The 55,668-nt window shown below is 72.6% G+C and carries 54 protein-coding genes and 1 pseudogene; 32 read left to right on the top strand and 23 right to left on the bottom strand.

Translation table 11 applies throughout. The features are described from left to right. Positions 1-83: 83 nt before the first annotated feature. The 5 genes from LG634_RS27785 to LG634_RS27805 all read right to left on the bottom strand — a co-directional run bounded on the left by LG634_RS27785 (position 84) and on the right by LG634_RS27805 (position 4,173). A complete protein-coding gene (locus LG634_RS27785) occupies positions 84-842 on the bottom strand; it encodes a succinate dehydrogenase iron-sulfur subunit (RefSeq protein ID WP_226737527.1) in 759 nt (252 codons plus the stop codon). Further along, on the bottom strand, positions 842-2,596 hold the full coding sequence (sdhA, locus tag LG634_RS27790; protein ID WP_226737529.1) for a succinate dehydrogenase flavoprotein subunit: 1,755 nt from the start codon (positions 2,594-2,596) through the stop codon (positions 842-844). The genes LG634_RS27785 and sdhA overlap by 1 nt, the downstream gene beginning before the upstream one ends. A gap of 23 nt (positions 2,597-2,619) precedes the next feature. Further along, positions 2,620-3,096 carry a succinate dehydrogenase hydrophobic membrane anchor subunit gene (locus tag LG634_RS27795; RefSeq protein WP_226737531.1) on the bottom strand — a complete coding sequence of 159 codons (477 nt, stop codon included), beginning with the start codon at positions 3,094-3,096 and terminating at the stop codon, positions 2,620-2,622. Between the two features lie 5 nt (positions 3,097-3,101). Continuing rightward, positions 3,102-3,482, bottom strand: a complete 381-nt coding sequence (gene sdhC, locus LG634_RS27800) for a succinate dehydrogenase, cytochrome b556 subunit (protein ID WP_226737533.1) — start codon at positions 3,480-3,482, stop codon at positions 3,102-3,104. Positions 3,483-3,615: 133 nt separating this feature from the next. Continuing rightward, positions 3,616-4,173: a 2-oxo-4-hydroxy-4-carboxy-5-ureidoimidazoline decarboxylase gene (locus tag LG634_RS27805; protein WP_372482503.1), complete on the bottom strand. Its 558-nt coding sequence runs from the start codon at positions 4,171-4,173 to the stop codon at positions 3,616-3,618. A gap of 374 nt (positions 4,174-4,547) precedes the next feature. Between LG634_RS27805 and LG634_RS27810 the strand changes: the two genes are divergently transcribed. Further along, positions 4,548-5,267 carry an RNA polymerase sigma factor gene (locus LG634_RS27810; RefSeq protein ID WP_226737615.1) on the top strand — a complete coding sequence of 240 codons (720 nt, stop codon included), beginning with the start codon at positions 4,548-4,550 and terminating at the stop codon, positions 5,265-5,267. Then, on the top strand, positions 5,267-6,304 hold the full coding sequence (locus LG634_RS27815; protein WP_226737629.1) for a hypothetical protein: 1,038 nt from the start codon (positions 5,267-5,269) through the stop codon (positions 6,302-6,304). Before LG634_RS27810 ends, LG634_RS27815 begins: the two co-directional genes overlap by 1 nt. Positions 6,305-6,673: 369 nt before the next feature. On the opposite strand, the gene LG634_RS27820 is transcribed toward LG634_RS27815, so the two are convergent. Further along, complete coding sequence (locus tag LG634_RS27820) at positions 6,674-7,513, bottom strand: L,D-transpeptidase family protein (protein WP_226737535.1); 840 nt, start codon at positions 7,511-7,513, stop codon at positions 6,674-6,676. A 119-nt stretch (positions 7,514-7,632) separates the two neighbouring features. Here LG634_RS27820 and LG634_RS27825 point away from each other — a divergent pair, with 119 nt between their 5' ends. After that, positions 7,633-9,216, top strand: coding sequence for an acyl-CoA mutase large subunit family protein (locus LG634_RS27825; protein ID WP_226737537.1), 1,584 nt, complete (start codon positions 7,633-7,635; stop codon positions 9,214-9,216). 80 nt (positions 9,217-9,296) lie between these two features. Next, positions 9,297-9,968 carry a leucine efflux protein LeuE gene (gene leuE, locus LG634_RS27830; RefSeq protein ID WP_226737539.1) on the top strand — a complete coding sequence of 224 codons (672 nt, stop codon included), beginning with the start codon at positions 9,297-9,299 and terminating at the stop codon, positions 9,966-9,968. A gap of 67 nt (positions 9,969-10,035) precedes the next feature. Here the strand turns inward: leuE and LG634_RS27835 are convergent, their stop codons facing one another. From LG634_RS27835 to LG634_RS27845, 3 genes are read right to left on the bottom strand one after another with little or no spacing between them, the layout of a single operon-like run. Beyond that, positions 10,036-11,172 carry an acyltransferase family protein gene (locus LG634_RS27835; protein WP_226737541.1) on the bottom strand — a complete coding sequence of 379 codons (1,137 nt, stop codon included), beginning with the start codon at positions 11,170-11,172 and terminating at the stop codon, positions 10,036-10,038. Continuing rightward, positions 11,169-12,554, bottom strand: a complete 1,386-nt coding sequence (locus tag LG634_RS27840; RefSeq protein WP_226737543.1) for an alpha-2,8-polysialyltransferase family protein — start codon at positions 12,552-12,554, stop codon at positions 11,169-11,171. Before LG634_RS27840 ends, LG634_RS27835 begins: the two co-directional genes overlap by 4 nt. After that, positions 12,554-13,531, bottom strand: coding sequence for a glycosyltransferase family 2 protein (locus tag LG634_RS27845; RefSeq protein ID WP_226737545.1), 978 nt, complete (start codon positions 13,529-13,531; stop codon positions 12,554-12,556). Before LG634_RS27845 ends, LG634_RS27840 begins: the two co-directional genes overlap by 1 nt. Before the next feature lie 226 nt (positions 13,532-13,757). On the opposite strand from LG634_RS27845, the gene LG634_RS27850 reads away from it, so the two are divergent. The 12 genes and pseudogenes from LG634_RS27850 (at position 13,758) to LG634_RS27905 (ending at position 27,328) form a co-directional block, all read left to right on the top strand. Then, on the top strand, positions 13,758-15,083 hold the full coding sequence (locus tag LG634_RS27850) for a DUF6716 putative glycosyltransferase (protein ID WP_226737547.1): 1,326 nt from the start codon (positions 13,758-13,760) through the stop codon (positions 15,081-15,083). Further along, a pseudogene (locus tag LG634_RS27855) lies at positions 15,080-15,514 on the top strand (acylneuraminate cytidylyltransferase family protein); the annotation flags it as partial. The gene LG634_RS27850 and the pseudogene LG634_RS27855, both read left to right, overlap by 4 nt. 477 nt (positions 15,515-15,991) lie before the next feature. Beyond that, entirely contained in the window at positions 15,992-16,918 is a 927-nt protein-coding gene (locus LG634_RS27860; RefSeq protein ID WP_226737616.1) for an N-acetylneuraminate synthase family protein, read from the top strand. Between the two features lie 59 nt (positions 16,919-16,977). Then, positions 16,978-18,207 carry a hypothetical protein gene (locus tag LG634_RS27865; RefSeq protein WP_226737549.1) on the top strand — a complete coding sequence of 410 codons (1,230 nt, stop codon included), beginning with the start codon at positions 16,978-16,980 and terminating at the stop codon, positions 18,205-18,207. A 137-nt stretch (positions 18,208-18,344) separates the two neighbouring features. Continuing rightward, positions 18,345-19,589: an amidohydrolase gene (locus tag LG634_RS27870; RefSeq protein WP_226737618.1), complete on the top strand. Its 1,245-nt coding sequence runs from the start codon at positions 18,345-18,347 to the stop codon at positions 19,587-19,589. A 241-nt stretch (positions 19,590-19,830) separates the two neighbouring features. Next, the gene (locus LG634_RS27875; RefSeq protein ID WP_226737551.1) at positions 19,831-20,889 is read left to right on the top strand and encodes a BMP family lipoprotein; all 1,059 of its coding nucleotides are present in this window, start codon (positions 19,831-19,833) and stop codon (positions 20,887-20,889) included. Between the two features lie 199 nt (positions 20,890-21,088). Continuing rightward, entirely contained in the window at positions 21,089-22,696 is a 1,608-nt protein-coding gene (locus tag LG634_RS27880; protein WP_226737620.1) for an ABC transporter ATP-binding protein, read from the top strand. Beyond that, positions 22,693-23,808 carry an ABC transporter permease gene (locus LG634_RS27885; RefSeq protein ID WP_226737553.1) on the top strand — a complete coding sequence of 372 codons (1,116 nt, stop codon included), beginning with the start codon at positions 22,693-22,695 and terminating at the stop codon, positions 23,806-23,808. Before LG634_RS27880 ends, LG634_RS27885 begins: the two co-directional genes overlap by 4 nt. Next, entirely contained in the window at positions 23,805-25,070 is a 1,266-nt protein-coding gene (locus tag LG634_RS27890; protein WP_226737555.1) for an ABC transporter permease, read from the top strand. Before LG634_RS27885 ends, LG634_RS27890 begins: the two co-directional genes overlap by 4 nt. Continuing rightward, a complete protein-coding gene (locus tag LG634_RS27895; protein WP_226737556.1) occupies positions 25,067-25,471 on the top strand; it encodes a cytidine deaminase in 405 nt (134 codons plus the stop codon). The genes LG634_RS27890 and LG634_RS27895 overlap by 4 nt, the downstream gene beginning before the upstream one ends. Positions 25,472-25,573: 102 nt before the next feature. Beyond that, positions 25,574-26,851: a thymidine phosphorylase gene (locus LG634_RS27900; protein ID WP_226737558.1), complete on the top strand. Its 1,278-nt coding sequence runs from the start codon at positions 25,574-25,576 to the stop codon at positions 26,849-26,851. Between the two features lie 78 nt (positions 26,852-26,929). Next, positions 26,930-27,328 carry an STAS domain-containing protein gene (locus LG634_RS27905; RefSeq protein ID WP_226737560.1) on the top strand — a complete coding sequence of 133 codons (399 nt, stop codon included), beginning with the start codon at positions 26,930-26,932 and terminating at the stop codon, positions 27,326-27,328. On the opposite strand, the gene LG634_RS27910 is transcribed toward LG634_RS27905, so the two are convergent. From LG634_RS27910 to LG634_RS27920, 3 genes are all read right to left on the bottom strand, one after another. Further along, positions 27,209-28,219: a sigma-70 family RNA polymerase sigma factor gene (locus LG634_RS27910; RefSeq protein WP_226737562.1), complete on the bottom strand. Its 1,011-nt coding sequence runs from the start codon at positions 28,217-28,219 to the stop codon at positions 27,209-27,211. The genes LG634_RS27905 and LG634_RS27910 overlap by 120 nt on opposite strands. A gap of 83 nt (positions 28,220-28,302) precedes the next feature. Next, a complete protein-coding gene (locus tag LG634_RS27915) occupies positions 28,303-29,022 on the bottom strand; it encodes a L,D-transpeptidase family protein (protein WP_264203682.1) in 720 nt (239 codons plus the stop codon). Between the two features lie 158 nt (positions 29,023-29,180). Next, the gene (locus LG634_RS27920; protein WP_226737563.1) at positions 29,181-30,467 is read right to left on the bottom strand and encodes an MFS transporter; all 1,287 of its coding nucleotides are present in this window, start codon (positions 30,465-30,467) and stop codon (positions 29,181-29,183) included. A 94-nt stretch (positions 30,468-30,561) separates the two neighbouring features. On the opposite strand from LG634_RS27920, the gene LG634_RS27925 reads away from it, so the two are divergent. Then, entirely contained in the window at positions 30,562-31,494 is a 933-nt protein-coding gene (locus LG634_RS27925) for a LysR family transcriptional regulator (protein WP_372482501.1), read from the top strand. An 8-nt stretch (positions 31,495-31,502) separates the two neighbouring features. Here LG634_RS27925 and LG634_RS27930 read toward each other — a convergent pair whose 3' ends face one another. Continuing rightward, entirely contained in the window at positions 31,503-32,516 is a 1,014-nt protein-coding gene (locus LG634_RS27930) for a LuxR C-terminal-related transcriptional regulator (protein WP_264203675.1), read from the bottom strand. 156 nt (positions 32,517-32,672) lie between these two features. Here LG634_RS27930 and LG634_RS27935 point away from each other — a divergent pair, with 156 nt between their 5' ends. Next, the gene (locus tag LG634_RS27935; protein WP_226737565.1) at positions 32,673-33,905 is read left to right on the top strand and encodes an ATP-grasp domain-containing protein; all 1,233 of its coding nucleotides are present in this window, start codon (positions 32,673-32,675) and stop codon (positions 33,903-33,905) included. On the opposite strand, the gene LG634_RS27940 is transcribed toward LG634_RS27935, so the two are convergent. After that, the gene (locus tag LG634_RS27940) at positions 33,891-34,601 is read right to left on the bottom strand and encodes an alpha/beta hydrolase (protein WP_226737567.1); all 711 of its coding nucleotides are present in this window, start codon (positions 34,599-34,601) and stop codon (positions 33,891-33,893) included. The genes LG634_RS27935 and LG634_RS27940 overlap by 15 nt on opposite strands. Before the next feature lie 114 nt (positions 34,602-34,715). On the opposite strand from LG634_RS27940, the gene LG634_RS27945 reads away from it, so the two are divergent. The 3 genes from LG634_RS27945 (at position 34,716) to LG634_RS27955 (ending at position 37,139) form a co-directional block, all read left to right on the top strand. Then, positions 34,716-35,864 (top strand): adenosine deaminase, encoded by a 1,149-nt coding sequence (locus tag LG634_RS27945; protein ID WP_226737569.1) that lies wholly within the window; start codon positions 34,716-34,718, stop codon positions 35,862-35,864. Positions 35,865-36,003: 139 nt separating this feature from the next. Beyond that, positions 36,004-36,285, top strand: a complete 282-nt coding sequence (locus LG634_RS27950; RefSeq protein ID WP_226737571.1) for a hypothetical protein — start codon at positions 36,004-36,006, stop codon at positions 36,283-36,285. A gap of 128 nt (positions 36,286-36,413) precedes the next feature. Beyond that, the gene (locus LG634_RS27955) at positions 36,414-37,139 is read left to right on the top strand and encodes a hypothetical protein (RefSeq protein ID WP_226737574.1); all 726 of its coding nucleotides are present in this window, start codon (positions 36,414-36,416) and stop codon (positions 37,137-37,139) included. Between the two features lie 13 nt (positions 37,140-37,152). Here LG634_RS27955 and LG634_RS27960 read toward each other — a convergent pair whose 3' ends face one another. The 4 genes from LG634_RS27960 to LG634_RS27975 all read right to left on the bottom strand — a co-directional run bounded on the left by LG634_RS27960 (position 37,153) and on the right by LG634_RS27975 (position 39,557). Beyond that, positions 37,153-37,359, bottom strand: coding sequence for a PspC domain-containing protein (locus tag LG634_RS27960; protein WP_226737576.1), 207 nt, complete (start codon positions 37,357-37,359; stop codon positions 37,153-37,155). Between the two features lie 36 nt (positions 37,360-37,395). Continuing rightward, the gene (locus LG634_RS27965; protein ID WP_226737578.1) at positions 37,396-37,956 is read right to left on the bottom strand and encodes a VanZ family protein; all 561 of its coding nucleotides are present in this window, start codon (positions 37,954-37,956) and stop codon (positions 37,396-37,398) included. Between the two features lie 97 nt (positions 37,957-38,053). Next, positions 38,054-38,680 (bottom strand): PH domain-containing protein, encoded by a 627-nt coding sequence (locus LG634_RS27970; RefSeq protein ID WP_226737580.1) that lies wholly within the window; start codon positions 38,678-38,680, stop codon positions 38,054-38,056. A gap of 127 nt (positions 38,681-38,807) precedes the next feature. Beyond that, complete coding sequence (locus tag LG634_RS27975) at positions 38,808-39,557, bottom strand: hypothetical protein (protein ID WP_226737582.1); 750 nt, start codon at positions 39,555-39,557, stop codon at positions 38,808-38,810. Positions 39,558-39,773: 216 nt separating this feature from the next. Here LG634_RS27975 and deoC point away from each other — a divergent pair, with 216 nt between their 5' ends. From deoC to LG634_RS27990, 3 genes are read left to right on the top strand one after another with little or no spacing between them, the layout of a single operon-like run. Continuing rightward, positions 39,774-40,742, top strand: coding sequence for a deoxyribose-phosphate aldolase (gene deoC, locus LG634_RS27980; protein WP_372482502.1), 969 nt, complete (start codon positions 39,774-39,776; stop codon positions 40,740-40,742). Positions 40,743-40,749: 7 nt separating this feature from the next. Next, positions 40,750-42,195, top strand: a complete 1,446-nt coding sequence (locus LG634_RS27985) for an aldehyde dehydrogenase family protein (protein ID WP_226737584.1) — start codon at positions 40,750-40,752, stop codon at positions 42,193-42,195. Continuing rightward, positions 42,188-43,087 carry an aldehyde dehydrogenase family protein gene (locus LG634_RS27990; RefSeq protein ID WP_226737586.1) on the top strand — a complete coding sequence of 300 codons (900 nt, stop codon included), beginning with the start codon at positions 42,188-42,190 and terminating at the stop codon, positions 43,085-43,087. The genes LG634_RS27985 and LG634_RS27990 overlap by 8 nt, the downstream gene beginning before the upstream one ends. Before the next feature lie 85 nt (positions 43,088-43,172). Here LG634_RS27990 and LG634_RS27995 read toward each other — a convergent pair whose 3' ends face one another. Then, positions 43,173-43,514: a hypothetical protein gene (locus LG634_RS27995; protein ID WP_226737588.1), complete on the bottom strand. Its 342-nt coding sequence runs from the start codon at positions 43,512-43,514 to the stop codon at positions 43,173-43,175. Between the two features lie 53 nt (positions 43,515-43,567). Between LG634_RS27995 and LG634_RS28000 the strand changes: the two genes are divergently transcribed. Next, positions 43,568-44,281 carry a uridine kinase gene (locus LG634_RS28000; RefSeq protein ID WP_226737590.1) on the top strand — a complete coding sequence of 238 codons (714 nt, stop codon included), beginning with the start codon at positions 43,568-43,570 and terminating at the stop codon, positions 44,279-44,281. A gap of 167 nt (positions 44,282-44,448) precedes the next feature. On the opposite strand, the gene LG634_RS28005 is transcribed toward LG634_RS28000, so the two are convergent. Next, complete coding sequence (locus LG634_RS28005; protein ID WP_226737592.1) at positions 44,449-45,141, bottom strand: SigE family RNA polymerase sigma factor; 693 nt, start codon at positions 45,139-45,141, stop codon at positions 44,449-44,451. Between the two features lie 164 nt (positions 45,142-45,305). Between LG634_RS28005 and afsQ1 the strand changes: the two genes are divergently transcribed. From afsQ1 to LG634_RS28030, 5 genes are all read left to right on the top strand, one after another. Then, positions 45,306-45,983 (top strand): two-component system response regulator AfsQ1, encoded by a 678-nt coding sequence (afsQ1, locus tag LG634_RS28010; RefSeq protein WP_226737594.1) that lies wholly within the window; start codon positions 45,306-45,308, stop codon positions 45,981-45,983. After that, positions 45,881-47,458, top strand: a complete 1,578-nt coding sequence (locus LG634_RS28015; protein ID WP_372482504.1) for a sensor histidine kinase — start codon at positions 45,881-45,883, stop codon at positions 47,456-47,458. Before afsQ1 ends, LG634_RS28015 begins: the two co-directional genes overlap by 103 nt. Further along, entirely contained in the window at positions 47,455-48,087 is a 633-nt protein-coding gene (locus LG634_RS28020) for a hypothetical protein (RefSeq protein ID WP_226737598.1), read from the top strand. The genes LG634_RS28015 and LG634_RS28020 overlap by 4 nt, the downstream gene beginning before the upstream one ends. 85 nt (positions 48,088-48,172) lie before the next feature. After that, positions 48,173-48,964 carry a VOC family protein gene (locus tag LG634_RS28025; RefSeq protein ID WP_226737600.1) on the top strand — a complete coding sequence of 264 codons (792 nt, stop codon included), beginning with the start codon at positions 48,173-48,175 and terminating at the stop codon, positions 48,962-48,964. A gap of 113 nt (positions 48,965-49,077) precedes the next feature. Then, positions 49,078-49,512: a CBS domain-containing protein gene (locus LG634_RS28030; RefSeq protein ID WP_226737602.1), complete on the top strand. Its 435-nt coding sequence runs from the start codon at positions 49,078-49,080 to the stop codon at positions 49,510-49,512. A gap of 91 nt (positions 49,513-49,603) precedes the next feature. Here the strand turns inward: LG634_RS28030 and LG634_RS28035 are convergent, their stop codons facing one another. The 3 genes from LG634_RS28035 to LG634_RS28045 form a co-directional block, all read right to left on the bottom strand. Next, positions 49,604-51,277 carry a phospho-sugar mutase gene (locus tag LG634_RS28035; RefSeq protein WP_226737604.1) on the bottom strand — a complete coding sequence of 558 codons (1,674 nt, stop codon included), beginning with the start codon at positions 51,275-51,277 and terminating at the stop codon, positions 49,604-49,606. Between the two features lie 29 nt (positions 51,278-51,306). Further along, a complete protein-coding gene (locus LG634_RS28040) occupies positions 51,307-52,113 on the bottom strand; it encodes a purine-nucleoside phosphorylase (protein WP_226737606.1) in 807 nt (268 codons plus the stop codon). A gap of 160 nt (positions 52,114-52,273) precedes the next feature. Then, the gene (locus LG634_RS28045; protein WP_226737607.1) at positions 52,274-52,711 is read right to left on the bottom strand and encodes a gamma-glutamylcyclotransferase family protein; all 438 of its coding nucleotides are present in this window, start codon (positions 52,709-52,711) and stop codon (positions 52,274-52,276) included. Between the two features lie 218 nt (positions 52,712-52,929). Here LG634_RS28045 and LG634_RS28050 point away from each other — a divergent pair, with 218 nt between their 5' ends. Together LG634_RS28050 and LG634_RS28055 are read left to right on the top strand one after the other, a co-directional pair. After that, positions 52,930-54,369: an NAD(P)H-quinone dehydrogenase gene (locus tag LG634_RS28050; protein ID WP_226737609.1), complete on the top strand. Its 1,440-nt coding sequence runs from the start codon at positions 52,930-52,932 to the stop codon at positions 54,367-54,369. A 176-nt stretch (positions 54,370-54,545) separates the two neighbouring features. Continuing rightward, positions 54,546-55,508 (top strand): DeoR/GlpR family DNA-binding transcription regulator, encoded by a 963-nt coding sequence (locus LG634_RS28055; protein WP_226737611.1) that lies wholly within the window; start codon positions 54,546-54,548, stop codon positions 55,506-55,508. Positions 55,509-55,668 lie beyond the last annotated feature (160 nt).

Consider the following 55,668-nt stretch of genomic DNA (forward strand, 5'->3'; position numbering starts at 1 on the left):
CGCCCCGCGCGCCGGCCCCACGGCAGAGGGCCCCGCCTCCGGCAGCAGCCGGAAGCGGGGCCCTCGTACGGGCGGAGCCGGGATCAGAAGCGGCGCGTGATCAGCGCACGCTTGACTTCCTGGATCGCCTTGGTGACCTCGATGCCGCGCGGGCACGCGTCGGTGCAGTTGAACGTGGTGCGGCAGCGCCACACGCCGTCCTTGTCGTTCAGGATCTCCAGCCGCTGCTCGCCGGCCTCGTCACGCGAGTCGAAGATGAAGCGGTGCGCGTTGACGATCGCCGCCGGGCCGAAGTACTGGCCGTCGTTCCAGAACACCGGGCACGAGGACGTGCACGCGGCGCACAGGATGCACTTGGTGGTGTCGTCGAAGCGCTCGCGGTCCTCGGCGGACTGCAGGCGCTCGCGGGTCGGCTCGTTCCCCTTGGTGACCAGGAACGGCATGACGTCCCGGTACGCCTGGAAGAACGGCTCCATGTCGACCACGAGGTCCTTCATCACCGTGAGGCCCTTGATGGCCTCGACGGTGATGGGCTTCTCCGGGTTGATGTCCTTGATCAGCGTCTTGCAGGCGAGCCTGTTCTTGCCGTTGATCCGCATCGCGTCGGAGCCGCAGATGCCGTGCGCGCAGGAGCGGCGGAAGGTCAGCGTGCCGTCGAGGTCCCACTTGATCTTGTGGAGACCGTCGAGCACGCGCTCCTTCGGGTCGATCTCGATCTGGAAGTCCTGCCACTCCGCCTGGTCCGAGACCTCGGGGTTGAAGCGGCGGATCCGGAAGGTGACCGTGATGTTGTGAGAGGCCGTGGCTTCGGACTCCACCTTGTCAAGGGTCGGGGTAGCCATCAGTACTTACGCTCCATCGGCTGGTAGCGGGTCTGGACGACGGGCTTGTAGTCGAGACGGACCGAGTCCGTGCCGTCGGCCGCGACCTCGCGGTACGCCATGGTGTGGCGCATGAAGTTGACGTCGTCGCGGTTCGGGTAGTCCTCGCGGTAGTGGCCGCCGCGGGACTCCTTGCGCGCCAGGGCGGAGACGGCCATGACCTCGGCCAGGTCGAGCAGGTTGCCCAGCTCGATGGCCTCCAGCAGGTCGGTGTTGAACCGCTTGCCCTTGTCCTGGATCGAGACGTTCTTGTAGCGCTCGCGCAGCTCCGCGATCTTCTCGACCGCGGTCTTGATCGTCTGCTCGGTGCGGAACACCATCACGTTGGCGTCCATCGTCTCCTGCAGCTCCAGGCGCAGGTCCGCGACCCGCTCGGAGCCGGTGGAGTTGCGCAGCGTCTCGACCTGCTCGACGACGAGCGACGCCGGGTCCTCCGGCAGCTCGACGAAGTCGTTCTCGGCCGCGTAGCGGGCCGCCGCGATGCCGGAGCGCTTGCCGAAGACGTTGATGTCCAGCAGCGAGTTGGTGCCCAGGCGGTTGGCGCCGTGCACGGACACGCACGCGACCTCGCCGGCCGCGTACAGGCCGGGCACGACGGTGGTGTTGTCCGACAGGACCTCACCCTCGACGTTGGTCGGGATGCCGCCCATGGCGTAGTGCGCGGTGGGCTGGATCGGAATCGGGTCCGTGTAGGGCTCGATGCCGAGGTACGTGCGCGCGAACTCCGTGATGTCCGGGAGCTTCGCGTCGAGCTGCTCCGGCGGGAGGTGCGTCAGGTCCAGGTACACGTGGTCGCCGGCGGGACCGCAGCCGCGGCCCTCGCGGATCTCCGTGTAGATGGAGCGCGAGACGACGTCACGGGACGCGAGGTCCTTCATGACCGGCGCGTACTTCTCCATGAAGCGCTCGCCGTCCTTGTTGCGGAGGATGCCGCCCTCACCACGGGCGCCCTCCGTCAGCAGGATGCCCATGCGCCAGATGCCCGTCGGGTGGAACTGGAAGAACTCCATGTCCTCCAGCGGCAGACCGCGCCGGTAGCAGGCCGCCTGGCCGTCACCGGTGAGGGTGTGCGCGTTGGAGGTCACCTTGAAGAACTTGCCGGTGCCGCCGGAGGCGTAGATCACGGACTTCGCCTGGAAGACGTGGATCTCGCCGGTGGCCAGCTCGTACGCCACGACGCCCGCGGAGTGCTTGACCCCGTCGACCTCGGTGATGAGCTGGTCCAGGACGTAGAACTCGTTGAAGAACTCCACGCCCTCCTTGACGCAGTTCTGGTACAGCGTCTGGAGGATCATGTGGCCGGTGCGGTCCGCGGCGTAGCAGGACCGGCGGACCGGGGCCTCGCCGTGGGCGCGCGAGTGGCCGCCGAAGCGGCGCTGGTCGATGGTGCCGTCCGGGGTGCGGTTGAACGGCAGACCCATCTTCTCCAGGTCGAGGACGGCGTCGATGGCCTCCTTCGCCAGGATCTCGGCGGCGTCCTGGTCGACCAGGTAGTCACCGCCCTTGACCGTGTCGAAGGTGTGCCACTCCCAGTTGTCCTCTTCCACGTTCGCCAGCGCGGCGGCCATGCCGCCCTGCGCGGCACCCGTGTGGGAGCGGGTGGGGTACAGCTTGGTCAGCACGGCGGTGCGGCTGCGCTTCGTCGCCTCGATGGCGGCGCGCATGCCCGCGCCACCGGCGCCGACGATGACGGTGTCGTACTTGTGGATCTTCATAGTCGGTTGCCTCAGCCCCGTGCCTAGCGGATGTTCGGGTCGAAGGTGAAGATCACCAGCGTGCCCAGAAGGATGGTGAACACCGTGGCGGTGTAGAGCAGGCCCTTCAGCCACAGCCGCGTGTTGGCGCGCTCCGCGTAGTCGTTGATGACGGTGCGCAGGCCGTTGGCGCCGTGCAGCATCGCGAGCCACAGCATCAGCAGGTCCCAGACCTGCCAGAACGGGGAGGCCCAGCGGCCGGCCACGAAGGCGAAGCCGATCTTGCTCACGCCGCCGTCCAGCACCAGCTGGATCAGCAGGTGGCCGATGACCAGCACGACCAGGACGATGCCCGAGAGGCGCATGAAGAGCCAGGCGGCCATCTCGAAGTTGCCGCGCGTGGCGCGGGGCGTCTTCGAGGTGCGCTTGCGCGGGGCCTCGATGTACGGCGCGGGGTGGTCGACGTCGTACAGGCTCACGCCCTCGACGTCGCCGATCGAAGAAGAGGTGTCAGTCGACATGCGCGTCACTTCCCGAACAGTTCAGCAGCTGCGTGGCCGAGCACGGGGTACAGGGCCCCGGCCATGAGCACGACCCAGACGCCCACGACGGTCCAGAGCATCTGCTTCTGGTAGCGCGGGCCCTTGGACCAGAAGTCCACAGCGATGACGCGAAGACCGTTGAGCGCGTGGAAGAGGATGGCGGCCACGAGGCCGTACTCCAGCAGCGCAACGATCGGAGTCTTGTAGGTAGCCACGACATCGTCGTACGCCTCGGGGGAGACGCGGACGAGAGCGGTGTCGAGGACGTGTACGAACAGGAAGAAGAAAATCAGGACGCCGGTGACTCGGTGAGCCACCCAACTCCACATTCCTTCCCGGCCGCGGTACAGCGTTCCAGCCGGCACGGAAAACCCTCCGGAAGCGAGGCGAGGGCCAGCCGGCTTCGTTGTCGGTCGGGCCCGGCCGGGTACGGTCCACCGGCCCCCGACATCGTAGCGACGACTTGTCGGTTCCTTCGCGCGGGGTGGTCCGGTGTGATCAAACAGGCACGGACGGGCTATCCGACAAGGCGAAATCGGCCCAATCCAGGTGTTCCGCACCGACTCCGTCGACCAGCGCGGTGAGCCGGCCCCGGGCAAGTCGCCGCAGCTCGTCGGCGGCCACCGCCCGCTCCTCGTCCTCCTCGTACGCCATCCGACGGCGAATTCCGGCCAGTACCTGCGCCGCGTGCTCCTCCGCCGGATACTCGTCGAGGCAGATGACGAAGGCGTGCCCGAACTTCCGCTCGTACTCCGCGTGCGCCGCGCCGAGCGCCAGATGGGCGGCGTACGGGGCGGCGTGGTGCAGCTCGGCCGAGGACTCGTCGGCCAGCGCTTCGGTGAGCTCCGCGGGGGACAGGTCGTAGCCTGCTTCGTCGGCGGCGGCGAGCAGGGCCTCCAGATCCGGGTACGGTCGGTGGGCGGCCACCCGGTGAGCCCAGTACCGGCTGCCGCAGCAGTGCAGCAGTGCGTCGTGGAGCGCTTCGGCGGAAGCGGCGTTGAAACGGGCCAGCCCGGAGCTGCCGCGGAGCTGGGCCGGGAGGTGGCTGGACAGCAGGGGGCTCCTCGGGGCGGGCGCGTCGGGGGTGTCCGGCAACGCTATCGAGGGCGTGCGGATGCCGTCGTACGGATACGCGGATTTCACTCTTACGAGGAGGGGAAGAGGGGTGTGAAGGTGCCGAACGCCGCACACCACGGATCCGGAGCGACAGCCGAGGCCGCCACCCCCCACAGGAGAGGCCCCGGCCGTCGTCCGTTACGGGCTCGTGCGACAAGCCCGTATATGTGTCAGCGCCGCGGGTGCGGTTTCTGTCACACCCCGCTTCGCGCACGAATGGTTGCTGGTTGTACAAGTCGTGGACGAGACGTACTTGAAAGTCGTAACGTGCTGATTTGCGCAGGACGTACAGGACATTGAACGGGTTGGGGACTTTGCTGGGGGACGACGCGGAGCTGACCGCCGCGGTGCTCGCGGCGCAGGGCGGCGACGAGAGCGCCTTCAGAACGGTGTACCGGGCGGTGCACCCGCGCCTGCTCGGGTACGTACGCACACTGGTGGGCGACACCGAGGCCGAGGACGTGGCGTCCGAGGCCTGGCTGCAGATCGCCCGCGACCTCGCCTCGTTCAGCGGCGACGCCGACCGCTTCCGCGGCTGGGCCGCCCGGATCGCCCGCAACCGGGCGCTCGACCACGTCCGGATGCGCGGCCGCCGGCCCGCCGTCGGCGGCGACGAGACCGAGCTGACCGGCCGCGCCGCGGACTCCGACACCGCGGGCGAGGCCATCGAGGCCCTCGCCACCGGCCGGACCATGGAACTCATCGCCCGGCTGCCGCAGGACCAGGCCGAGGCCGTCGTGCTGCGCGTGGTCGTCGGCCTCGACGCGAAGAGCGCCGCCGAAACCCTGGGCAAGCGGCCCGGGGCCGTCCGCACCGCGGCCCACCGCGGCCTCAAGCGGCTCGCCGAGATGCTCGGCAGCGAGTTCGGTGATAATGCCGGGGGCCCTGCCGCCCCCGGGGACGTCCGGGCCGGCGGTGAACAGGGCGACAGCCGGGACCTCGACGCCGTACCGGCGCCCCGTCCCCACCGCGACGGTTCGGTGGAGCGCACGGGTGTGACGCAATCGCGTTGGCGTACGCAGAAGGACATGTGATGGCCGACGATCGGTACGAGTGGCTGGACGGGGCCGCAGCGGAAAAACTGCTGCGCGGCGAACCCGTCGACCCGGTCGCGCCCGGCGCAGGTCGTCATGGACAGGACATTCCGCAGCCGGGTGCCGAGGACGCCGCGCACGCCGCGCGGGTCCGGGACGACGCGGCCCGCCTCGCCAGGGCGCTGGAATCCCTCGTGCCGCCCTGCCCGCCCGCCGGCTCCGGCGAGCTGCCCGGCGAGGCCGCGGCCGTGGCCGCCTTCCGCGCGGCGCACGCCGCCGCCCCCGCACCGGCCGCCGCCCCCGGCGCCGACACGGAACTGCCGGCCGTCCGGCTGGGCGCCCCCGCACCTGCGGACGTCGTCCCGCTGCGCGGCCGGGTCCGCCGCCCGCTGCGGCTGGGACTCGCGGCCGCCGTGGCCGCCGTCACCATCGGCGGTGTCGCCGCCGCGGCGACCACCGGACTGCTCCCCGACCCGCGCGACGTCGCCGGCCCGCCGACCACGGTGACGGTCAGCAGCGGCCCCAGCCCGGAGCCGACCGGCCCCGGCGGGACCGAGTCCGCCGGCACCGGAGAGCCGGCCGACCGGCTCCTGGTCGACGGACTCCCGTCCGGCTCGCCGTCCGCGTCCGCGGCCGGCACCCAGGGCGTGGGCCCGAGCCCGGACGACAGCGGCAGCCCCGCGGCGACCGCCGGGCCGTCCGGCGGCACCGGTGACAAGGGCGGCACGGTGGAGTCCCCGGCGCGGCTCGCCGCGTTCTGCCGTGATCTACGCGCGGGGCGTCTGGCCGCCGAGAAGCGGATCAAGCTGGAGCGCGCGGCCCGCGGCTCCCGGGTCGAGAAGTACTGCGACGCGCTGATCGGCAAGAGCTCCGGCGGTGCGGGCGGCGGTGCCGCGGGCGGTGCGAGCGGCGGCTCCGGTGGCTCCGGCACCCGGCCGGGCGAGGGCGCGACCGAGCCCACACCGCCGGTCGACACCACCCCCGGCGACCGGGGCGGCGTCCTGCCGACCCTGGGCTTCGGCCGCCCGTCGGCCTGACGGTCCCTCCTGCGTCTCCCGCGGGTTCCGCGGCCGCGCACGCATCCGTTCCGGCACGAGTCCGGGCACGCGTTCCGGCATCCCGTGCGGCCCTCTTCCGCGCCGGCCGCACGGGGTCGGAAACCGGTCCGCAGACCGGTTTCCGACCCCTGCACGGATGTGCCGGCGAATCGGTTCACCGCACGTGCGCACACGGCTGTAACACTTTTCGAGCGTCCGGCGCAGTACTGAGTGAGCCGACTGGTCATCGGCCGCGCATGAGCCGGGGTTCCCCCCGTACCCCTGGGCTCTGCGCACCTGGCGCGAGCGGGGCACGTTCCCCCGGCCCCGCTCGCGCCCCCCTTCCTCAGACCGTCACCGGGCCCGGCGTCACCAGTAGACGACGACCTTGTCGCCGACCTTCACCTGGTCGAAGAGCACCGACAGCTTCGCCTTGTCCCGGACGTTCACGCAGCCGTGCGAGGCGCCCGCGTAGCCGCGGTTCGCGAAGTCCTGCGAGAAGTGCACCGCCTGGCCCCGGCTGAAGAACATCGCGTACGGCATCGGCGTGTGGTAGATCGTCGAGGTCCACTTGCGGGCCTTCCACTCCACGCTGAACAGGCCCTCGCGGGTCGGGGTGTTCTCCGAGCCGAAGCGGACGTCCATCGCCGACACGACCTTGCCGTCGACCATCCAGGCGAGGGTCCGGCTCTCCTTGCTGATGCACATCACCCGGCCGGTCATGCAGCGCGGGTCGGGGGTGTCCAGCTCGTTGGTGGTCGGCGGCCGCAGCTCGTTCTCCGTCGGCTTGCGGGATGACGCCAGCAGCTTCTGCCAGGTCGCGTCGTCCACCGAGCCGGTGGCCGGCAGCCCGTGCTTCTCCTGGAACGCCTTCACCGCGGTGGCGGTGATCGACCCGTAGAAGGCCGTGGGGCTGCGCTTGAACAGGCCCAGCTGCTTCAGGCGCGCCTGGAGCTCGCGTACCTGCTCGTTCTCCGTGCCGTCCTTCAGCAGGACCTGCGAGGCGGGCGTCGATGCGCCGCCGGACGGGGAACCGCCGTTCGGCTTGTCGTCGGGGGCGGCCGAGCCCGAGGGGCCGGCCGGCGCGGAGGAGGCGGACGACGGCGCGCCGGACTCCTTCGGACCTGCGGCCGCCGGATTGCATCCGGCCGCCAGTGCGACCGCCGCGACTGCCGCGAACGTGTGGATTATGACGGAATGACGGCGCATCTGTGTCCCCCGGGAGTGTGCGTGTGTACGAAGGGATGCCGCCCGGACGCGGATGGTTGCGAACGGCGGGACGATGTTGCCAGGACGTGACAGTGCGACTCCACGGAGGTAGACGGCACATGGCGCGCGAGACGGAGTCGGGCCTGCCCATCAAGGCGGTCTACGGGCCGCAGGACCGGGCCGGCTGGGACCCGGAGCGGCAGTTGGGCGAGCCCGGCGGCTACCCGTTCACCCGCGGGGTCTATCCGACGATGTACACCGGACGGCCCTGGACGATGCGGCAGTACGCCGGCTTCGGGACGGCCGCCGAGTCGAACGCCCGCTACCGGCAGCTCATCGAGCACGGCACCACCGGCCTGTCCGTCGCCTTCGACCTGCCCACCCAGATGGGCTACGACAGCGACGCTCCGCTCGCCCGCGGCGAGGTCGGCAAGGTCGGCGTCGCCATCGACTCGATCGACGACATGCGGGTCCTGTTCGACGGCATCCCGCTCGACCGGGTCTCCACGTCCATGACCATCAACGCCCCGGCGGCCCTGCTGCTCCTGCTCTACCAGCTGGTGGGCGAGGAGCAGGGGGTGCCCGCGGACCGGCTGACCGGCACCGTCCAGAACGACGTGCTGAAGGAGTACATCGCCCGCGGCACGTACATCTTCCCGCCTGGCCCCTCGCTGCGGCTGACCGCCGACGTGTTCCGCTACTGCCGGGCCGGGATCCCGCGCTGGAACACCATCTCCATCTCCGGCTACCACATGGCGGAGGCCGGGGCCTCGCCCGCGCAGGAGGTCGCCTTCACCCTCGCCGACGGCATCGAGTACGTCCGGACGGCCGTTGCCGCAGGCATGGACGTGGACGGGTTCGCCCCCCGGCTCTCCTTCTTCTTCGTCGCCCGCACCACCCTCCTGGAGGAGGTGGCGAAGTTCCGGGCCGCCCGCCGGATCTGGGCCCGCGTCATGAAGGAGGAGTTCGGCGCCCGCGACCCCAGGTCGATGATGCTCCGCTTCCACACCCAGACCGCCGGGGTCCAGCTCACCGCCCAGCAGCCCGAGGTCAACCTGGTCCGGGTGGCGGTGCAGGGCCTGGCCGCGGTGCTCGGCGGCACCCAGTCGCTGCACACCAACTCCTTCGACGAGGCCATCGCCCTGCCCACCGAGAAGTCCGCCCGGCTGGCGCTGCGCACCCAGCAGGTCCTCGCGTACGAGACGGACGTGACGGCCACCGTCGACCCGTTCGCCGGCTCCTACGTGGTCGAGGCGATGACGGACGAGCTGGAGGCGGCGGCCCTTGCGCTCATGGACCGGGTCGCGGACCTCGGCGGCGCCGTCGCCGCCATCGAGCAGGGCTTCCAGAAGGCCGAGATCGAACGGAACGCGTACCGGATCGCCCAGGAGACCGACCGCGCCGAACGGGTCGTCGTCGGCGTCAACCGCTTCACGCTCGACGCCGAGGAGCCGTACGAGCCGCTCCGGGTGGACCCGGCCATCGAGGCCCGGCAGGCCGAACGGCTGGCCCGGCTGCGCGCCGACCGCGACGGGGCGGCCGTGGACCGGGCCCTGACCGCGCTGCGGGCGGCGGCCGCGGGCACCGACAACGTGCTCCCGCCGATGAAGGAGGCGCTGCGGGCCCGGGCCACGGTGGGCGAGGTCTGCGATGCGCTGCGGGAGGTGTGGGGGACCTACCGGCCGGCGGATTCCACCTGGTGAGAGGCCGGGTTGCCGGGCCCCGGGCGGTGTGGTGGAAAACGCAGTGAGGGCTGTCGGACCCCTGTGCGAGACTCGTTCGCATGCTGGGTGTGACCGATCTTCCGACGTACCTCGCGGCGCTCGTCCTGATCATTCTGCTGCCGGGTCCGAACTCCCTCTACGTGCTGTCCGTGGCCTCCCGGCGCGGCGTGCGGCAGGGCTACCGGGCGGCCTGCGGCGTGTTCACGGGCGACACCGTGCTGATGGTGCTGGCCGCCGTCGGAGCCGGCGCGCTGCTCCAGGCCAGCCCGCTGCTGTTCGGCGCGGTCAAGGTGCTCGGCGCCGGGTACCTGGCCTGGCTGGCGGTCGGCATGATGCGCGCCGCGTGGGGGATGTGGCGGGACCGCGCGATACGCCGGGACCCGGCGCCGCGGGGTGCGGCTGCGGCTCCTGCCGGCGAGAGCACTCCCGGCCCGGCGGAGCGGCCGTACCGGCGGGCGCTGGTGATCAGCCTGCTGAACCCGAAGGCGATCCTCTTCCTGCTGTCGTTCTTCGTGCAGTTCGTGGACCCGGACTACGCCTACCCGGCGCTGTCCTTCCTGCTGCTGGGTGCGATCGGGCAGTTGTTCAGCTTCCTCTACCTCAGCACGCTCATCTTCAGCGGCGCCCGGCTGTCCGAGGCGTTCCGGCGGCGCAAGCGGCTGTCGGCGGGGGCCACCTCGGCGGCGGGCGTCCTCTTCCTCGGCTTCGCGGCGAAGCTCGCACTGAGCTGAGCTGAGCTGAGCTGAGCCGAGCAGAGCTGAGCCGAGCAGAGCCGGCCTGCGCTGAGCCCGGCCCGGATCAGCGCAGGGCCCGCCGCAGCCGCGGCGTCAGAGGCCGTTCCACCAGCCGGTACAGCAGCCAGGCCAGACCCAGCATCAGGGCGACCGTACCGGCGAGCGTGACCGGAGCCGGCAGCCCGAGGGTGCGGTGCAGCAGCCGGATCACCACCCAGCCCAGGTGCTCGTGCACCAGGTAGAACGGATACGTCAGGGCGCCCACGACGGTCAGCCCGCGCCAGTCCGGCCAGTCCAGGCGGCCCACCGCGATCAGCGCCACCACCAGGAAGCCGGCCGTGACCACGGCGACGATCACGGCCGCACTGCGGTACGAGAAGAACCTCGGGTCGGGCGCGTGCCACAGCCCGGCCACCGCGTAGTGCTGGCCCAGCAGCCAGCCCATCAGCGCCACGCCCCAGGCCAGGGCGTCCCGCCGGTTCCGGTGCACCAGGTAGAGCCCGATGCCGCCGATGAAGAACGGCGCGTACTGCGGCATCAGCAGCTGCTGGAGCACGTGCTCGCGGCCGAGGTCCGCCATGTCGGTCAGCACCGCGGCGAACGTCCAGACCGCGCAGAACACCAGCGTGCGCTGCCGCCCGCCGCCCGGAAGCACCACGAACAGCGCGAACAGCACGTAGAACCGCAGCTCCGCCCAGAGCGTCCAGCACACCCCGAGCACCCGGTCGGCGCCCAGCGGCTGCTGGAGCATCGTCAGGTTGACCAGGAAATCCGGCCCCGACACCGTCCGCTGCGCCACCCAGGGCAGCGCGAACACCGCCGTGACCAGCACGATCGCCGCCCAGTACGCCGGGTACAGGCGGGCCACCCGGGACGCGAAGAACGAACGCAGCGGCCGGTTCCACGCGCTCATGCAGATCACGAACCCGCTGATCACGAAGAAGACCTGCACCCCCAGGCAGCCGTACGCCAGCCAGGGCGAGGCCGTCGGGAACAGCTCCCGCGGCGACGCGCCCCAGGAGTGCTGCACCTCCCCGCCGCGCCCCGCGTAGTGGTAGCCCGCCACCATCAGCGCCGCCACCAGCCGCAGCCCGTCCAGCGCCCGCAGCCGGACCGGTGCGGCCGGCGGCGCGGACGCCGTGCCCCGCTCGGGAGCCCCGTCCGGCGGCCCGGCCTGTGCCGGGAGCGCGGTCGCGGTCATCCGCGCGCGGCCCGGCTCAGGTGCCGGACCCGGCGGACCACCCGGCGCACCGCCGGGCTGCGCGGGATGAACGCCAGCTGCGGCGGCACCGCCCCCGGCAGGCCCAGCGCGGTCAGCCGGCGCTTCTTGAAGTACCGCCAGGTGTGCGCGTCGAGGCGGCTCGCGAGGTACCGCTCGGCGTCGGCCCGCCGGGCGGTGAGGATCTGCGCCTGCATCGCGTACCCGACGGCCGTCACCAGCTCGCCGAGGTCCTCCAGCACCGCCGGACCCGGCGGGGCCCAGGCCCGTACCGCGGCCCGGTCCTCCAGCTCCGGCAGCAGGGCGTCCACGATCGTCAGCGGCACCCGGTTGCTGTTCTGGTACGGCGTGACCCGGTTCAGCAGCGGCCCGGTGCCGGTGCGCGCGACCGGGATGCCGTACAGGGTGGCGGCCGTCAGCAGGCCGGTGGAGAAACACCCGACGACGAGCGCCGGATCCAGCTGCCGGTACAGCACCTCGGCCAGCACGGGGGAGTCGACCACGGTGAGCCGGGCGCCCAGCCGTACCGCCTCCTCCTCGACCCGGCGCGACCAGCGGGCCGGGGCGCTCGGGTGCGGCTTGAACACGATCCGGCCGTGGCCCAGCGCGTGCGCGCCGCGGACCATCCTGACGTGCAGCTCCTCCTCTTCCTCGGGCGTGATCAGCCCGAGGGCGGACAGGTACTGGCCCAGCAGCACGGCCGGGCGCCCGTCGCCGTCCGCCCCGGCCGCCGCCGTCTCCGGTGCCGGGGCGCACTCCGGGTCCTCCGCCAGCTCGTCGAGGACCTTCCGGAAGGCCTCCGTCGGCACGATCTGCGCGGGCACGCCGAACTCGGTGAGCAGCAGCGGCTCCAGCCCCGGCACCAGGTCGAGGTGGAGCAGCCGCCGGATGCGGACGCCGGTCTGCGGGTCCAGTTTGTTGCGGGTCGGCCCGTAGCTCATCAGCCCGTCCGCGTACACCTCGACCGGGGTGCCCGGGAACAGCTGGACGAGCGCCTGGGCCGGCGCCACCTGGATGGACTCGACGACGAGTTCGAGGCGGTCCTCGCCCAGCCCCCACAGGGCGCGCAGCTGCCGCTCCCACAGCGGTGCGTCGTCCCCGCGCGGCTGCCAGCCGCCCGGGTGGAAGGGCTCGATGACGGCGTTCCAGTCCCGCACCTCGTCGAAGCGGGCGGCCAGCCGGGCGAAGCCGGGCATGCCGGCCGGCCCCGGAGTGGTCTCCGGCACCGCCGCGTTGTTGCTGACGAGCAGGATCCGGCGGTCCGCGGCGCGGAAGCAGCCGGAGTCGAGGGCGGCGGCCAGGGTGGCCGTGCCGTAGAGGGTGGAGGCGAGGAAGATCTGCGTGGTGCGGACGGCGGTACCCATCAGGCGGCCACCTCCGGACCGGCCGGCCGGCGCCGCAGCCGGCGCAGCCGCACCGCGCGTTCCGTGTCCATGGAATGCAGGACGTCGTCGAGAACGCCCTGCGGCATGCGGTGCAAAGCGGCCGCACTCATCGAACGGAGTTTCCTGGCCACGGCCGGTTCGAACCTTTCGATGGAACCCACGTGGTGGGCGATGATCGCGCAATACGTGCGCACGGCTTTCGGCATCAGGAGATCCGCGTCCCGGTCCCGGGCCGTTTCCTTCAGCACCTGGTCGAATGCCCGGATGAAATCGAGCTGGCGTACGTCGCCGATCTGCGTCAGCGAGGTCGCGACCCCGCGCCGGTAGAACAGACCCGGCAGGCCGACCGCCGCGAAGGTGTCCGCCTCCCGGTGCAGCCGCCAGATCCACGGCCGGTCCTCGGCGGTCCGCAGCCCGTCCGTGAAGTGCAGCAGCCCGCGGTCCACCAGCCGCCGGTGGTACATCCCGGCCCACGCGAACGGATAGTCCACCGAAGTCGACCGGTCCGCGGGCAGGATCGCCGCCCGCGGGTCCAGCACCTCGCCCTGCGGGCCGTGCGGCACCCGCTGCACCGACCGGTTCCGCCCGGTGCACTGCACGTGGTCGGTCCGTACGAAATCGCAGCCCAGGCCCTCGATCGCGGCCAGCACCCGGGCCAGATGGCCGGGGGCGAGCCAGTCGTCCCCGTCCATGAAGGTGAGGTACTCGCCGCGCGCGGCGTCGATCCCGGTGTTCCGGGCCGTCGCCAGACCGCCGTTGCGCTCGTGCCGGACGTGCACCGCGCCGGGCAGCTCCTCGGCCGCCCGTTCCAGGAGCGCGGGCGTCCCGTCCGACGAACAGTCGTCGACGAGGATGAACTCGAAGCCGTCCCGCGCGTTCGCGTGCAGGCTCCGGAGGGCGTCTGGTGCGTATGTCTGCACGTTGAAGAACGGCACGACCACAGAAAGCTTGACCACCTGCGTGACATTAGGGCGCCGCCCGGCATTCACCGTGGCCCGGGCGAGTCCTTTCCGTGAACGCTGGGCATCCGCGGTGTTAACCCGGGCCGCCCCCGGGCGCATTCGCGTTCCGTCGACCGGCTGTTAACCCTCTGTTGCGCGCTCGTTGGGCCGTCCACGGGAATTCCGTCCTAGCTTCGGAGCCGTGCCAGTAAGTACCAGTGGCGTAAGTGCCCCCGGAAAAATGCGGGTTGCCGTACTCGCCGATTCCGATACGCGATGGAAATGGGGCGCGCTCACCGCCCGCCGCCTCGCCGATGCCGACGAACCCGCGCTCACCGGGTTCCTGTTGCGCGGCCGGGCCACGCCCACCGCCCGCCAGCTCGGCGAAGTCGGCGTCCGCGCCGACCGGCTGACCGAGGTGACCTGCGCCGAATTCCTCGCCGAGATGCGCAGCGCCGCCGACGGCGCCCCCGAAGGCCGCTACGACGTCGTCGTGCTCGCCCTCGTCGGCGGCGCCGTCCAGGCCGTCCTCCACGGCCTGCGCGCGCTGTGGCCGGAGCCGGCCCGCCGCCCGGCCGTCGTCACCGGCTACGTCGGCGTCGTCTACGAGAAGCTCGCCGACGGCCTGCTCCTGCGGCACGGCGCCGACCTGGTCCTCGCCAACTCCCGCCACGACGCGGACCGGTTCCGCGCCGTGTACGAGGGCGTCGGCGCCGACCCGTCGGCCGTCACCGAGACCGCCCTGCCCTTCCTCGGCGGCGCCCCGTACGAGCAGCAGACCTCGCGGGCGCACACCGTCGTGTTCGCCGCCCAGCCCTCGGTCCCCGAGAGCCGCGCCGACCGCAACTACCTGCTGCGCCGCGCCGCCGGCCACGCCCGCCGGCACCCGGACCGCGAGGTGCTGGTCAAGCTGCGCAGCAAGCCCGGCGAGCACACCACCCACCTCGAAGAGCTGCCGTACCAGCGGCTCGCCGAGCGGATCCCCGGCGGCCTGCCCGCCAACTGCCGCCTGGTGTACGGGCACATGGGCGAGGTCCTCGACCGCACCGACCTGCTGGTCACGGTCAGCTCCACGGCCGCCCTGGAGTCCCTGCACCGGGGCATCCCCACCGCCGTCCTCACCGACCTCGGCATCCGCGAGGCCCTCGGCAACCACCACTTCCTCGGCTCCGGCTGCCTCGCCTCCTGGGACGAACTCGACGCGGGCCTGCGCCCCACGGCCGACCCGCAGTGGCTGGCCCGGCACGGCGTCGCCGCCGACCGGCCGTACGACCGGGCCTTCGACGGCGCCCGCGCCCGGGTGGCCGGCCTCGCCGCCCTCGACCGGCTGCCCGCGATCACCCCCTACTACACGCCCACCACCGCCCCGGGCTACCTGCCCGGCCTGCTCGCCCGCCACCACCTCGGCCCCGACGGCACCCCGCTGCCCGGCGCCGTCCGCCCGGCGGCCGAGGACTCGACACTGCGGCGCTACGTGCGCTCGGCCCTGCGGGACGCGGCGCGCGGCGCCTACCGCCAGGGCGTACAGCGGGTGGCCCCGGCCATCCGCCGGATGGGAGAACTGTGACCAGCACCCCCCGGGCCGAGACCGCCCGCCCCGCGGGCCGGCCCGTCGTCCTCGCCGTCATCCCGGCCCGCGGCGGCTCCAAGGGCGTGCCCGCCAAGAACCTCGCCGAGGTCGGCGGCACCCCGCTCGTCGCCCGCGCGGTCCGGGCCTGCCTGGCCGCCGCCCCCGTCACCGACGTCGTGGTCTCCACCGACGACGAGGCGATCGCCGCGGCCGCCCGGGCCGCCGGCGCCGACGTCGTACCGCGCCCCGCGGCCATCGCCGGTGACACCGCCACCAGCGAGTCCGCCGTCCTGCACGCCATGGACACCTTCGAGACCCGGCACGGCACCCGGGTGGACACCGTCCTCCTCGTCCAGGCCACCAGCCCCTTCCTCACCGCCGCCGAGATCGCCGGCGCGGCCCTCGCCGTCACCACCCGAGGCGCCGACTCGGCCTTCACCGCCGCCCCCTTCCACGGCTTCCTGTGGCGCGAGAGCGCGGTCCCCTCCGGCCGCACCGGCTACGGCGTCAACCACGACGAGTCGCACCGCCCGCGCCGCCAGGACCGCCCCCTCGACCTGCTGGAGACCGGCGCCGCCTACGCGATGGACGCCACCGGCTTCCGCACCGCCGGCCACCGGTTCTTCGGCCGCATCGTCCCCGTCCACACCGACCCCGCGCGGGTCCTCGAAATCGACGACCCGCACGACCTGTCCCGAGCCCGCGCCCTGGCCCCGCTCCTGGACGCCGGCGACGGACCCGAGCGGCCCGCCGCCGCGGCGCCGCCCGCCCCGCACCACCCGCACCACCCGCACGACCCGAGCCCCGTACCCGCCGTGGAGGGCGACCACCCCGGAGCAGTACCCGCCCTCCACCCGGCACCCCGCACCTCCCGGCCCCGAAACCCCCGAAGGACGTTCCCTGCCATGAGCACCCCCTCCTCCCCCCGCCTGCGCCGCCTCGGCTCCCGCACCGCCGGCCCCGGCCGCCCCGTGTACGTCGTCGGCGAGATCGGCATCAACCACAACGGCGACCTGGACAACGCCTTCGCCCTGATCGACGCCGCCGCCGAGGCCGGCTGCGACGCGGTCAAGTTCCAGAAGCGCACCCCGGAGATCTGCACCCCGCGCGACCAGTGGGACATCGAGCGCGACACCCCCTGGGGCCGCATGACGTACATCGACTACCGCCACAAGGTCGAGTTCGGCGAGGACGAGTACCGCGCCATCGACGCGCACTGCCGCGAGCGGGGCATCGACTGGTTCGCCTCCCCGTGGGACACCGAGGCCGTCGCCTTCCTGGAGAAGTTCGACGTCCCCGCCCACAAGGTGGCCTCCGCCTCCCTCACCGACGACGAGCTGCTGCGCGCCCTGCGCGCCACCGGCCGCACCGTGATCCTCTCCACCGGCATGTCCACCCCGCAGCAGATCCGCCACGCCGTCGAGGTCCTGGGCAGCGAGAACATCCTGCTCTGCCACGCCACCTCGACCTACCCGGCCAAGGCCGAGGAGCTCAACCTGCGGGTGATCAACACCCTCCAGGACGAGTACCCCAACGTCCCGATCGGCTACAGCGGCCACGAGACCGGCCTCCAGACCACCCTGGCCGCCGTCGCCCTCGGCGCCACCTTCGTCGAGCGCCACATCACCCTCGACCGCGCCATGTGGGGCTCCGACCAGGCCGCCTCCGTCGAGCCGGGCGGCCTGCAGCGCCTGGTCCGCGACATCCGCACCATCGAGACCGCCCTCGGCGACGGCGTCAAGAAGGTCTACGAGTCCGAGCTCGGCCCGATGAAGAAGCTCCGCCGCGTCCAGGGCGAGGTCGCCGGCCGCGCCGAGCTCGCCGCGGTCTGATCCGCCCGCCCCGGCCCCGCCCCGCCCCCGTACGGCCCGCCCGACCCGAGGAGTACGCCGTGACCTCGCACGCGAACACCCTGGCCTTCGTGGAGAGCCCGGTCCAGCTGCTGAACGTCCTGGAATGGGCGTACGCACACGCCGCACGGGCCGGCGGGGCGGGACCGGCGGCCGGCCCCGTGCTGGACTGCGTCCCCTCGCAGCCCGCTCCGGGCCGCAGGCCGGGGGTGGAAGCCCCCGCGCCCCACCCGGACGCGGACCCGGACCACCCGGCCGTCCACCGGCCCGCCCGCGCCGACTACGAGGACCTGCTGATCGTCGTCCTGCCGCCGGTGGACCCGATGTCCCGCGGCCAGCTCCGCCGGATGGCGGCCCTGGCCCGCGACGAGGGCCACCAGGTCCGCTGGCAGGAGGCCCGCGGCGGCGGCGCGGCCCCGCTCAAGGCGCTCGCCGCGCTCACCGGGACCGTCCGCCGGGCCCGCCGGATCGTCGTCGGCGACCCCTTCTCCCGGTACGTGCAGCTGCTGCTGTCGATGGTCCGGGCCGAGGAACTGGTCGTCGTGGACGACGGCACCGCCACCATGGAGTTCGTCTCCCAGCTGGCCCGCGGCGAACGCCTCGTGCGCTGGCACCGGGTCGGCGCCGGCCTGGCCGGGCGGACCCGCGAGCTGGCGTACGCGCCCGTCTCGGGCGCCGCCCGGCGCCGCTTCGCGCCCGCCCCCGGCCGGCAGGTCGAGGTGTTCAGCTCCATGCCCGTCACCGCCCCCGAAGGGGTCCGGCTGCAGGTCAACGAGTTCGCCTGGACCCGGGCCGCCTTCGGTCCGCCGCGGATCGCCCGCGGCACCGACCTGGTCGGGACCTCCCTGGTGGAGACGGGGGTGGTCGACGAGGACCGGTACCTCGCCGGGGTCGGCGACCTGGCCCGCACCCACGGCGCCGCCCGCTACTTCGCCCACCGCCGCGAGACCGGCGCCAAGCTGCGCGCCCTCGCCGAGGCCACCGGGCTGGAGATCGTGCGCCCCGACCTCCCCCTCGAACTCATTGCCCGGCGTGGACCCGTCGGTCGTACGATCGTCAGCTTTCCGTCCACGGTCGTCCACACGCTGCCCTACGCACTGGCCGGAACCGGCGTCACGGTCGCCGTGGTGGACATCGACCCCGACTGGCTCACCGGAAAGGCCTCGCCGCGGGCCCGCGGTTTCCTCGAAGGTGTCACCGATACCGCACGTGACGTGCACCGGCTCCGTGCCGTGTCAGCGGGTGTCCCGACACCCGCCCCGGCCGGATGAGCGGCGGAGTTTACCCCCGGGGGAGGGGGGCTATGCGTCTGGAAGCCGGTTTTTCTTCCCCTAACGGGCTGAACTTTTCTTGATCTCCAGCCAGTTGGCCCTGGGGTGCGCCTACCCTTAAACGGGTGAACCAGTTGATGTCCCGCGAGTCCCAGACCGTCCTGCCCGGAGAGCCGGCCGAGCCGGCGCTGCCCGGCAAGCTCCCGGAGCACCTGCGTGCCGAACTGATCGCGTTCCGCCGGGACTTGCACATGCATCCCGAGCTGGGGCACCAGGAGTTCCGGACCACCGCCGCGATCAAGGCCAGACTCGAGAAAGCCGGGCTCCGGCCCCGGGTCCTGGCCACCGGAACCGGCCTGATCTGCGACATCGGCACCTGGGACCGCAAGCGGCCCATGCTGGCGCTGCGCGCGGACATCGACGCCCTGCCCATCCCGGACGCGAAGGTCGGGGTGCCGTACCGTTCCACCATCCCCGACCGGGCGCACGCCTGCGGCCACGACGTGCACACCACCACCGTGCTCGGCACCGGTCTGGTCCTCGCCCAGCTGCACCGCCAGGGCCTGCTGCCCCGCCCGGTCCGGCTGCTGTTCCAGCCCGCCGAGGAGGTCCTGCCGGGCGGCGCCGCCGAGGCCATCGAGTCCGGCGTCCTGGACGGCGTCGGGCAGATGATCGCCGTGCACTGCGACCCGCGGGTCGACGCCGGGAAGATCGGCCTCCGGGCCGGCCCCATCACCTCCGCCTGCGACCGGCTGGAGGTCGCCCTCTCCGGCCCCGGCGGCCACACCGCCCGCCCGCACCTGACCACCGACCTGGTCACCGCGGCCGCCCGGGTGGCCACCGACGTGCCCGCCGTGCTCGCCCGCCGCATCGACAGCCGCTCCGGGCTCTCCGTCACCTGGGGACGGATCGAATCCGGCCACGCGTGCAACGTCATCCCGATGCGCGCCGAGCTCTCCGGCACGATCCGCTGCCTCGACATCAACGCCTGGCACGACGCCCCCGACCTGGTGCACGCCGCCATCGACGAGGTCGCCACCCTGCACGGCGCGAAGTCCGAGATCACCTACGTCCGCGGGGTGCCGCCGGTGGTCAACGACCCGGTCGTCACCGAACTGCTGCGGGACGCCATGGCCGCCCGGCGCGGCGCGCACGCCGTCGAGGACACCGAGCAGAGCCTGGGCGGCGAGGACTTCTCCTGGTACCTGGAGCGGGTCCCGGGCGCGATGGCCCGTCTGGGCGTCCGCACCCCGGGTGACGCCGTCAAGCGTGATCTGCATCGCGGTGACTTCGACGTGGACGAGTCGGCGATCGCCGTCGGCGTGGAGCTGTTCACCGCCGCCGCACTGCTCGACGCCCGCCGATCCCGGCCCGTTTCGTAACGTTAGATCAAACTTTTTCCCGCCCTGTCCCGGGCCCCGAGGGGGGTCCGGGACGCACCCGGGAACCCGTGCGGCAACAGGGTTCTGAGCCAATCGGGTTACCGCTCGGTCACTGTCCGGTTCGCGACGATCCGATAACGACTCCTGAACGGGCCTTTAACTGACATCTACGCGCGTTACGATCGCGGCGAAACCAGCGCCGGTCAGTGGCGCTTCGGTCAGGTTTTGAAGGAGCCTCCCCTTGCGCCGGATCACCAGGATCGCAACCGTGGGCGTCGCGTCCGCGGCCCTCGCACTCTCCGCCACCGCCTGCGGTGGCAAGAAGTCCACCGACACCGGGTCCTCGGACTCGACGAAGGCGGGCACCACCGCGGCCATCGCGTACGACATCGGCGGCCGTGGCGACCAGTCGTTCAACGACGCCGCCTACGCGGGCCTCGAGAAGGCCGAGAAGGACCTGGGCGTCAAGGGCGCGGAGGCCGAGCCCACCGAGGGCGAGAGCGACGCCGACAAGGTGCAGCGCCTCACCGAGCTGGCGCGCAAGGGCAACAACCCGGTCATCGGCGTCGGCTTCGCCTACGCCCCGGCCATCAAGAAGGTCGCCGCCAAGTTCCCGAAGACCACCTTCGGCATCATCGACGACACCTCGGTGACCGGCCCGAACGTCGCCAACATGGTCTTCAACGAGGAGCAGGGCTCCTACCTGGCCGGCGTCGCCGCCGCCAAGGCGTCCAAGTCCGGCAAGGTCGGCTTCATCGGCGGTGTCGAGGTCCCGCTGATCAAGAAGTTCGAGGCCGGCTACGTCCAGGGCGTCAAGGACACCAACCCCAAGGCCGAGGTGCTGACCCAGTACCTGTCGCAGCCGCCGAACTTCGAGGGCTTCGCCAAGCCGGACCTCGGCAAGGCCGCCGCCCAGGGCCAGATCGCCAAGGGTGCCGACGTGGTCTACGCCGCCGCCGGTCTCGCCGGTTCCGGCGCGATCGAGGCCGCTTCCACCTCGGGCAAGTGGGCCATCGGCGTGGACTCGGACCAGTACAACCAGGAGGGCCTGGCGAAGTTCAAGGAGAAGATCCTGACCTCCGTCACCAAGGACGTCTCCGACGCGGTCTACAACCTGATCAAGTCCGTGAAGGACGGCAAGGCGCAGACCGGCGAGATCCGCTACGGTCTCGACAAGGACGGCGTCGGCCTGGCCGACTCCAACCCGGAGTACAAGAAGATGGCCGAGCTGATCGCCGCCGTCGACAAGGCCAAGGCCGACATCATCGCCGGCAAGATCAAGGTCAAGACCGCGCCGTAAGGCGGGTCGTCTCGATCTGACGGTCGCCGGGGTCCGGGTAGCGGTCTCAACCGCCGCTCCCGGACCCCGGGCCGCTTTTGTGGCCTGAACTTTTCACTTTCGACAGTGCTACGCGCGTAGAGGTCTCGTGGACGCGATACCTTCGGCCCCCGCCCTGTCCTTCCTGCCTTCCGCTCCTTCCCGTCGAGGAGAGTGCGTCATCAACGCGTCCAGCCCGCCCCCCGCCGTAGAACTGCACGGCATTACGAAGCGCTTCCCCGGCGTCGTCGCCAACAAGGACATCGCGATCACGGTCCGCAAGGGCACGGTCCATGCCCTGATCGGTGAGAACGGTGCCGGCAAGTCGACCCTGATGAAGATCCTCTACGGCATGCAGAAGCCGGACGAGGGCACCATCGCCATCGACGGGGAGCAGGTCGCCTTCAACACCCCCGCGGACGCCATCGCCCGCGGCATCGGCATGGTGCACCAGCACTTCATGCTCGCCGACAACCTCACCGTCCTGGAGAACGTCGTCCTCGGCGGCGAGAAGCTCTACGGCATCGGTGCGAAGGCCCGCAAGAAGATCCTGGAGATCTCCGACGCCTACGGTCTGGGCGTGCGCCCGGACGCCCTGGTCGAAGACCTCGGCGTCGCCGACCGCCAGCGCGTGGAGATCCTGAAGGTCCTCTACCGCGGTGCGAAGATCCTCATCCTGGACGAGCCGACCGCCGTGCTCGTGCCCCAGGAGGTCGACGCGCTCTTCGACAACCTCCGCGAGCTCAAGGCGGAGGGCCTCACGGTCATCTTCATCTCGCACAAGCTGGGCGAGATCCTGAAGGTTGCCGACGACATCACCGTCATCCGGCGCGGCACCACGGTCGGCACCGCCGACCCGAAGACCGCCACCACCAAGCAGCTCGCCGAGCTGATGGTCGGCAGTGAGCTGCCCTCGCCGGAGACCCGCGAGTCCACGGTCACCACCACCCCGATGCTGAAGGTCTCCGACCTGACGCTGACGGCGACCGACCCGGACGGCGTGGTCCGCGAGGTGCTGGCCGGCATCGACTTCACCATCCACAAGGGCGAGGTCCTCGGCATCGCCGGCGTCGAGGGCAACGGCCAGACGGAGCTCATCGAGGCCCTCATGGGCATGAGCATCCCCGACGGCGGTGTCATCAGCCTCGACGGCAAGGACATCTCCACCGTCCCCACCCGCAAGCGGCGCGAGGGCGGCATCGGCTACATCCCCGAGGACCGGCACCGGCACGGCCTGCTGCTGGAGTCCCCGCTGTGGGAGAACCGCATCCTGGGCCACGTCACCGAGGAGCCCAACTCCAAGCGCGGCATCCTCGACCCGAAGGCGGCCCGCAAGGACACCGAGCGGATCGTGCGCGAGTACGACGTCCGCACCCCCGGCATCGAGGTCACCGCGGCCTCCCTCTCCGGCGGCAACCAGCAGAAGCTGATCGTCGGCCGCGAGATGAGCCACAACCCGAAGTTCCTGATCGCCGCCCACCCCACCCGCGGTGTGGACGTCGGCGCGCAGGCGCAGATCTGGGACGCGATCCGCGAGGCCCGTCGCGAGGGCCTGGCCGTGCTCCTGATCTCCGCCGACCTGGACGAGCTCATCGGCCTGTCCGACACGCTGCGCGTGATCTACCGCGGGCGCCTGGTCGCGGACGCCGATCCGGCGACCATCACCCCGGAGCAGCTGGGCAGCGCCATGACCGGTGCCGCCCGGGGGCACCTGGAGCAGGACGAGAACGCAGCGGGCAACGGAAGCGACTCCGCCGCGGCCGATGCCCCGGAGGACGAGGCCCGATGATGAAAATCGACAAGGACAAGCTGATCCTCGGCGCGGCCGGTCCGGTGCTGGCACTCGTCAGCGCGTTCCTGCTGACCGCCGTGGTGCTGCTCGCCACGGGCGTCGACCCGATCGAGCCGATCCGCCTGATGATCGAGAACGCCTCGTACGAGGACGTCCAGGTCCTGATCATCAACCAGACCGGCACGTACTACCTGGCAGCCCTGGCCGTCGCCATCGGCTTCCGGATGAACCTCTTCAACATCGGCGTCGACGGCCAGTACCGCCTCGCGGCGATGCTGTCCGCCGTGGTCGGTGCGGCCGTGACCCTGCCGGGTCCGCTGCACATCCTGCTGATCGTCCTCGTCGCCATGTGCGTCGGCGCCTTCTGGTCCGGCATCGCCGGCATCCTCAAGGCCAAGCGGGGCGTCAGCGAGGTCGTCTCCACGATCATGCTGAACGCCATCGCGACCGCCCTGATCGCCTGGCTGCTGCTGCCGAAGAACCTCGGCGTGCAGCCCGAGGGCTCCAACGACCTGACCACCGGCGACATCGCCGAGTCCGGCTGGTTCCCGGCCGTCAGCATGGGCGACTCCGGTGAGATCTACGGCTTCACCTTCGTCGCCTTCGCCCTCGGCATCCTCTACTGGTTCATCCTCAACCGGACCCGGTTCGGCTTCGACCTGCGCGCCACCGGCGCCAGCGAGTCCGCCGCCCAGGCCTCCGGTGTGGACGCCAAGAAGATGATCCTCACCTCGATGCTCATCTCGGGCGCGGTCGCCGGTCTGGCCGGCATGCCGACCCTGCTCGGCGACACCCACACGTACAGCCTGTCGTTCCCCGTCGGCGTCGGCTTCACCGGCATCACCATCGCGCTGCTCGGCCGCAACCACCCGGTCGGCATCTTCTTCGCCGCGCTGCTGATCTCGTTCCTCGACAAGGCCTCGGCCTCGCTCGACCAGTACGGGTACGCCAAGGAGATCGCCACGATCATGAAGGGCCTGATCGTGATCGCGGTCGTCGTCTCGTACGAGCTCGTCCGCCGCTACGGCATCCGCCGCCAGCAGCAGAAGGTCGGCGAGGAACTCGCCGCCGGCGGCGCCATGAAGACCGAGAAGGAGGTCGCGGCGTGAGCACCAGCAGCGTTTCCGCGGCGAAGACCGCGCCCACGGCGGGCGGCGGCCGCAAGAAGCTCACCCTGCCCTGGATCCTGCTGATCATCGCCGGCGGCCTCGCGCTCGTCTCGGTGGTCCGCCTGATCAGCGGCGCGAACGACCTGACCTCCGTCGGCCAGGTCTCCGGCGCCCTCCAGCTCGCGGTCCCGATCGGCCTCGCCGGTCTCGGCGGCCTGTGGGCGGAGCGGGCCGGCGTGGTCAACATCGGCCTCGAAGGCATGATGATCCTCGGCACCTGGTTCGGCGCCTGGGCCGGCTACCAGTGGGGCCCGTGGACCGGTGTGGTCTTCGGCATCGTCGGCGGCGCCCTCGGCGGCCTGCTGCACGCGATCATCACCGTGACGTTCAACGTCAACCACATCGTCTCCGGTGTGGCGGTCAACATCCTGGCCGTCGGCATGACGCAGTACCTGTCGAACTACACGTTCAACGAGGAGCCCGGCGGCTCCTCCAAGCAGTCCCCGCGCATCGACCCGATCACGGACATCACCGTTCCGGGCCTCTCGGACTGGATGGCGGACCTCCAGGCCAAGCACTGGTTCCTGGTCTCGGACCTCGCCGGCGTCATCGGCGGCCTGGTCACCGGCCTCTCGCTGCTGACCGTCGTCGCCCTGCTGCTGATCCCGGGCACCTGGTGGGTGCTGTGGCGCACCTCCTTCGGCCTGCGCCTGCGCTCCTGCGGCGAGAACCCGACGGCGGCCGAGTCCCTCGGCGTCAACGTGTACAAGTACAAGTACATCGCCGTGGTCGTCTCGGGCGGCCTGGCCGGCCTCGGCGGCGCGTTCCTCGCGATCGTCTCCACCGGCATCTACCAGGAGGGCCAGACCGGCGGCCGCGGCTACATCGGCCTCGCCGCCATGATCTTCGGCAACTGGATGCCGGGCGGCATGGCCCTCGGCGCCGGCCTCTTCGGCTTCACCGACAGCCTCAAGCTGCGCGGTGGCGCCGAGAACGTCCACGCGATGCTGCTGCTCCTCGCGATCCTGCTGGTCGCGGCCATGGCCTGGCAGCTGTACAAGAAGAAGTACGTCCAGGCCGGCGTCGCCGCCGCGTTCGCCGTGCTGCTCTTCGTCTGGTACTCCCTCACCGACGAGGTCCCGAGCCAGTTCGTGGACGCCGCCCCGTACGTCACCACCCTGCTGGTGCTCGCCCTGTCGGCGCAGCGCCTGCGGATGCCCAAGGCGGACGGCCTGCCGTACCGGAAGGGCCAGGGCAAGTGACCGCGACCGGCGCGCCCGCCGGCGGCTGGGAGGCCCTGCGGGAGCAGGCGCGGGACGCCATGACCCGCGCCTACGCCCCCTACTCGGGCTTCCCGGTCGGGGTCGCCGCCCAGGTCGACGACGGGCGCACGGTCACCGGCTGCAACGTGGAGAACGCCAGCTACGGCCTCGGCCTGTGCGCCGAGTGCGGCCTGGTCTCCACGCTGCAGGCCACCGGAGGCGGCCGGCTGACGCACTTCACCTGCGTCGACGGCAAGGGCGACATCCTGGTGCCCTGCGGCCGCTGCCGCCAGCTGCTCTACGAGTTCGGCGGCCCGGAGCTGCTGGTCGAGACCCCCGACGGGGTGCTCACCCTCGCGGCCATGCTGCCCCAGGCCTTCGGGCCCGACCATCTGAGATAGCCGTACGACGACGGCCCTTCGCCCCTGCCGGGCGGGGGGCCGTCGCACTTCCCCCGCAGTACCGTGAACACCCCTCTCTATGCGCGTAGAAGGAAGTACTCCATGGACGTCATCTCCGTCATCCGCACCAAGCGCGACCGCGGTGAGCTGAGCCCCGAGCAGATCGACTGGGTCATCGACGCCTACACCCGCGGTGTCGTCGCCGACGAGCAGATGTCCGCGCTGGCCATGGCCATCCTGCTGAACGGCATGAACCGCGCCGAGATCGCCCGCTGGACCGCCGCGATGATCGCGAGCGGCGAGCGCATGAACTTCGACTCGCTCAGCCGCCCCACCGCCGACAAGCACTCCACCGGCGGTGTCGGCGACAAGATCACCCTCCCGCTGGCCCCGCTCGTCGCCGCCTGCGGCGCGGCCGTGCCGCAGCTCTCCGGCCGCGGCCTCGGCCACACCGGCGGCACCCTCGACAAGCTGGAGTCCATCCCCGGCTGGCGCGCCCTGCTCTCCAACGAGGAGATGCTGCACGTCCTCGACACCACCGGCGCCGTCATCTGCGCCGCCGGCGACGGCCTGGCCCCCGCCGACAAGAAGCTCTACGCGCTGCGCGACGTCACCGGCACCGTCGAGGCCATCCCGCTGATCGCCTCCTCGATCATGTCGAAGAAGATCGCCGAGGGCACCGGCTCCCTGGTCCTCGACGTGAAGGTCGGCTCCGGCGCCTTCATGAAGAACATCGACGACGCCCGCGAGCTGGCCCGCACCATGGTCGGCCTCGGCACCGACTCCGGCGTGAAGACCGTCGCGCTGCTCACCGACATGTCCACCCCGCTCGGCCTGACCGCGGGCAACGCGCTGGAGGTCCGCGAGTCCGTCGAGGTGCTGGCCGGCGGCGGCCCCGCCGACGTCGTCGAGCTGACCATCGCCCTGGCGAAGGAGATGCTGGAGGCGGCCGGCATCAAGGACGCCGACCCCGCGAAGGCCCTCGCCGACGGCTCCGCGATGGACGTGTGGCGCCGGATGATCTCCGCCCAGGGCGGCGACCCGGACGCGACCCTGCCGGTGGCCCGCGAGCAGCACGTGGTCACCGCCTCCGCCTCCGGCATCCTGACCCGCCTCGACGCGTACGCGGTGGGCGTCGGCGCCTGGCGCCTGGGCGCCGGCCGGGCCCGCAAGGAGGACCCGGTGCAGGCGGGCGCGGGCATCGAGCTGCACGCCAAGCCGGGCGACACCGTCACCGCCGGCCAGCCGCTGATGACCCTGCACACGGACACCCCGGAGAAGTTCGAGTACGCCCTCGCCTCCCTGGAGGGCTCGTACGACGTGGCCCCCGCGGGCACCGGCTTCACGCCGGCGCCGATCGTGCTCGACCGCATCGCCTGATCACCCGGCCCCGGGCCCGGGACGGGTCCGCGGCGCCCGCGACCGATGAGTTGCGGGCGCCGCGCCGGTCCACATCCCGTGAACACCAGTGACGGAACCACCCTGACCGTCCCCGGCCCCGCACCGGGGCCCGGCGACACCGCGGCCCTGTGCGCGCGCCTGATCGACCTCTGCCGGCACGGACCGCCGGGCCCCGGCGCGGACCCCGGCCCCGCCCCCGGCAGCGTCCACGTCGACGTCTCGGCCGTCACCGAGCCGGGCCTGGCCGCCGTGGACCTGCTGGCCCGGCTGGCCCTGACCGCCCGCCGGCACGGCACCCGGCTGCGGGTGACCGGCGCCGGCGGGCGGCTGCGCGCCTTACTGGCCCTGGCCGGCCTGACCGACCTGCTCGGGCAGCAGCCGCTCGGGCAGGCCGAACATCGGGAACCACCGGTCGGTGTCCAGGAAGGAATTGATCCCGACGATCTTCCCGTCTGAGATCTCCAGCACCTGCAGCGCCCACGGCACGTGTCCGTCGCCGTCCTCCGCCCGCCGGTACTGCGCGAAGGCGGGCAGCCCGTTGGCCACGGTCGGCAGCAGCCGCGAGCCCTTGCAGCCGCTGCCCTGCTCCAGGTGCCAGGCGGCGATGTCCGCCGGCCCCTGGAGCCACAGGTCGAACGGCGGCATGGACAGCACCGCGTCCTCGTGCAGCAGCGCGGTCAGCTGCTCGATGTCGTACCCCTCGAAAGCCGTCAGGTAGCGGTCCAGCAGCCTGGCCTGCTCCTCGTCGAGCGGGTCCGCGGCATCGCCCTCGCGGATGTCCTGCGCGGCGAGCGTGGCCCGGGCCCGCTGGAGCGCGCTGTTCACCGACGCGACCGTGGTCCCCAGCAGCTCGGCGACCTCACCGGCCTTCCACGCCAGCACCTCGCGCAGGATGAGCACCGCCCGCTGCCGGGCCGGCAGGTGCTGGAGCGCGGCCACGAACGCCAGCCGCACCGACTCCCGCGCCAGGGCCGTCTCCGCCGGGTCCGCGGTCTGCGGCAGCACCCGGCCGTCCGGCACCGGCTCCAGCCAGGTCACCTCGGACCGGGTGTTCAGCACCGCCGAGGCCTGCGCCTGCGGCGCCGTCAGGTCCATCGGCCGGGCCCGCTTGTTGCCCGCGCTGAGCATGTCGAGGCACACGTTGGTCGCGATCCGGTACAGCCAGGACCGCACCGAGGAACGCCCCTCGAAGCTGTCGTAGCTGCGCCAGGCCCGGATGCAGGTCTCCTGGACGGCGTCCTCGGCGTCGAACGACGAGCCGAGCATGCGGTAGCAGTAGCCGGTCAGCTCCACCCGGTGGCGGTCGAGTGCCCCGTCCAGCTCGGGCCTGGTCGCGAGCTCGCTCATCTCTGCCTTCCCCCTGGATAGCCGTTACGGGGAACGTACCCCAGGGGTCTGACAACGGCAGCCGGAACGCCCTCCGGCCCCGCTCACGTGCCCGGCTTGGTCCCGTACACGAACACGTCCTCGCCCTTCTTCAGGAGGCTCCAGTACTTCTTCGCGTCCGCGTCCCGCATGTTCACGCAGCCGCCCGAGCCCGGCGGGTTCCACATCGACTTGGTCGTGGAGTGGAAGGCCTGGCCGCCGTCGAAGAACTGCGAGTACGGCATCCACACGTGGTAGATCGTCGACCAGTGGTTGAGCTCGCGCCGGTAGACCTTCTTCAGGCCGGTGCGGGTCTCGGTGCCGTCCTTGCCGGTGCGCACCGGCACCGGCCCGTACACGAGGGCGGCGCCGTCCTGGATCCAGCTCAGCTGCCGGGTCAGGTCCACGCACGCGATGCGGCCGCGGTTGACGGGGCACTTGCCGGCCTTGTTCGGGGTCTTGCCGGCTGCCTGCTGCGCCAGCATCGTGCTCATCGTCCGCCAGGTGACGATCCCCGCGTACCCGACGGTCGGGGTGATGCCGTGCTTGCCCTGGAAGGCCCGGATCGCGGTGCAGTCGGACGCCGACTGCCGTCCGTCCACCGGCAGCCCCAGGAACTTCTCCACCTCGCGCTGGTAGGGGCCGGTCGTCAGGTTGCAGGAGGCGGCCGCCGCGGGCGCCGCCGTCACCGCCGCCGTCAGCGGCACCACCAGGGCCGCGGTCGCCACCCCGGCCGCCGCGGTGCGCCGCAGCCGGCCCGTGCCTATCCGTCCGGTCCCGCCCATCCCGCCCATCCCGCCCACTCCCTCGCCCTCGAAGCCCGCGGGGTCCACGACGCCCGCGTACCCGCGGACCGGCCCCCTGGAGTGAGACGCACGGCGGCCCGGGGCGAGTTGCACCCCGGGCCGCCGTATTGGTCCTCCGCACACCGGCGGACGACCGCCTACTGAGTCGTGCGCAGCACCAGTCGCCGCTCGGCCCGCGCCACCCGGGATCCGTAGAGCGTGATCGACACGACGCCGAGCACCGCCACCAGCCCGACCAGCACCGTCGCCGGCCAGCCCGCCGCGTGGAAGGCCACCGCGCCGAGCGTGCCGCCCAGGCTGCTGCCCGCGTAGTACGCCGACTGGTAGAGCGCCGAGGCCTGTGCCCGGCCCGTGACCGCGGTCCGGCTCACCGCCGACGAGGCGACCGCGTGGCCCGCGAAGAAGCCCGCCGTGATCAGCACCAGCCCGGCCAGGATCAGCGCCAGGTCGTCCGCGAGCGACAGCAGCAGCCCCGCCGTGGTCGTCGACACCGCCAGGTACAGCGCGCCGCGCCGGCCCAGCCGGCCCACCAGCCGCCCGGCGGCCGCCGAGGACGCGGTACCCACCAGGTAGATCAGGAAGACCGAGCCGATCACGCCCTGCCCGAGGTGGAACGGCTCCTCGGCCAGCCGGTAGCCGATCACCGTGTACACGGCGCCGAACACCGTCATGAACAGCGCCCCGATCCCGTACAGCCGCAGCAGCAGCGGGTTCTTCAGGTGCCCGGCCACGGTCCGCCCCAGCGCCCGCGGTTCCAGGGCCGAGGCCGAGAAGAACCGGGCCCGCGGCAGCAGCACCCGGAAGACGACCGCGCACACCAGGCCCAGCACGCCGACCGCGGCCAGCCCGACGCGCCAGCCGCCCAGCTGGGCCGCCCAGCCGGACACCAGCCGGCCGGTCATCCCGCCGACCGAGTTCCCCGCCACGAACAGGCCGACAGCACCGATCAGCGCCTTGGGCCGGACCTCCTCCGCGAGGTACGCCATCGCCGACGCGGGAACGCCCGCGATCGCCGCGCCCTGCACCGCCCGCAGCACCACCAGCGTGTCCAGGTCCGGCGCGAACGGCACCAGCAGGCCGACCGCCACCGCCACCGCCAGCGACCAGGTCATCATCCGGGTCCGGCCGAACCGGTCGGACAGCGCGCTCAGCGGCAGCACCAGCAGGGCGAGCGCCCCGGTGGCCGCGGACACCGTCCAGCTGGCCTGACCGGCCGTCACCCCGAGCCCGGCGGAGATCGCCGGCAGCAGTGCCTGGGTGGAGTAGAGGAGCGCGAAGGTGGCGAGGCCGGCGGCGAACAGCGCGAGGCTCATCCGGCGGTAGCCGGGGCCGCCGGGCGACAGCCGCCCGGCGGCTTCGGGTGCGGGGAACGGCGCGGTGGAGGCACCCGTGGTGACAGGTGCCCCGGTATGAACGGGAGGCATGCCGACGACGCTATGGCGACCTCCGTTCATGCGTCCAATGCGCAGAATCGCGATAATCGATGCACTGGCGTATGAGTGCAGCTCAGGAGGGTGCATGTCAACGAGCCGTTACGAAGAAGACATGGCTGTGACAACGGTCCTGGCCCCCCGGCTCGCCTACTTCGCCGCCGTGGCCCGCCACGAGCACGTCACCCGGGCCGCCCAGGAGCTGGGCGTTCCGCAGCCCACCCTGTCCCGGGCCATGGTCCGGCTCGAACAGGACCTGGGCGTCGCCCTGTTCGCCCGCAAGGGCCGCACCGTCACCCTCACCACCGCCGGCCGCACCTTCCTGGCCTCGGCCGAGCGGGCGATCGGCGAGATCGGCCGCGCCGCCGAATCCGTCCGGGCCGACGCCGACCCGGCCGCCGGCAAGGTGGCCTTCGGCTTCCTCCACACCCTGGGCTCCGAGACCGTACCCGGCCTGATCCGGGCCTTCCGCGCCGACCACCCCAAGGTCCGCTTCTCCCTCGTCCAGAACTACGGCGAGGCCATGCTGGAGCGGCTGCGGGCCGGCGAACTCGACCTGTGCCTCACCTCGCCCGTGCCCGACGCCCCCGACCTGGCCGCCCGCCGGCTGGACGAGCAGCGGCTGCGGCTGGTCGTCCCCGACGACCACCGGCTGGCCGGCCGCAAGCGGATCCGGCTCGCCGAGGCCGCCGACGAAACCTTCGTCACCCTCGAACCCGGCTACGGGCTGCGCCGCATCACCGACGACCTGTGCGCCGAGGCCGGGTTCAGCCCGCGGGTGGCGTTCGAGGGCGAGGAGGCCGAGACCCTGCGCGGACTGGTCGCCGCCGGCCTCGGCGTCGCCCTGCTGCCGCCGCCCGCCGTGGCCCGCCCGGGCGTCGTCGAACTCACCGTCACCGCGCCGCGCGCGGTCCGCGAGATCGGCGTGGCCTGGCTCGACGGCCACCCCGACACCCCGCCGGTCGCCGCCTTCAAACGCTTCCTGCTCTCCCGCCGCGGCCGGCTCCTCCCGGAGCTCTGAACCGGCCCCTACGAGAGCTCCCGCGCCTCCTGCTGCCGGGCGCCCGCCGCCAGCCAGCCCGCCTGGAACCGGCTCCGGGCGCCCACCGCCCGCATGATCTCCGCGATGTGCCGCTGGCAGGTCCGCTCCGACATCCCCAGCCGTCGCGCGATCACCTTGTCCTCGACGCCCTCCGCCAGCAACTGCACGATCGTCTGGCGCAGTTCGTCCGAGATCGACCGCGCCAGATCCGGACCCACCGTGGTCGGGAACGGCTCCGCCTCCAGCCACGACCGCTCGAAGGCCCCCGTCATGAACTGCACGACGCTCGGCTCGCGCACCACCAGCGCCGCCCCGTTCACCGCCGACCCGTCCGCACCCCGCACCGCCATCAGCCCGGTCCGCCCGTCGAACACCAGCATCCGCATCAGCCCGTCCCCGAGCGTGCGCACCTGCGCCCCCAGCGCCGTCAGCCGCTCCACGTACGCCGCCGTCGGCCGGTCGTAGCGGGCGGTGTGCTGGTAGATGGTCCGGATCCGCACCCCGCGCGCCAGCATCGACTCGTCCCGCCCGATCGCCTCCTCCAGCGTCTCCACCGGCCGGCCGCCGCCGGGCTGCGAGCTGATCAGCTCCCGTCCGCAGGACGCGGCCAGCTCGGCGATGATCGAACGGACCGCACCCAGCTCCGTCACCAGCTCCAGCCCGCCCGCCCCCTCCGGATCCCGCCGCGCGGCCCCCGCCTCGTACGCCGGCAGCAGCTCCTCCAGCCGCTGCCGGGTCCGGTCCATCTCCTCCTGCGTCTCCCGCATCCGCACCGCCAGCGGCGCCAGCGCCCGGGCCGCCGCCGCCCGCGGCTCGACCGCGCACCACCCGTCCGCGGTCCCGGCCGCCCGCTGCACCAGGTGCGCCGCGGCCAGCTCCGCCAGCGCCGCCTCCGCCTCCGGGCCCAGCGCGGCCACCGCCTCCGCGGGGCGGAACGCGGGCCGGTCGGCCGCGTACGCGTACAGGCGCCGGGCGGCCGGGCTCACATGGTCGGCGGACATGACCACATTCGTCCCTGTCTGCAGGCGTTCGTAAACCCCTCTTGTTTCCGCAAGTCGCCCATCCGAACCGTCGGCCCCCGGTACGGACCAATCCGTGCGGGGCAGAGTGGTCCGCACGGCGTGAAGGGGGAGCGCGGGATGGGACCGGGGAAGCCCGTGGCTGTGCTGCTGAGCCCGCGCCCCGCCGTCGTGGCCGCCGCCCGCCGGGCGGGTGCGCACGCCCTGGTGGTGGCGCCGGGTCCGCCCGGGCCGTCCGTCCGAGAGGGGGCGGAGCGGCCGGTCCGGGCGGACTGGCGCGACCACCGCCGGCTCGTCGCCGCCCTGGCCGGCGTGCCCGCGGTGCGCCGCGGCGAAGCCGCCGTCTTCGGCTTCGCCGCGGACAGCGCCCTGCCCGCCGCCCGCGCCAACGAGGAACTCGGCCTGCCCGGCACCCCCGCGGCCGCCGTCGCCGCCCTCATGGACAAGGCAGCCCTGCGCGCCCGGGTCAATGCCGCCTTCGGCCGCCCGGTGTCCTTCGCGCGGTGCGGGCGGGCCGCCCTCATCCCGTTCCTCGCCGGCCTCATCGGCTTCCCCTGCGTGGTCAAGCCGCGGGCCGGCGCCGACGGAGAGGGCGTCCGGCTGCTCCTCGACGCCCACCAGGCCGAACAGGCCGTGCACGACTACCCGGAGATCACCGACCTGCTCGTCGAGGAACTCCTCGAAGGCCCCGAGATCACCGTCGAGACCCTGTCCCGCGGCGGCCGTCACCGCATCCTCGGCCTCACCCGGCTCCAGGCCGCCGCCGGCCCCGGCCTCGCCGTCGCCGGCCACACCGTCCCGGTGCCCCTCGACGCCCGCACCGCCGACGGCGTACGCGCCCTGGTCCGCCGGGTCCTGAACCTCGCCGGTCACCGCGACGGCCCCGCCCACACCGAGATCGTCCTCACCGCCCGCGGCCCCCGGCTGATCGAGGCGCACGCCCGCCCGCCCGGCCCCGAACTCGCCCAGCTGCTCCGGCTGGGCCTGGGTTCCGACGTCCTCGCCTGCACGCTCGCCGCCGGCCTCGGCCTGCCCGCCCCGGTCCGCCCGCCCCGCGCCGCCCACGCCGGCCTGCGCTTCCTCGACTTCCCGCCCGGGCCCCTCGACCTGTCCGGCAGCCTCCCGGCGGCCCGGGCGCTGCCCGGGGTGGTGCGCATCCGGGTGGACGTGCCGCCCGGGGGCACCGTCCGGCACGCCCCCACCGGCTCCTTCCACCACGGCCACGTCCTGGCCACCGGCCGCACCGCGGCGGCCGTGGCCCACAGCCTCGACGAGGCCGCCGCCCTGCTCGCGCCGGAACCCGGCGGCCGGCCCGCCCAGCCGCCCGGCCCCGCCACCGGGCGGCCGGTGCCGGGCTCACCCCCGCAGTGACCGCCCGAAGCCCGACGCCAGCGGCATCCGCAGACCCAGCGGCGGGGGAGCGGCCAGCGCATCGGTGACCGGGCGCGACCAGCGGCCCGTGAACAGCGCGCCGAGGACGAAGTCCACGGCCAGCGCGACGACTTCGGGCCGGTGCTCGCGCAACGAGTGGCCGTCCGAATGCACCTCGAAACGGCAGGTCGAACGATTCGCCTTCTTCGCCCGCTCGGCCAGCCGGAACGACAACTCCGGGTCCACCACAGCGTCGTTGGTGCCGTGTGCAATCAACACCCGGCGCCCGGCAAGCTGTTTCACCGGTTCGGGGGAGACGGTCGGTGCCGGCTCGGGCAGGCAAGGGGCGAGCGCCAGAACGGAGTTGACGGCCTCGTGCCCGGCGCTGCGCAGTGCCGACAGGCCGCCGGGTCCGTACCCGGCCAGGCAGACCGGCACGTCCCCGTACCGCCGCACCACCTCGTCCACCGCCCACCCGGCCGCCGCCCCCGGCGCCGCGCCGCGCACCGCGTGCACGGCCAGCCCCTCCGCCGCCCCCGCCCGCAGCAGCGCCCGCCCCAACGGGCGGACCGGGCCGGAGGAGAGCCGGGAGGAACCCGGGAGTAACAGGACGACGCCACTGACCACCTCGGAGCCGTTCGCGCGGGCCGCCCGTCCCAGACGGGCCCCGCGCACCGGCGGCGCATGCTGTGCCATGGGGGAACAGTCTCAGACCCCGGGGTGTACGCCACCCGTCCGCGCGGTCACTGTTACGTATCGACCGCCCGGCCCGCACAAGCACTCTACGCGCGTAGGGGCTACAGTGCCGAGATGACGAGCGAGACGCCCAACCTGCCCACCCCGGACCAGATCCGCCGCGCCCCGAAGGTGCTCCTGCACGACCACCTCGACGGCGGCCTGCGCCCCGGGACCATCATCGAGCTGGCCCAGGCGGTCGGCTACGACAAGCTCCCCGAGACCGACGCGGACAAGCTCGGCGTGTGGTTCCGCGACGCCGCCGACTCCGGCTCGCTGCCGCGGTACCTGGAGACCTTCGCCCACACCTGCGCCGTCATGCAGACCAAGGAGGCGCTCTTCCGGGTCGCCGCCGAGTGCGCCGAGGACCTCGCCGAGGACGGCGTCGTCTACGCCGAGATCCGCTACGCGCCCGAGCAGCACCTCGAAGCCGGCCTGACCCTCGAAGAGGTCGTCGAGGCCGTCAACGACGGCTTCCGCGAGGGCGAGCGGCGCGCCAAGGCCAACGGCCACCGCATCCGCGTCGGCGCCCTGCTGACCGCCATGCGGCACGCGGCCCGCGCCCTGGAGATCGCCGAGCTCGCCAACCGCTACCGGGACAACGGCGTCGTCGGCTTCGACATCGCCGGCGCCGAGGCCGGGTTCCCTCCCACCCGCCACCTGGACGCGTTCGAGTACCTCAAGCGCGAGAACAACCACTTCACGATCCACGCGGGCGAGGCCTTCGGCCTGCCGTCGATCTGGCAGGCCCTGCAGTGGTGCGGCGCCGACCGGCTCGGCCACGGCGTGAAGATCATCGACGACATCGAGGTCGCCGAGGACGGCGGCGTCACGCTCGGCCGGCTGGCCTCGTACGTCCGGGACAAGCGCATCCCGCTGGAGATGTGCCCCACCTCCAACCTGCAGACGGGCGCCGCCGCCTCGTACGCCGAGCACCCCATCGGCCTGCTGCGCAAGCTGCACTTCCGGCTGACCGTCAACACCGACAACCGGCTGATGAGCGGCACCAGCATGACCCGCGAGTTCGAGCACCTGGTCGACACGTTCGGCTATTCGCTCGACGACATGCAGTGGTTCACCGTCAACGCGATGAAGTCCGCGTTCATTCCTTTCGATGAACGACTGGCGATGATCAACGACGTGGTGAAGCCCGGCTATGCCGAGCTGAAGTCGGAATGGCTGTTCCGTCAGACCGCTTCCACCAGCGGTTCTGTCTCTTCCTAGGCCAAGGCCTGACGTTCCGGAAGCGCCCGGGGAGCCGAATTCCCGGGCGCTTTCTCGTATTTGAGGATGTTTGCAGGGCGGGGTTTGAGATCGCTAGTTTGCGGAGCCGCTCAGTTCCCTGTCGCAAGGACGAGATTTCATGAAGCAGTCAGCTGCCAAGACCCTCGGTGTCGCCGCCCTCGGTGCCGCCTTCGCCGCGGCCGCCGCGGGCACCGCTTCGGCGACTCCCGCCCTCGGCGCCGCCGACGCGCTCAGCACCGTCACCGGCGTGACCAACGCGGTGCCGGTGGCGGACACGCTCGGCAAGGTCACCAACCACACCCAGGGCGAGGAGGGCCAGAGCGAGTCCTCCGACCCGCTCAAGGGCGCGACCGGTCTGCTCGGCGGCCTGCCGCTGCAGGGTGGCGGTCTGCCGCTCTGACCCGCTGCGTTCCGTACGTGTGCACGACGGGCGCACGCCTCTTCGACGAGGTGTGCGCCCTGTCGCACCCTGTGCCAGGATCGCGCCCAACTGCCGGACCACGTACGGGCAATGAGGTTCCAAGAGACATGCACGTGAAGGCGAGGGGCGCCGCCGCGCTCCTGACGGTTCCCGTCCTGCTGTTCGCCGCCGGCTGCGCCGGCGAGCATGCCGGCACCCAGGACGCCGGCGAGGGCAAGAGCTCCGGGCAGCCCGCGTCCGGTGCCTCCGCGGCCGCCGCCGGCACCCCCCTGGAGCGCGCCGCGCTCGCCCCCGGCGACCTCGACGGCTACCAGATCTCCACCGGCGCCAAGGACCCCCGCGCCACCAAGGGCCAGCCGCAGGCCGACCGCAAGGCCTGCCAGCCGCTCGCCGACATCATGGGCGACGAGCCCGACCTCAAGGCCCGCGAGACCGTCAGCCGGGGCGCCGGCTCCCGTACGGTGCTCGGCCTCGCCGTGTCCGCCTCCCTCAGCTCGTACGCCGAGGCCGACGCCCGCGGCCTGCTCGAGGGCCTGCGCACGGCGCTGGACACCTGCAAGCAGGGCTACTCGGCGACCGTCGAGAAGCAGACCGGCAGCTACAAGGACGTACGCGCCACGGCGTACGAGGTCGGCGGCGACGAGAGCGTCAGCTGGACGACCACCGCCGTCGCCGGCGGCGTCTCCGCCCCGGTGCACCTCCTCGTGGTCCGCGAGGGGGCGACGGTGGTGCGGATGATGGCCCTGAACGTGGCCGGGAAGGGCGCCGCCGAGGTCCCGCACGACCTCGCCGACAAGCAGCTGGAGAAGCTGGACCGGGTGCTCGGCGGCTGACCGCCGGCCGCGGTCACCAGCCGGTGGTGGCCTTGGCGGAGTTCTCGTTCGGGAGCAGCAGCCACAGCGCCAGGTAGACCAGGAACTGCGGGCCGGGCAGCAGGCAGGAGACCGCGAAGATGACGCGCATCGTCGTCGCGGACATTCCGAAGCGGCGCGCCAGCGCGGCGCAGACTCCGCCGATCATTCGTCCGTCACGGGGGCGGGCCAGGGCGGTCATGGGATTCTCCTTCGTCGTACCGCTTTCTGCGATGTCTCAATACTCCCGGGGAATCGCCGACAGGACGTCGCTCCAAGGGGCGATGCCGACCCTGGAAATATTCGGGGTCGGCCCCTGAGAACCCGGCACGGATTCCGGGGCGGAACTCCGCCCGCGGCGCAGCCGGGCCCGCAGGACGGGGACCACGGCGAGGTGCGCGAGGGCCACTCCGGCGGTGTTGAGGAGCAGCGAGTCCACGTCCACGACCCGCCCCGGCACCGCGCTCTGCAGCATCTCGATGGCGAGGGAGACCAGGGCGCCGGTGGCCGTGGTGCGGGCCAGGGAGGCCAGCGGGGAGACGGCGGCGAGCCGGCCGCCCACCAGGGGCAGCAGAACGCCGAGCGGGGCGAGGAGGACGAGGGCGGAGCCGATCCGGCGGGCGGCCCCGACCGGCCCGTACGCGAGGTCCGCGCGGATCCCCGCCAGCGGGGTGAGGTTGCCGGCCGCGGCCCAGGGCACGTCCAGGGGACGCAGCGTGAACCAGCCGACGAGTGCCAGGTGCGCGAGGAGCAGGACGCCGCTCACGGCCCGGAGTCGTATGGCGGTGGTGCCGCCCACGTCATGACGCTGTTGCACACCCCCAGGGACGCGGCCACCGGTGGGGGCGGTTCCGCAAGCGGGGTGTGACGCACGCCCCGCTCCCCGGAGGCCGGTCTCAGCGGGTGGCGAAGAGGACCGCGAGCAGCAGGGCGCCGGCCACGGCCGGGGCGATGAGCTCGTACGTCCAGCGGATCGCGGGCTCGCCCTGGGCGCCCGGCCGGGCGGTGGCGACGGCCTGCTCGTGGATCTCGGCGAGGTCCTTCACGTGCTGGTCGGCGACGGCCCGGCTGACCTCGTCCTGCTGGCCCGGCACCACGTCCTCGCCGGCGGCCTTGCGCTTGGCGTTGCGGCGGGTGGCGGCCTTGCGCTGGCGCAGCGAGACCGGGATCGCCCACAGCTGGTAGGTGGCGTCGCCGACCAGGGCCTCGGCCGAGTAGCGGGCCCGTACGGCGGCCACCGAGGCCCACGGCAGCTCGATGGTGCGGAACGGGTTGCGGATCTTGAGGCGGTCCTCGTTGGCGAAGACCGCGGGCCGCAGGGTGTACGCGACCACCAGCGGGGCGGCGGTCAGGAAGCCGGCCAGGGCGAACCACGGGGTCCGGCCGCTGCCGCGGACCACGGCGTCGCCGCAGATCCACAGGCCGAACGCCAGCAGCAGCACGCCGGCGACCAGGGCGCCGTTGGATCGGTAGACCCGGTCCGCGTAGGCCGGTTCCTCGTGGGGCTGCTGGGGGCTCGTCATGCGCCCGATTCTGCCTCACGCGGCCGTGGCCCACGCGGCCGGAGCCGCCGGGCGGGTGCGGGGCCGGAAACGGCGGCGGCGGGCCGCCCGCGAGGGGGCGGCCCGCCACCGGCGGACAGGAGGGGGATCAGCCCTTGGCGGGCGTGCAGCCCAGCGGGAGCTTCGGGAAGCCGGCGCGGCCGAACGGCGCGTCCCCGCCCTGGGTCTTCCACTCGAAGACCGGCTTGGCGGTGTCCGCCTTGAGGATGCGCGCGACGATGCCCGCCGAGGACGGCAGCGAGGTGCGGCCGCGGTGCAGGGTGGCGTACGCCTCCGTCGGCGTGGCCCACTCGCGCAGCACGGCCTTCGGGCCCTTCGGCGAGGTGGTCAGGTCGGCGAACATGCCGGCGCCGATGTTCGTGCGGGAGACCTGCGAGACGCAGCCGCGGCCCAGGTCGGAGTTGCGGACCGGGAGCTTGTAGGTGGCGACCTTGGTGCTGCCGTCCTTGGTGACCTTCAGCTCGGGGCGCGCCGAGTCCAGCTTGACCAGGGCCGTCTTCATCCCGTGCAGGCGCTTGGCCGGGTGGCTGCTGTCGAGGAGGCCCTCGACGCGGACCATGTAGGTGTCGCCGGGGGTCCAGTCCAGGCCGGCGTAGCGCAGCCAGGCCTCCGGGCCGGTCTTGTCGTTGTTGCGGAGCACCGCGACGATCCCGTTGCCGATCGCGACCGCCTGGCCGAGGTAGCGGCTGTCGTCCGCCGGGCGCGGCGCGGCGCCGACGGTGCCGTGCACGACCGGGGCGGCCGGCCGGCCGGCGGCGAACACCGTGCCGGCCGCGGGGGCGAGCAGGGCGCCGGCGAGGACGGCGGTGGCGAGGGCGGAACGGGCGGCGGTACGCATAACGACTCCTGAAGCATTGTCTCGGTAAGGGAAGGAGAGCCGCATGCCGCGTTGTCTCTGTCGGGCTTTCATCCGGTCAGGTCTGGCGGGCTGCAGGAATGAATTTAGTGATCTTGTACGGCCGGTAGATCCGCTTCCCGTCACGGATGTGTCACGGCCCGCTCGGTCGAGCAGTGGGGGGTGACAGGTCGCTACGCGCGTAGATATGCTCATCTGGTGACCATGCCCACCACATCCCCCGCATTCGCTGACGTGACGACGTCCGACAGCGCACTGCGCCGCTTCCTCCACGGGCTGCCCGGCGTCGACGCCGTCGGCCTGGAGGCCCGCGCGGCCGCGCTCGGCACCCGCTCGATCAAGACCACGGCCAAGGCGTACGCCATCGACCTGGCCATCTCGATGATCGACCTGACGACGCTGGAAGGCGCGGACACCCCGGGCAAGGTCCGGGCGCTCGCCGCCAAGGCCGTCATCCCCGACCCGACCGACCGTACGACCCCGATGACCGCCGCGGTCTGCGTCTACCCCGACATGGTGGCCACCGCGAAGGCCGCCCTGAACGGCGCGGACGTCAAGGTCGCCTCGGTCGCCACCGCCTTCCCGGCCGGCCGCGCCGCGCTGCCGGTGAAGCTGGCCGACACCCGGGACGCCGTCGCCGCGGGCGCCGACGAGATCGACATGGTCATCGACCGTGGCGCCTTCCTCGCCGGCCGCTACCTGGAGACGTACGAGCTGATCAAGGCGATCAAGGAGGCCTGCGTCCGCGAGGACGGCACGGCCGCCCGCCTCAAGGTCATCTTCGAGACCGGCGAGCTGTCCACCTACGACAACATCCGCCGCGCCTCCTGGATCGGCATGCTGGCCGGGGCGGACTTCATCAAGACCTCCACCGGCAAGGTGGGCGTCAACGCGACCCCCGCGAACACCCTGCTGATGCTCGAAGCCGTCCGCGACTTCAAGGCGCAGACTGGAATCCAGATCGGTGTGAAGCCGGCGGGCGGCATCCGGACCACCAAGGACGCCATCAAGTTCCTGGTCCTGGTCAACGAGACCGTGGGCGCGGACTGGCTGACCAACGAGTGGTTCCGTTTCGGCGCCTCCAGCCTGCTGAACGACCTGCTCATGCAGCGCCAGAAGCTGAGCACCGGGCGTTACTCCGGTCCCGACTACGTGACGGTGGACTGAGACCCTCATGGAAAACAAGACATCCCTCTTCGAGTACGCACCGGCCCCCGAGTCGCGCTCCGTCGTCGACATCGCGCCCTCGTACGGCCTGTTCATCGACGGTGAGTTCACCGACGCCGCCGACGGCAAGGTCTTCAAGACCGTCAGCCCCAGCAGCGAGGAAGTCCTCGCGGAGGTCGCCCGCGCGGGCGCCGCCGACGTCGACCGGGCCGTCCAGGCCGCCCGCCGCGCCTTCGAGAAGTGGTCCGCGCTGCCCGGCTCCGAGCGCGCCAAGTACCTCTTCCGCATCGCCCGGATCATCCAGGAGCGCAGCCGCGAGCTGGCCGTCCTGGAGACGCTGGACAACGGCAAGCCGATCAAGGAGACCCGCGACGCGGACCTCCCGCTGGTCGCCGCGCACTTCTTCTACTACGCGGGCTGGGCCGACAAGCTCGACCACGCGGGCTACGGCGCGAACCCGCGCCCCCTCGGTGTGGCCGGCCAGGTCATCCCGTGGAACTTCCCGCTGCTGATGCTGGCCTGGAAGATCGCCCCGGCGCTCGCCACCGGCAACACGGTCGTGCTGAAGCCCGCCGAGACCACCCCGCTCTCGGCGCTGTTCTTCGCGGACATCTGCCGCCAGGCCGGTCTCCCCAAGGGCGTCGTCAACATCCTCCCCGGCTACGGGGACGCGGGCGCCGAGCTGGTCTCCCACCCCGACGTCAACAAGGTCGCCTTCACCGGCTCCACCGCGGTCGGCAAGGCCATCGCCCGCCAGGTCGCCGGCACCGACAAGAAGGTCACCCTGGAGCTGGGCGGCAAGGGCGCCAACATCGTCTTCGACGACGCGCCCGTCGACCAGGCCGTCGAGGGCATCGTCAACGGCATCTTCTTCAACCAGGGCCAGGTCTGCTGCGCGGGCTCCCGCCTGCTGGTCCAGGAGTCGATCCACGACGAGCTGCTCGACTCCCTCAAGCGCCGCCTGTCCACCCTGCGGCTGGGCGACCCGCTCGACAAGAACACCGACATCGGCGCGATCAACTCCGCCGAGCAGCTGGCCCGGATCACCGCGCTCGCGGAGACCGGCGAGGCCGAGGGCGCAGAGCGCTGGTCCCCGGCGTGCGAGCTGCCGTCCGCGGGCTACTGGTTCGCCCCGACGCTCTTCACGAACGTCACCCAGGCCCACACCGTCGCCCGTGACGAGATCTTCGGCCCGGTGCTGTCCGTGCTGACGTTCCGCACCCCGGACGAGGCCGTGGCCAAGGCCAACAACAGCCAGTACGGCCTGTCCGCCGGCATCTGGACGGAGAAGGGCTCCCGCATCCTCGCGGTCGCGGGCAAGCTCCGCGCGGGTGTCGTCTGGGCCAACACGTTCAACAAGTTCGACCCGACCTCGCCCTTCGGCGGCTACAAGGAGTCGGGCTTCGGCCGCGAGGGCGGCCGCCACGGCCTGGAGGGCTACCTCGATGTCTGAGTCTTCTGCGTCCCGTCTGAACGTCTTCAAGACCTATAAGCTGTACGTCGGGGGCAAGTTCCCCCGCTCCGAGAGCGGCCGGGTGTACGAGGTGAGCGACACGAAGGGCAAGTGGCTGGCCAACGCCCCCCTCTCCTCCCGCAAGGACGCCCGTGACGCGGTCGTCGCCGCCCGCAAGGCCTTCGGCGGCTGGTCGGGCGCGACCGCGTACAACCGCGGCCAGATCCTCTACCGCATCGCCGAGATGCTGGAGGGCCGCCGTGACCAGTTCGTCCGCGAGGTCGGCGAGGCCGAGGGCCTGTCCAAGTCCAAGGCCGGCGCGGTCGTGGACGCGGCCATCGACCGCTGGGTCTGGTACGCGGGCTGGACCGACAAGATCGGCCAGGTCGTGGGCGGGGCCAACCCGGTCGCGGGCCCGTTCTTCAACCTCTCCACCCCCGAGCCGACCGGTGTGGTGACCGTCGTCGCCCCGCAGGACTCCTCGTTCCTCGGCCTGGTCTCGGTGATCGCCCCGGTGATCGCGACGGGCAACACCGCCGTCGTCATCGCCAGCGAGAAGGCCCCGCTGCCGGCCCTCTCACTGGGCGAGGTGCTCGCCACCTCCGACCTGCCCGGCGGCGTGGTCAACATCCTGTCCGGCAAGGCCGCCGAGATGGGCCCGCACCTGGCCGCGCACCAGGACGTCAACGCGATCGACCTGGCGGGCGCCGGTGCGGCCCTCGCCAAGGAGCTGGAGATCGCCGCGGCCGACAACCTCAAGCGCGTCCTGCGTCCACAGCCTGTGGACGACTGGAGTGCCGACCCCGGCACGCACCGCATGACCGCCTTCCTGGAGACCAAGACCGTCTGGCACCCCACGGGCTCGCTGGGCGCCTCGGGCTCCTCGTACTAGCCCGTACGCACGCACGCAGGACCCCCGGCCGTGTCGCACCCGGCCGGGGGTCCTGCGCATGCGGGCTTCCGGTCCGCCCGGCGGCTCAGCCCGGGAGCAGCGGGGCCAGCAGGGCCACCCCCGGCAGTTCGCCGACCTTGGCGCCCTTGGTGACGGTGTCCGTGACGGTCGTCGTGCCCACCGCCGGGAAGTCCGAGACCTTCGTCGCGATCCCGTTGTCCAGCGGGTCCACGCCCGTGTTGGCCAGCGGGTCCACCTGGAGGTTCTGCACCGGGCCCAGCGCGCCGGCCAGTGCGTGCGGAACGGAGATCTCCCCTGCCTGCGCACCGGACGCCGCGGCCGCAAGGGCCGCACCCGCCAGGGAAACGGTCAGGCCTGCGTTCCGCAGGGTGCGCCGGGTGCTGCCGGGGACAGAGTGACGTGCCATGGATTCCCGCCTGTGTCGGTAACCGATTGCGCACGCAGCGTAGTTGAGATGTGATGCTGAATACCAACCCGCCTCCCGATGGGTCCCCTACGCGGGGTAATGCCGCACACTGGTGTTCCGTGAGCTGTTCATCTCCCCTTCCGACGCGCGTCGTCCTGCTGACCGGTCCGTCAGGGTCCGGAAAGTCCTCGCTGGCCGCCCGCAGCGGCCTGCCCGTGCTGCGACTCGACGATTTCTACAAGGAGGGCGACGACCCCACCCTCCCCACGGTCGAAGGCAGCTCCGACATCGACTGGGACTCGCCCCGCTCCTGGGACGCCGACACGGCCGTCGCCGCCGTCGCCGCGCTGTGCCGGACCGGCCGCACCGAGGTGCCCGTCTACGACATCTCGACCAGCTCCCGCACCGGAGCCGAGACCCTCGACATCGGCCGCACCCCGCTGTTCATCGCCGAGGGCATCTTCGCCGCCGACATCGCCGCCCGCTGCCAGGAACTCGGCCTGCTCGCCGACGCCATCTGCCTGCGCGGCAGCCCGGGCACCACGTTCCGCCGCCGCCTCCTGCGCGACCTGCGCGAGGGCCGCAAGTCGGTGCTGTTCCTGGTGCGCCGCGGCTGGCGGCTGATGCGCGCCGAGCGCGGCATCGTCGCCCGGCACGTCGCGCTCGGCGCCCACGCCTGCGCCCGCGACGAGGCACTGGGCCGGCTCGCCGCCGCGGCCGCCGGCCGGCACCGGGCGGCCGTCCCCCGCGAGAACGCCGCGGTGTGACCGCGGTCCGGGCCCGAGCGCCCGGACCGCGGTCACACCGCCCCCGGAACACGCGAGAGCGGGACCAGACGGACCCCCGACCGTCTGATCCCGCTCTCATCCCCCATGGCCCTCCGTCCCACCCCCGCGAGACGGTCCCCTTCGGGCCTTGTGGTTCTCCGCCGCCCCTAGGCGACCAGCTCCCCGAACGAGTCCGCCTCGGTCTCGCCGAAGCTCAGCGACTCGTCGTCGCGCAGCCGGCGCAGCGAGCGCCAGATGCTCGACTTCACCGTGCCGACGCTGATGTCCAGGATCTCGGCGATCTCCGGGTCCGTACGGCCCTCGTAGTAGCGCAGCACCAGCATCGTGCGCTGCGGCTCCGGCAGCTTCGACAGCGCCTGCCACAGCACCGTGCGCAGCTCGGTGCCCTTCATCGCGTCCGTCTCGCCCGCCGTCTCCGGCAGCTCCTCGGTCGGGTACTCGTTCAGCTTCCGCCGGCGCCACGCACTGATGTGCAGGTTCGTCATCGTCCGGCGCAGGTAGCCGCCGACCGCCGCCTTGTCGCTGATCCGGTCCCAGGCCCGGTACGTCGAGAACAGCGCGCTCTGCAGCAGGTCCTCGGCCTCGTACCGGTCGCCGGTCAGGTGGTAGGCCGTCGCGAAGAGCGCCGCCCGACGCTCCTGCACGTAGGCGGTGAACTCGGCCTCCGAGGCAGCCGACGGGGTGCGCTGCGCGGGCACGGTGTACGCGGTGGCGTCGATCGCCACCTTGTGGGTCGGCCGGGTGCGGGTGACCGGTGCGACGCGGACACCCGCCCGGCGGTTCACATCGTGCAGCCGCGTGACAACGGCGCTGGTGCTGGTGCTGTGCAGCGTGTTCATCTCGCGCCCCCGTCGTGGTCTGCCGTGGAACCGGCTGTTGCCGATGGGAAAAGACTGCCCGCGGGACTTAACCGGGGTGTCCGCCGACTGTCACAGCACTGTCACAGCGAACGGTGGCGACCGCCCCCGCTCCGGCACCCGCGGGCATGGGACAGAATGTCGGCGTGCCTTTCCTGTTGCTGATCGAGGACGACGACGCCATCCGCACGGCGCTCGAACTCTCCCTGTCCCGTCAGGGCCACCGTGTGGCCACCGCGGCGACCGGAGAGGACGGGCTGAAGCTGCTCAAGGAGCAGCGGCCGGACCTGATCGTGCTGGACGTGATGCTGCCCGGGATCGACGGCTTCGAGGTGTGCCGCCGCATCCGCCGCACCGACCAGCTGCCGATCATCCTGCTGACCGCGCGCAGCGACGACATCGACGTGGTGGTCGGACTGGAGTCCGGCGCCGACGACTATGTGGTCAAGCCCGTGCAGGGCCGGGTGCTGGACGCCCGGATCCGCGCCGTGCTGCGCCGCGGCGAGCGCGAGTCGAGCGACTCCGCCACCTTCGGTTCCCTGGTGATCGACCGTTCCGCGATGACGGTCACCAAGAACGGCGAGGACCTCCAGCTCACCCCGACCGAGCTGCGGCTGCTGCTGGAACTCAGCCGCCGCCCCGGCCAGGCCCTGTCGCGCCAGCAGCTGCTGCGGCTGGTCTGGGAGCACGACTACCTCGGCGACTCCCGGCTGGTGGACGCCTGTGTCCAGCGGCTGCGGGCGAAGGTCGAGGACGTGCCGTCCTCGCCGACGCTGATCCGCACCGTGCGCGGTGTCGGCTACCGCCTGGACTCCCCGCAGTGAAGCGGGCCGTTCTCGCGGGCCGCCGCTGGACCAGTCTCCGGCTGCGGCTCATAGTCGTGTTCGGGCTGGTCGCGCTGACCGCCGCGGTGTCCGCGTCGGGAATCGCGTACTGGCTCAACCGGGAGGCCGTGCTCAGCCGTACGCAGGACGCGGCGCTCGGGGACTTCCGGCAGGAGATGCAGAACCGGGCCGCCGCCCTGCCGGCCGACCCGACGCCGGAGGAACTCCAGCGCACCGCCGAGCTGATGGCCGGCTCCAGCCCCGGCTACAGCGTGCTCCTCGTCGAGGAGAAGAAGGACGGCCGCAAGGTCTTCGGATCGGCCGGCCCGGACTCCTTCAGGCTGTCCGACGTGCCCAAGTCCCTCCAGGACGCGGTCGCCGAGCAGCAGAAGGTCACCGCCGCCAACGACGCCCCGTTCCACATGTACTGGCAGCGGACCAAGCCGAACGGCAACCCGTACCTGGTCGGCGGCACCCGGATCGTCGGCGGCGGGCCCACCGGCTACATGTACAAGTCCCTCGCCACCGAGCGGGCGGACCTCAACGCGCTGGCCTGGTCGCTGTGCATCGCCACCGCGCTGGCGCTGCTCGGCTCGGCGCTGCTCGCGCAGGCCGCCGCCACCACCGTCCTCAAGCCCGTGCAGCGGCTCGGGGACGCGGCCCGGCGGCTCGGCGAGGGCGAGCTCGACACCCGGCTCGACGTGTCCGGGAACGACGAACTCGCCGACCTGTCGCACACGTTCAACCTGGCGGCGGCCGCGCTGGAGAAGAAGGTCGCGGACATGAGCGCCCGCGAGGAGTCCAGCCGCCGGTTCGTCGCCGACATGTCGCACGAGCTGCGGACCCCGCTGACCGCCCTCACGGCGGTCACCGAGGTGCTGGAGGAGGAGATCGACGGGCTCGACCCGATGATCGCCCCCGCGGTGGAACTGGTCGTCAGCGAGACCCGCCGGCTGAACAACCTGGTGGAGAACCTGATGGAGGTCACCCGGTTCGACGCCGGCACGGCCCGGCTGGTCCTGGACGACGTGGACGTCGCCGACCAGGTCACCGCCTGCATCGACGCGCGCGCCTGGCTGGACGCCGTCGAACTCGACGCGGAGCGCGGGATCGTGGCGCGGCTGGACCCGCGCCGGCTCGACGTGATCCTCGCCAACCTGATCGGCAACGCCCTCAAGCACGGCGGCTCGCCGGTACGGGTGTCGGTGCGCACGGAGGAATCGACGCTGGTGATCGCGGTCAAGGACAACGGGCCGGGCATCCCCGAGGACGTGCTCCCGCACGTCTTCGACCGGTTCTACAAGGCCAGCGCCTCGCGGCCGAAATCGGACGGCAGCGGTCTGGGCCTGTCCATCGCGATGGAGAACGCGCACATCCACGGCGGCGACATCACCGCCGAGAACTCCCCCGAGGGCGGGGCGCTGTTCACCCTGCGGCTGCCGGCGGACCTCACCGCAGCGGAGGCGGGGGCGTGAAGAGAACATGGTGGGCGGCCGCACTGCTCCTGCTGCCCGCGGCGCTGGCCGGCGGCTGCGGCATCCGGGCCACCACGGTCCCCGTCGACGTGGGCGCGGCGCCCTCGCGGGTCTCCTGCGACAAGCCCGCCCGCAACACGTCGGGTGCCGCCGACGGGTTGCGGGCCACGGTCGAGATGGTCTGCGGTTCGCAGCTCGTCGGCATCGAGCGGGTCGTCCACCTCTCCGAGAAGCGGCCGGTACGCGCCACCCGCGTGCCGGTCGCGCAGGCCCTGCTCGCCGAGCTGGAGCGGCCGCTGTCGGCCGCGGAGCGGGACGCCGGGTTCACCACCGGCGTGCCGGACGGGCTGTCGGTGACGGCCCCGCGGGCCGGCGACCCGGCCGGCACCTTGCGGCTGAGCCGCAAGCCGGAAGACCTGCCGCCGCTGGCGCTCGCGCAGATCGTGTGCACGCTGGCCGGCACCCCGCTGACCGGCGGCCCCGGCCCGGTCGTGCTGGGCGGCCCCGACGCCGACCCGCCGCGCGCCTGGGAGTGCACGGCGGCGGTACGGGCCCGCCCCGAGGCGGTGCCCACACTGGGCGAGATCGTCCGCCCCACGCCGTCGCCGGGCGCCTCCCGGCGCCCCTGACGGCGCGGCGCCGGGCGGCGGCGGGGGCGCTCCGCCAAGGTGGGCTGGACCGTGTCTTCCCGCGCACAGACAAGGGACCCCGCCCATGCTCAGCACCGACTTCACCACCGGTTCGCCGGCCTGGCTCGACCTCGGCAGCCCGGACGTCGACGCCTCCGCCGCCTTCTACCGGGCCGTGTTCGGCTGGGAGGCCGTCAGCTCCGGTCCCGAGGGCGGCGACTACCGGTTCTTCCGCAAGGGCGGCCGGACCGTCGCGGCCGTCGGCCCGCTGACCGAGGAGGGCGCCAAGCCCGCCTGGACCGTCTACTTCGGCAGCCCCGACGTCCAGGCCACCACGCAGGCGGTGCGCGACGGCGGCGGCCGGGTGCGGGTCGAGCCCATGGACGTCATGGGGGAGGGCTGGTTCGCCCAGTACACCGACCCGGACGGCGCCGACTTCGCCGTCTGGCAGGCCGGGAAGACCGCCGGCCTGGAACGCACCTCCGAGGACGACACGCTGGTCTGGGTGGAGCTGATGGCCTCCGACCCGGAGGCCTCCACCGCCTTCTACCGGAGCCTGTTCGGGTGGCGGCACGCCGACATGGACGTGCCCGGCGGGATGACGTACCGGGTGCTGTCCACGGCCGACGGAGACCAGGAGGACGCCTCCTTCGGCGGCGTGGCCCCCGACGACATCGGCGGCGACAACGCGCCGCACCGCTGGATCCCGTACTTCGCCGTCGCCGACGCGGACGAGACCGTCGCCCGGACCGAGGGCGCCGGCGGCTCGGTGCTGATGCCCGCCGCGACCATGGAGGGCGTCGGGCGGATGGCCTGGCTGCTGGACCCCGCGGGCGCGCCCTTCGCGATCCTCAAGCCCGAGCCGCCGGCGGCCTGACCGGGCGGGCACGGCCCCGGAGCGCTCCCGGCGCGCGCCGCGGCCCGTCCCGTGCTGTGCTCTGTAGGGGCAACCCCCACAGCACGGCACGGGAACGGAGCGGAGGAGACGCCATGGACAAGAGACTGCGGGCCCGGGACATGATGACCGCCGGGGTTCAGTGCGTGCGCGAGGAGCAGAGCCTGCTGGACGCCGCGCGGATGATGCGTGACCTGGGCGTGGGCGCCCTGCCCATCTGCGGGTCGGACGAACGCCTCAAGGGCATGATCACCGACCGCGACATCGTGGTGAAGTGCTGCGCCGAGGGCATGAACCCGGCGGACGTGACGGCCGGCTCGATGGCGGGTGTCCTGCACTGGGTGGACGCGGAGGCCGACGCCAACGAGGCCGTGGACACCATGGAGGTCCACCAGATCAAGCGGCTGCCGGTCATCGACGTGGTCAACGGCCACCGCCTGGTCGGCATGATCACGGAGGCGAACCTGGCGAAGAACCTCAGCGACGAGGCGATGGCGGAGTTCGCCGCCCGCGTCTACGCCGCGAACTGACGCCCGGGGCCGGCCGGCCGGTCGGGGCCGGAGACGTCCGAAGGCCCCCGGGACGGTGCTCCGGGGGCTTTCGGGTGCGCTGCGCGGCGGGTCAGATGCCCGCCGCGGCCGCCAGGTCCTTCTTGACCGCGTCCAGGACCTCCTGGCCGCGGGTGCGGGCCGACGCCAGCCCGGAGGCCTCGGCGACCGGGACCACGACCTCCAGGTAGCACTTGAGCTTGGGCTCGGTGCCGCTCGGGCGGACGATCACCCGGGCCTTGTACTCGCCCTCCAGGTGGTAGCGCAGCCCGTCGGTGGGCGGCAGCGCCGCGGAACCCAGCGACAGGTCCTCGGCCGACACCACCCGCAGCCCCGCCAGCGAGGCCGGCGGCCGCTCGCGCAGCGCCTGCATCGCGTCGGCGATCACCGACAGGTCCTGCACCCGCACCGACAGCTGGTCGGTGGCGTGCAGGCCGTGGGCCATCGCCAGGTCGTCCAGCAGGTCGGTCAGCGTCCGGCCCTGCTCCTTGAGCTCGGAGGCCAGCTCGGCCACCAGCAGGGCGGCCGTGATGCCGTCCTTGTCGCGGACTCCCTCGGGGTCGACGCAGTAGCCCAGCGCCTCCTCGTAGCCGTACCGCAGGCCCTCCACGCGGGAGATCCACTTGAAGCCGGTCAGCGTCTCCGCGTAGCCGACGCCCGCCGCCTCGGCGATCCGTCCCAGCAGCGACGAGGACACGATCGACTCCGCGAACACGCCCGACGCGCCCTTGTGCACCAGGTGCGCGGCCAGCAGGGCGCCCACCTCGTCACCGCGCAGCATCCGCCAGCCGCCCGCGGCACTGCCGTCGACGGAGTCGGTGGGAACGGCCACCGCGCAGCGGTCGGCGTCCGGGTCGTTCGCGATCACGATGTCCGGGCCGGTCTCGGCGGCCTTCGCGAAGGCCAGGTCCATGGCCCCCGGCTCCTCCGGGTTGGGGAACGCCACCGTGGGGAACGCCGGGTCGGGCTCGGCCTGCTCGGCCACCAGCACCGGCTCCGGGAAGCCGGCGCGGGCGAACGCGGCCAGCACCACGTCCTTGCCGACGCCGTGCATGGCCGTGTACACGGTCCGCACGCCGCGCGCCGAACCCGGCGTCAGGACGGCGTCCGTCCGCGCCAGGTAGGCCTCCAGGACCTCGTCGCCGAGCTGCTGCCAGCCGTCGCCGGGGCGCGGGACGTCCGCGAGCGGGCCCACCGCCGCGATCTCGGCGGCGATCTCCGCGTCCGCGGGCGAGACGATCTGCGAGCCGTCGCCCAGGTACACCTTGTAGCCGTTGTCCCGGGGCGGGTTGTGGCTGGCGGTGACCTCGACGCCGGCGACGGCACCCAGGTGCCTTATCGCGTACGCGAGGACCGGCGTGGGCAGCGGTCGGGGCAGGACGGCGGCGCGCAGCCCGGCGCCCGTCATCACGGCGGCCGTGTCGCGGGCGAAGTCCGCGGACTTGTACCGCGCGTCGTAGCCGACCACGACGAGCCCGCCGTCGTGGCCCTGGGCCTTCAGGTAGGCCGCGAGGCCGGCGGCGGCCCGGATGACCACCGAGCGGTTCATCCTCATCGGGCCCGCGCCCAGCTCGCCGCGGAGGCCCGCGGTGCCGAACTGGAGGGTGCCGGCGAACCGGTCCGCGAGTTCGGCGGCGCCCGCGGGGGTGTCCGCGGCGTCGATCAGCCGGCCGAGCTCGGCGGCGGTCTCCGGGTCCGGGTCCTCCGCCTGCCAGGCCCGGGCGCGTGCGATCAGATCGTCCTGCACTGGTTCCCTTTCCGTACGGGTGGTCCGGCTCAGATCCGGTCGAGGACCCGGGTCAGCAGCTCGCCCATGCGGGCGGCCGAGTCGCGGCCGGCCTGCAGGACCTCCTCGTGGTTCAGCGGCTCGCCGGACAGGCCCGCGGCCAGGTTGGTGACGAGGGAGATGCCCAGGACCTCGGCGCCGGCCTCACGGGCCGCGATGGCCTCCAGGACCGTGGACATGCCGACCAGGTCGGCGCCCATGACGCGGATCATGTTGATCTCGGCCGGGGTCTCGTAGTGCGGGCCGGGGAACTGCACGTAGACGCCCTCTTCGAGGGTCTCGTCGATCTCCTTGCACAGGGCGCGCAGACGCGGCGAGTACAGGTCGGTGAGGTCCACGAAGTTCGCGCCGATGATGGGCGAGGTGGCCGTCAGGTTGATGTGGTCGCTGATCAGGACCGGCTGGCCGGGGCGCATGCCCTCGCGCAGGCCGCCGCAGCCGTTGGTCAGGACGACGGTCTTGCAGCCGGCGGCGACGGCGGTGCGGACGCCGTGGGCGACGGCGGCGACGCCGCGGCCCTCGTAGTAGTGGGTCCGGCCGAGGAAGACCAGTGCGCGCTTGTCGCCGATCTTGTACGAGCGGACCTTGCCGCCGTGTCCTTCGACGGCGGCCGGGGGGAAGCCGGGCAGCTCGGTCACCTGGAACTCGGCCTCGGGGGCGCCGAGGGCCTCGGCGGCGGGCGCCCAGCCGGAGCCCATCACGAGGGCGACGTCGTGGGTTTCGGCGCCGGTGAGCTCGCGCAGGCGTGCCGCTGCGGCAGCGGCGGAGGCATGGGGGTCGGTAGCAGATGCGTTCACGCGGACGAGGGTAGCCGCTCAATCCCTACGCGCGTAGATGGCACAGCTCACGGTGTTCGGATCGTTGCCTTGTCGTTTCCGACGAATTGTCCGCAGGCGGGTTCGGGGACGGCTCCGCAAGGGGTCCGGAGACGGTTCCCGGGCCGCCTGCTGACCGGCCTCAGCAGGGGCGCTTGCGCAGCTCCATCACGTAGTCGTGCGGGGCGCCGGCGGACTCGGCGGCGTCGGCGATCTCACCCAGGTAGCGGGCCGAGGGCAGGCCGCCCTCGTAGCCGTTGAGCACGTACACCCAGGCGGCCTCCTCGCCGTCCAGGGTGTGCACGCGCAGCCGCATCCGGCGGTAGATGTCGAGCCCGACGCCCTCCCACCGGTCCATGGAGTCCTCGTCGAGCGGTGCGATGTCGTAGAGGGCGACGAACACCTGGGAGCGCGGGGCTTCGACGATCGTGGCGAGGGCACCCTCCCAGCCCATCTGCTCGCCCCCGAAGGTGAGCCGCCAGTCGTTGATCCAGCCCGTGCCACGCAGCGGGGAGTGCGGAGCGCGGCGCGTCATCAGCCGCGCGTCGAGGTTGCCGGCGTACGCGGCGTAGAGCGACATGGGATCGAGGGTACGGGAGGGCCGGGCGTGGCGGGCCCAGGCCCCGGCTCCCGGCCGGGACCCGGCTCCGGACCGGCCGCGGGCCCGGCGCGCGGCCGCCCTGGATGAAGCACCTTGGCGCGTGCGGGACAATGAGAGCGGAATGCATCCCCCGGGGACACCCCCCGGACCACCGGCCGGGGCGGCAGCCGGCCGGGTAGACGTGAGGCGGACTTTTCGTGACCCGGATCGTGATCATCGGCGGCGGACCCGGCGGGTATGAGGCGGCGCTCGTAGGTGCCCAGCTCGGCGCGGAGGTGACCGTCGTCGACTGCGACGGTCTGGGCGGGGCGTCGGTGCTGACCGACTGCGTACCGTCGAAGACGCTCATCGCGACGGCCGAGGTGATGACGAACTTCGACTCCTCGTACGAGGAGCTCGGCATCATCGTGGCCGACGACACCCCGCCGCTGGAGCAGTCGGCGCGCGTGGTCGGCGTGGACCTCGGCAAGGTCAACCGGCGTGTGAAGCGCCTCGCGCTCGCCCAGTCCCACGACATCACCGCCTCCGTGACCCGGGCCGGCGCCCGTGTGATGCGCGGCCGCGGCCGGCTGGGCGGCCCGCAGGGCATCGACGGCACCCGCGACGTCATCGTGACCGCCGCCGACGGCACCGAGACCATCCTGACCGCCGACGCCGTGCTGATCGCGACCGGTGGCCACCCCCGCGAGATCCCCGACGCGCAGCCCGACGGCGAGCGGATCCTCAACTGGACCCAGGTCTACGACCTGGAGGAGCTCCCCGAGGAGCTCATCGTGGTCGGCTCCGGTGTCACCGGCGCCGAGTTCGCCGGCGCCTACCAGGCCCTCGGCTCCCGCGTCACCCTCGTCTCCTCCCGCGACCGCGTGCTGCCCGGCGAGGACCCGGACGCGGCCGCCGTCCTGGAGGACGTCTTCCGCCGCCGCGGCATGAACGTCATCTCGCGGGCCCGCGCCGAGTCCGCCAAGCGGGTCGGGGACCGGGTCGAGGTGACCCTCGCCGACGGCCGGGTCATCTCCGGTACGCACTGCCTGATGGCGGTCGGCGCGATCCCGAACACCGCGGACATGAACCTGGAGGAGTCCGGGGTCAAGCTCAAGGAGTCCGGCCACATCTGGACCGACAAGGTCTCCCGCACCACCTCCCCGGGCGTGTACGCGGCCGGTGACGTGACGGGCGTCTTCGCGCTGGCCTCGGTGGCCGCCATGCAGGGCCGGATCGCGATGTACCACTTCCTCGGCGACGCGGTGGCCCCGCTCAACCTGAAGACGGTCTCCTCGAACGTCTTCACCGACCCGGAGATCGCGACCGTCGGCTACACCCAGGCCGACGTGGACGCGGGCAAGATCGAGGCGCGGGTCGTGAAGCTCCCGCTGCTGCGCAACCCGCGGGCCAAGATGCAGGGCATCCGGGACGGCTTCGTGAAGCTGTTCTGCCGCCCCGGCACCGGCATCGTGGTCGGCGGCGTGGTCGTCTCCCCGCGCGCGAGCGAACTGATCCATCCCATCTCGATCGCGGTCGACAACAACCTGACCGTGGAGCAGATCGCAAACGCGTTCACGGTGTACCCCTCGCTGTCGGGTTCGATCGCGGAGGTCGCCCGCCAGCTCCACACCCGCAAGGCCACCGGCGAGGCCTGAGCCGCGCCGAACCGCCGTCGGCGGCAAGGGCATTGAGACGGGCCGACGGGCCGCCGGGATCCGGCGGCCCGTCGCTGTCCGCGCGTATACCACTACCGGCCCTGCCGTACGGACAATTCCTGTAATCCGGCGCAAGGAGCTGAACGCAGACGGTCGTTGGGGTTACTGTCAGTTTCGTGTTCGCTGCTGAACGTCGCCAATTGATCCTCGAAATGGTGCGAGCGAACGGAGCGGTGTCGCTCCGGGAGCTCGCCCGCGTCGTCCAGACCTCAGAAGTGACCGTACGGCGCGACGTGCGGGCGCTGGAGGCAGAAGGACTCCTCGACCGCCGACACGGCGGTGCGGTATTGCCGGGCGGTTTCACGCGGGAGTCCGGCTTTCCGCAGAAATCCCATCTCGCGACGGCGGAGAAGACCGCCATCGCCGATGTCGCGGCCGGCCTCGTCGAAGAAGGCGAGGCCGTTGTCGTCGGCGCGGGCACCACCACCCAGGAGCTGGCCCGCCGGCTCGCGCGGGTGCCCGGACTCACCGTGGTCACCAACTCGCTGCTCGTCGCCCAGGCCCTCGCGCACGCCAACCGGGTGGAAGTGGTGATGACGGGCGGGACCCTGCGCGGGTCCAACTACGCCCTGGTGGGCAGCGGGGCCGAGCAGTCCCTCCAGGGGCTGCGGGTCTCCCGGGCCTTCCTGTCGGGCAGCGGCCTGACCGCCGAACGCGGACTCTCCACGTCCAACATGCTGTCGGCGAGCGTGGACCGGGCCCTGGTGCAGGCGGCCGCCGAGGTGGTGGTCCTCGCGGACCACACCAAGCTGGGCACCGACACCATGTTCCAGACGGTGCCCACGGAATTCATCACCCGGCTCGTCACCGACGAGCCGCCGCCGCACGACGACCGGGCGCAGAGCGAGCTGCAGGCGCTCGCCGACCAGGGGGTGCAGATCGCCGTGGCGGCCGGTTCGGGCCTCCAGTCCGGCCCGCCGGGCACCGGCGAGGGTCTGCCCGGCGGTCGCCGCCCGGCCCGGCGGGAGTCCCCGCTGCCGGTCCAGCGGCGCACCGGCGCGGCCGCCCAGCTGCGCGCCGCGGCCCTGGCGGACCCGGGCGACCGGGCCCGGGTGGCGGACCTGAGGGGCCGCCGTTGAGGGGCTTACCCGGGAGCCCGGCGGGTGCGGGTGTCCTGGGGAAGGCCGAGGCCCCGCCCGGTGTGACCGGGCGGGGCCTTGGTGTGCGTACTGCGTGCCCGCCTGTCTGCTGCGGGGGAGGAGGCCGGGCGGGTGGGAACCCGCCCCGGCTCAGTTGTCC

Origin of the sequence: Streptomyces bambusae, assembly GCF_020532645.1 — a bacterium.
GTDB classification, from domain to species: Bacteria; Actinomycetota; Actinomycetes; order Streptomycetales; family Streptomycetaceae; genus Streptomyces; species Streptomyces bambusae.

What these genes read in the sequence shown, in the direction of transcription:
- LG634_RS27785 (WP_226737527.1), bottom strand. Translation starts at nt 842, where the DNA reads ATGGCTACCCCGACCCTTGACAAGGTGGAGTCCGAAGCCACGGCCTCT.
- sdhA (WP_226737529.1), bottom strand. Translation starts at nt 2,596, where the DNA reads ATGAAGATCCACAAGTACGACACCGTCATCGTCGGCGCCGGTGGCGCG.
- LG634_RS27795 (WP_226737531.1), bottom strand. Translation starts at nt 3,096, where the DNA reads ATGTCGACTGACACCTCTTCTTCGATCGGCGACGTCGAGGGCGTGAGC.
- LG634_RS27815 (WP_226737629.1), top strand. Translation starts at nt 5,267, where the DNA reads ATGGCCGACGATCGGTACGAGTGGCTGGACGGGGCCGCAGCGGAAAAA.
- LG634_RS27820 (WP_226737535.1), bottom strand. Translation starts at nt 7,513, where the DNA reads ATGCGCCGTCATTCCGTCATAATCCACACGTTCGCGGCAGTCGCGGCG.
- LG634_RS27825 (WP_226737537.1), top strand. Translation starts at nt 7,633, where the DNA reads ATGGCGCGCGAGACGGAGTCGGGCCTGCCCATCAAGGCGGTCTACGGG.
- leuE (WP_226737539.1), top strand. Translation starts at nt 9,297, where the DNA reads ATGCTGGGTGTGACCGATCTTCCGACGTACCTCGCGGCGCTCGTCCTG.
- LG634_RS27835 (WP_226737541.1), bottom strand. Translation starts at nt 11,172, where the DNA reads ATGACCGCGACCGCGCTCCCGGCACAGGCCGGGCCGCCGGACGGGGCT.
- LG634_RS27840 (WP_226737543.1), bottom strand. Translation starts at nt 12,554, where the DNA reads ATGGGTACCGCCGTCCGCACCACGCAGATCTTCCTCGCCTCCACCCTC.
- LG634_RS27850 (WP_226737547.1), top strand. Translation starts at nt 13,758, where the DNA reads ATGCGGGTTGCCGTACTCGCCGATTCCGATACGCGATGGAAATGGGGC.
- LG634_RS27860 (WP_226737616.1), top strand. Translation starts at nt 15,992, where the DNA reads ATGAGCACCCCCTCCTCCCCCCGCCTGCGCCGCCTCGGCTCCCGCACC.
- LG634_RS27870 (WP_226737618.1), top strand. Translation starts at nt 18,345, where the DNA reads ATGTCCCGCGAGTCCCAGACCGTCCTGCCCGGAGAGCCGGCCGAGCCG.
- LG634_RS27885 (WP_226737553.1), top strand. Translation starts at nt 22,693, where the DNA reads ATGATGAAAATCGACAAGGACAAGCTGATCCTCGGCGCGGCCGGTCCG.
- LG634_RS27900 (WP_226737558.1), top strand. Translation starts at nt 25,574, where the DNA reads ATGGACGTCATCTCCGTCATCCGCACCAAGCGCGACCGCGGTGAGCTG.
- LG634_RS27910 (WP_226737562.1), bottom strand. Translation starts at nt 28,219, where the DNA reads ATGAGCGAGCTCGCGACCAGGCCCGAGCTGGACGGGGCACTCGACCGC.
- LG634_RS27915 (WP_264203682.1), bottom strand. Translation starts at nt 29,022, where the DNA reads ATGGGCGGGACCGGACGGATAGGCACGGGCCGGCTGCGGCGCACCGCG.
- LG634_RS27920 (WP_226737563.1), bottom strand. Translation starts at nt 30,467, where the DNA reads ATGCCTCCCGTTCATACCGGGGCACCTGTCACCACGGGTGCCTCCACC.
- LG634_RS27925 (WP_372482501.1), top strand. Translation starts at nt 30,562, where the DNA reads ATGTCAACGAGCCGTTACGAAGAAGACATGGCTGTGACAACGGTCCTG.
- LG634_RS27930 (WP_264203675.1), bottom strand. Translation starts at nt 32,516, where the DNA reads ATGTCCGCCGACCATGTGAGCCCGGCCGCCCGGCGCCTGTACGCGTAC.
- LG634_RS27940 (WP_226737567.1), bottom strand. Translation starts at nt 34,601, where the DNA reads ATGGCACAGCATGCGCCGCCGGTGCGCGGGGCCCGTCTGGGACGGGCG.
- LG634_RS27945 (WP_226737569.1), top strand. Translation starts at nt 34,716, where the DNA reads ATGACGAGCGAGACGCCCAACCTGCCCACCCCGGACCAGATCCGCCGC.
- LG634_RS27950 (WP_226737571.1), top strand. Translation starts at nt 36,004, where the DNA reads ATGAAGCAGTCAGCTGCCAAGACCCTCGGTGTCGCCGCCCTCGGTGCC.
- LG634_RS27955 (WP_226737574.1), top strand. Translation starts at nt 36,414, where the DNA reads ATGCACGTGAAGGCGAGGGGCGCCGCCGCGCTCCTGACGGTTCCCGTC.
- LG634_RS27960 (WP_226737576.1), bottom strand. Translation starts at nt 37,359, where the DNA reads ATGACCGCCCTGGCCCGCCCCCGTGACGGACGAATGATCGGCGGAGTC.
- LG634_RS27970 (WP_226737580.1), bottom strand. Translation starts at nt 38,680, where the DNA reads ATGACGAGCCCCCAGCAGCCCCACGAGGAACCGGCCTACGCGGACCGG.
- LG634_RS27975 (WP_226737582.1), bottom strand. Translation starts at nt 39,557, where the DNA reads ATGCGTACCGCCGCCCGTTCCGCCCTCGCCACCGCCGTCCTCGCCGGC.
- LG634_RS27985 (WP_226737584.1), top strand. Translation starts at nt 40,750, where the DNA reads ATGGAAAACAAGACATCCCTCTTCGAGTACGCACCGGCCCCCGAGTCG.
- LG634_RS27990 (WP_226737586.1), top strand. Translation starts at nt 42,188, where the DNA reads ATGTCTGAGTCTTCTGCGTCCCGTCTGAACGTCTTCAAGACCTATAAG.
- LG634_RS27995 (WP_226737588.1), bottom strand. Translation starts at nt 43,514, where the DNA reads ATGGCACGTCACTCTGTCCCCGGCAGCACCCGGCGCACCCTGCGGAAC.
- LG634_RS28000 (WP_226737590.1), top strand. Translation starts at nt 43,568, where the DNA reads ATGCTGAATACCAACCCGCCTCCCGATGGGTCCCCTACGCGGGGTAAT.
- LG634_RS28005 (WP_226737592.1), bottom strand. Translation starts at nt 45,141, where the DNA reads ATGAACACGCTGCACAGCACCAGCACCAGCGCCGTTGTCACGCGGCTG.
- LG634_RS28025 (WP_226737600.1), top strand. Translation starts at nt 48,173, where the DNA reads ATGCTCAGCACCGACTTCACCACCGGTTCGCCGGCCTGGCTCGACCTC.
- LG634_RS28030 (WP_226737602.1), top strand. Translation starts at nt 49,078, where the DNA reads ATGGACAAGAGACTGCGGGCCCGGGACATGATGACCGCCGGGGTTCAG.
- LG634_RS28045 (WP_226737607.1), bottom strand. Translation starts at nt 52,711, where the DNA reads ATGTCGCTCTACGCCGCGTACGCCGGCAACCTCGACGCGCGGCTGATG.